Below are 57,671 nucleotides of genomic sequence, written 5' to 3' on the forward strand. Positions count from 1 at the left end.
ATGATCGCAAGATGCACGGGACGATGGATCTCCTGCGAATCCAAACAAGCCATGGCCTGGATCAACGTGTCCACGCCTTTAAGCGGCTCGATCCGCCCAACAAAAAGCACCATTCGATTCTCGGGTTTCAACCCGAGGAATTGCTTGGCTTCGTCGGCGGGAATTGGATAAAAATGACTCGTATCCACACCGGGCGGGATGATCGCCAATTTGCGTTGCTCTGCACGGTAGAGGAATCTCAACTGTGTCGCTTCAGCTATCGTGGCGGCGATGATGCGGTCTGCCCGGCGAAGGACCCGCCTCTCCCCTTTGAGCCGGTTCTCGTCCGCGCGTTCACTCTCCGAACGAGCCACACGATTCTTCATTTCACCCAGCGTATGGAACATGTGCACGATAGGCGTTCCGCCCCAGGCATCGCTTAGGGATTCAGCCGCCAGCCCGGACATCCAGTAATGACTATGGATCACGTCATAATGGATGCCTTTTTCCAGGGCGAATTGCTTGATGCCCTCCACAAATTCAGGAAGGTAATTTGCCAATTCACTCTTGGCTTTGGGGGTCTCGGGACCTGACGGCACATGCACAACACGGTTGCCAAATCCCAATTCATGCACAACATGCGGAACATGTTCATCCTGCGAACGTGTAAAGACATCTATATGCACACCCATGCGCCCCAGTTCACGCGTTAGGTCGCGGACATACACATTCATTCCACCGGTGTCCTTCCCACCCAGTGTGGCGAGCGGACAGGTATGATAAGAAAGCATTGCAACACGAAGCATAATTATGGGTTCCCAAATCACAGACAACATGTCAGGCTGAAAACTTGCGGGCTGCGTCAACATGACGGCTTCAGTTAAGAAATATGGATCACAGGAAGCGCCATTATTTTATCTCTTTACAGCCAATACGCCAAAACAGAGACTTCTCAAGATAATCGAGTTGGGGGTAAAATTATATATAATATATAATCCATTAGGAGTAGAGCATGTCTGTCTTCACACCCGGCCGACGCTGGCAGCCTCCATTTATGCCGTTCAAGCGAACCACGTTCAAAAAACGCGCGCTCGCAAAAATCGAACTCGCCATAAAAGGTCCGTTGTTTGGATGCCGCATGTGCGGGAATTGCCTGCTGCAGGAAACTGCCTTTATCTGCCCAATGGAATGCCCGAAGGGGTTACGCAACGGTCCGTGCGGCGGTTCGACCCCGGAAAAATGTTACGTGGATGAATCACGCCCATGTATTTGGTATAAGATCTACGAGCGGTCTTTTAAACTAGGGCGCGAAGCCTTGCTGCTTGAAGTATTACCGCCAATGGATTGGGAAAAAGCAGGGACGGATTCGTGGGGCGATGTCTTTAGCCAGGCAAAAAAAATCGGCGCGAAGCAGATCGTGACGAATCTGACCGCGCGGGAATCTGGTTCTGTTTCAAAGACATTGGATTCCATTTTCAGACCCGTGCGTCAGCCCGATTGGTGGCAGGGCGACTCTTTATACCATGCGCCAAAATACAGCGAACCCGCCTCTGAACTTGAGCGCCGATTGAAAGCCGGCGAATTTGTGGTTGCTGCAGAAGTCACACCTCCCCTTTCGATCAACACTGAAAAGTTGAAACAGAATATTGAGCTGCTTAAGCCGTATGTAGCCGCGTTGAATTTTACAGACAGTCCCTCAGCCATTCCACGCATGTCTTCATGGGCGTGCAGTAAATTTGCCCTGGAACAAGGCGCAGAACCAGTGATGCAGATCGCGGCGCGCGACCGCACACGGGTCGGCTTGCAATCCGAAGTCGTGGGCGCGGCGGCTTTGGGTGTCCGCAACATCTTGTGTATCACAGGTGACAGCATGGCGCTCAGCCCTTCCCCGCGCGGACGGATGGACATCGTTGACATCGACTCGGTCCAAATGTTGTGGATCATGCGGCGGATGCGTGATGAAGGCAAATATCTGGATGGGCGCGAGATGAAAAGCCCGCCAAGATATTTCCTCGGCGCGGCGGCTTCCCCATTTGCATCCAACATGAAATTCCAGGCGCTGCGCGAACAGAAAAAGGTCAACGCGGGCGCGCAATTCTTCCAGACCAATGTTGTCTTCGACGCGGACGCGCTGGATGAATGGCTGAATGAGATCGCCAGGCGCGGCATTCTGGACAAAGTCTACATCATGGTCGGCCTGACTCCGCTCAAGAATTACAAGACCGCCGCGTACATGAACAGCAAGATACCGGGCGTCTTTGTCCCTGAGAAAGTGCTCAAGCGCATGGAAGATGCCAAAGAAAAAGGCAATGAACAGGAGGAAGGCGCGCAGATCACTTTGGAATTGATCGAGAAGATCAAGACCAAACAAGGCGTACACGGAATTCACATTATGGCTGTCGGCTGGGAAGAGATCGTGCCGAGGATCGTACAGGATGCGGGGCTGTATGCTCCCGCCCCGGCAGCAAAGGCTCAAGCGGGTTAATTACGGTGGAATCACTTATATCAAGGCGTAAGTGATTTCAGCCTTATCATTCTGATATCTGAGGATCGCCTTCAAAAATCAAGACCGTCAACCCAATGATTATTAGATCATCAGGTTTTAATATCACTCCCTGAGAAGCCACCCGGCTGCCATTAACGTACACGCCGGAGCTTGAGCTGATATCGTAAAGCACATAGTTTTCGTTTTCAAAATTGATCAAAGCATGGCGTCTGGACACATTTATTTCTGACAGGACGATCTGGCAATCCTCATCCCTTCCCAGGATCTGCGTTCGCGCCAGATTAAATATTCTTATGGTCTTGCTGAATTTCGTCCTATTCTCATAAATAGTTTGCGGGAACGACTCTTTCAAGCGTATCGTTTTTTGAAGAGCCTGGGATGACAGATCCATATTTTCCAACGACGTAAAAGTAATATCTTCCCCGGCCCACGTTCGCTCGAGGATCGCTTCAAATATGGATGCCTTTGGTGTTTCAACCAATTTGAGCCATGCAGGCCAATAACCCGCCTCATTCTTATTACCTGCTGAGGGAATTTCTTCTTTGTATTGTTTGCGGGTTGAAAGTCTGCTTTCAAGGACAGATCTGCTCATTCGCGTAATGGCCACACCGATAAAGCCAAGTGCCACGCCGATGAGGATCAGGATAATTTCGTTTTGCACATAGACCTCTTTTTGAAAAAAATCAATTTTGAACCATAAGAAAAATTATTTTCAATATGAGCATATCACTGCCAATGTACTGCGTGGAGATTCCCAGGAGACCGGAACCTAACAAAAAAGATAACAGCTGGGGCGGGCGTAAGTCAGGCGAAAATACACTTGTCCATTCAATGGATTCGTATATACTTGTGCATAATCGAATTCCACAGACAGGGATGCCATTCAAGGGGACATATGCCCCGTAAAATATCCGAAGACCAAACTCGTAAGCAAATGATCGACCCGCAGTTGGAACACGCGGGCTGGTATTTGCGCGACCCCGCCCAAAAGCAGGCGAAGGTGTCTGGCTATGAAAAATAATTTTTCCGAAACTGATTGGAAGATTCTCTCACGCTTAAAACCCCTGGCACTCGACCACCTGTGTCAGCTCATTTTGGGAAGGTCTGGTGACATTATCGCCCGCGCCCACCAAGGTGGTCATCATGACTGCTATCTTGATCTGTATCGTCATATCCACGAGAGCGACGAAACGATGAGCAGGTGTTTCGATGACTTCAAACGTTCCCAAGCCCTGGTCATTTTGGCAAACTGGAGGCAGGAGAAACTAATCACGGACGAAGAATTCGCCACCTTTAGTCCTGACACACGTGTGTTGGTGGATATGTTGCTAAAACAACGCTAACGTTACAGAAGATAGAACCTGGATAAATTTCGCTAAACAACATACCTCGGCAAATCAGCGAAGAACGCACCCACAAGGAAATGATTGAAAGTGGAGGGGTTGTTTGAGAGTCTGCTGGCGGAGAGTTTTCGTGAAAAGACCTGACAGGTTTCCACGAGAGTCTTGCGTTCAGAGTCTCATGTCCGCGTGGAGGTTGCGATCGAGTCGCGTCACAGTGAAACCTGTCAGGTCTGGTTTGGTCGAGTCACTGCGAGGGCGGATGGGTGCTTCGCAATCTACGCGGCAGGTGGAGGGGCTGTTTGAGTCAATGTTGAGTCAGAGTTTTGGAAGATAGTATTTCTATTGCTTTCGAACTTGATTTTTAAAGTAGGCGTGCTATGATGATGTTGGAGGACGCCATGAATAAAACCCTCAAACAAACCCTGTTCTGGACGCCACGTGTTGCGGGCATCCTGTTCATCTTGTTTATAAGCTTGTTTGCGCTGGACATTTTCGACGCGCAGCTTGGTTTCTGGGGAACCATCGTCGGATTGTTCATGCATCTCATTCCGTCTATGTTGCTGGCGATTGCTGTTTTCATCGCTTGGAAACGTGAATGGTTTGGTGCGCTTCTGTTCATCGGATGGGCAATCTGGTACGTGTCGTTCATGCGGGGGTTTGATTGGATCGCGTATGTGCTCATCGCAGGTTTGCCCGCGTTGATCGGTCTGTTATTCTTAGTAGGCTGGATCTGGAGAAAACAGATTCGCGCTGGCAGAGACACCAGTACTGCATAGATAGTGGTACAAGTCAACGATCTGTTTGGTGTTCACGTGTAGATGTGTGTTGGCGCGGGGTTGGAAATATATATGCCAAAGAAATCTAAGCCATCAATTCTAAAAGCGCTCGATGACCTTTACGAAAAAACGTGCAAGAAAGTCGATCCACTTTATCCTATGAACAAGAAGACAGGCAAGATCGAACTGCCCGATGACGTGATTGCCGATTTAAAATGCCTTCTCCTGGTCAGCAATAAACCTGCGGCTGTCAAACGTGTCTGTGAATTAACAGGTGTTGGCTTGCGGGTATCAAAAGATTTTGTGGATAGTCTGCAATGACAAAACCATTCCCTGCCTTTGCGGGCGTTGGGTCGAAATCTTGATGGGTTGTTTGAATGTTTTTGGAGGAGTTTTTTAATGGCTGGAAAATATATGCCGCTTGAGAATTACTTACGAGACCTTCCTGTCAGCCAAAGAGAAATTACGCTGGGCTTTGAACAGATCGAAGGAATATTGAATAGTAAACTGCCATCCTCCGCGTACGAAGACCAAAGATGGTGGGAACATGAGACGGAAGGCAATCATCGAAATACCCGTGCGTGGTCCAATGCAGGTTGGAGGATTAAAAGTTTGGACGTCAATGCGAAGTGGGTGAAATTCGCCCGTGCTTGATGGTTATTTTGGCATGGTGAAGCGGTGCAAATGTCGCTCGGGGATTGCGTGCGGAGGACGGATCTCGGCGGTTGAGACTCGCACACCGCACAACAAGCGGGTTACATGTTGAGGTATTTCAACAGCTCATATACCAACATCGCAGGCCAGACAATGCCTTTGAGAAACCCCAGCACACCTGCCCCAAACGTGGCGGCATGGCTGATGTAATAGATCCACGCGCCGATCAGGCCGAACCCATACACTGCATCTGAAGCGCCGCCCCTGTGAATCACTTTTGATCTCCGGCTTTCCTGCTCGTTCGTTTTTGTTTCTGCGGTCATTTTATTCTCCTTTTACATTATCAGTTATTATTGCAATATACGCTGTTCGGATAACCTTGGTTGCATCCCGCGCGTCAAAAGAAGAGTCATTTTATTCATGCAGAGCGAGAGGAGATTATCACGTGGCAAAAGTAAAGATCACTCAAAAAGGACCTGCCGGCAGCGTTCAATACACTGAAGGCTGGTTAAAAAAGAACATCTGTGAATTTTATTTTGAATTTGGCGGCGGCGAAACTGTCGCCATCATTACCATCCCTGCCGAAGATCAATGGGACGCGGCATATCCCTGGGCCAGCGGACGGCGCAAAGAGATACTCACATTTGTGGCGGAAGAATTGCGCCGAACACAAGCGCCGTCATCCACCATTGTGTGGGAAGAAAGATCATTCCGGCTTATTAACAAATAAGGTGCTTCTTATTTTTCCCCGCGTTGTAACGCACTCGCGCGGATTTGATGAAGTTAACAGATTTCTGCGCGGATTGAAAACTGATTCGATATAATCGGGGACATTATGAAAAAGCACAGCATCGCAGGATTGCTCGCAGGTCTGGGAGCCGCATCTATTTGGGGCGGAATGTACGTTGTCAGCAAGGTGGTATTGGATGTGATTCCGCCCTTTGCATTGCTCACCATACGCCTCATCATGGGCGCGGCGGTGTTGGGAATGGTGATCCATTTCCGCAGGAACAAACCCGCATTTACCAGGGAACAATTTTGGAAAAGTTTACTGGTTGGCTTTGTAGGGTACGGCATCTCGCTTGGCTTTCAATTCGTCGGCACAAAACTTTCCACAGCTTCGAACGGATCACTGGTCACATCCGCCACGCCTGCCTTTGTTTTGATCTTTGCCCCATTCTTACTTGGCGAAAAAACGACGACACGCCGCATCATCGCGCTGGTCGTATCCACACTCGGGGTACTGGCAGTCATCGACCCGCGCAACGCGGAGCTCTCCCCCACCTTGTTTTGGGGGAACATGAGCCTGCTCTCGGCCGCGCTTACCTGGGCTTTATATTCCGTGCTGGTGCGCAAGGTCAGTCAAACAGGCGACCTGCTCACCTCCAGCGCGGTAATGTTATTGGGCGGCCTGCCCTCCAGCCTCGCGCTCGGACTTTGGGAGATCAACACACAAGGGGTCGGACAGATCACCATCGGCATCATCGGCGGATTATTATTTTTGGGGATCATCTCAACCGCCATCGCGATGTTCCTGTGGAATTATGCCTTTGCCGAATTACCCGCCGCACTGGCATCGCTCACGTTCTTTGCACAGCCGGTAGTGGGCACGCTGCTCGGTTGGTTTTTCCTCGCTGAAAAGATCACCCCGCTCTTCCTCGCCGGCGGCGCGTTGATCAGTATCGGTATTTTGATCTCAACCAGAGAATAACGGATGCAATGGAGCTAACGACTGCGCCCGATTTAAAGTAATTTATTGAGGATGGAAATCCAAGCGATTATTTTTTTACGTTTCCTTCCGCCAGTTTGCGGGTGAGATGAATGGTCGCATCAGCGCCGACGGTGTGAAGCAAGGCCATGTTTGGCGGGCGCTGCGCGCCGACCGGGTACCCACACACAAGCACCACCTGCTGCCCGGCTTGAATGCCTGACTTCAACAAAGCCGCATCCACATTGGCGATCATGTCATCCATGGTGGTTGCAAATTTTGCAAGATACGGCTGAACACCCCACAAGAAGGCCAGTTTATTATAGGTTTCCTGTTCCGGCGTAAATGCCAGAGTTCGTTTTGACGGTCGCGCCTTGGACATCAACCAGGCTGAGCGTCCCTGCATTGTAAAAACAGCCACTGCGCGGACTTCCGGATCGTCAGCCAGCACCTTCGCAGCCCGCGCCATTGAAGCCGCATCACTCTCCCCCAATCCGATCCTGCGGTCCTGGCGGCTGCCCCACTCAAGAAAATGAGCCTCGGCTTCCTTAACGATGCGCGACATCATGGCAACTGCTTCAGCGGGATAATCGCCGGAAGCGGTTTCCGCGGAAAGCATGACCGCGTCGGTCCCATCGAAAATCGCGTTGGCGATATCCGAGGCTTCGGCGCGCGTCGGCAGTGGATTCTGGATCATCGATTCGAGCATTTGCGTGGCGGTGATCACCAGCTTGGCGCGCGCGTTTGCGGAATGAATGATCATCTTTTGCAGGGTGGGCACGCGTTCCGGTGGAAGCTCCACGCCCAGGTCGCCGCGCGCCACCATCACGCCGTCCACCACATCCAGGATGGCTTCCAATTCATTCATGGCTTCCGGTTTTTCAAGCTTGGCGATCAGAAGCGGCATGTGTTTTCCCTGTGAAAGTTGCTCCATTGCCGCGCGTACCGCCTTGACATCTTCCACGCTGCGCACGAACGAGATCGCCACCGCGTCCACTCCCTGCGAAATACCAAAAGCCAGGTCGGCTTTATCCTTCTCGGTAAACCCTGCAATGCGGAGTTTAACCCCGGGCAGGTTGATGCCTTTATGCGATGAGAGCGCCCCGCCCACCAAAACCTTCGCGCAGACAACCCGCCCTTCAGCAGATACCACTTCGAGCGCGAGCCGCCCATCGTCAAGCAGGAGACGATCTCCGTTATGAACAGACTCGAACATCTCACGAAAATCCACCGGGATCAGTTGATTGGCGGTCTTTGGAAATTCATCCTGAGTCGCGTACAGGCAGACTTGCTCGTCAACCGCTAGCTGGATCGGGGCGGAGAGCCTGCCCACCCTGATCTTCGGTCCTTGCAGGTCCTGCAAAATACCGACGGGCATTTCCAGTTTATTGGCAGCGCCTCGAATGGCCGCGATGCGCATCCGATGCTGTTCGTGTGTGCCGTGTGAAAAATTTAGGCGGGCGATATTCATCCCGGCTTTGATCAATGACTCCAAGACCTGTTCTGAATCAGAAGCGGGTCCGATGGTCGCAACGATCTTTGCTCTTCTCATGTGGTTTCCTTTCCTTCCTGGGTTGATCAATTACCAAGTGACCACCAGGTCTCATTGAGGGAATAGTTCCATTATGACTTGTGTAACATAAAAACTGCCGCAAGGTTACGCGGTTCGCAACCATGCGGCAGGCTTCGTATGATGAGGATGCTACAGGTAGTGTAGTTCCCTTGCCTGTTGCAACAATCCCTCACGGAATTGAGGATCCGCGACATTAATCAGCGCCTGCGCGCGCTGGCGGATGGTCTTGCCATACAGGTCGGCTATGCCGTGTTCAGTCACCACAAAACGGACGTGGTTGCGGCTGGTAACGACGCCGGCGCCGGGCTTCAGCATCGAAACGATCTTGCTTAATTGAGTTCCATCCCGCAAAGTGGCAACACTCGGCAGTGCGATGATGGGCACGCCGCCCTTGGAACGGGATGCGCCATAAACAAAGTCAAGCTGGCCGCCGACACCGCTGTACAGTTTGGGTCCGATACTGTCGGCGCAGATCTGACCCGTCAGGTCAACTTCGATCGCCGAGTTGACCGCCACCATGCGGTCGTTTTGCGCGATGACGAAGGGGTCGTTCACATATTCAGAGCGGTGCAATTCGATCATCGGGTTGTCGTCCACCCATTCATATAATCGTTTTGTGCCGAGAATAAACCCGGAAACGATCTTGCCGGGATGCAGTGATTTTCTAGCATTGGTCAACACACCCGCGTTGACGAGATCGATCACGCCGTCCGAAAATAGCTCGGTATGAATGCCAAGATCTTTTTTGTCGAAAAGATATTTCAAGACCGCATCCGGGATCGCGCCGATGCCAAGCTGCATGGTCGCGCCGTCGGGGATCAACGAGGCAACGTGCCCGGCGATCTTTTCAATAATATCTGACCTGCCTTCCGAGGCCATGATATGTTCCGGGATCGGATAGTTTACAGGCACGATATGAGTCAGGCGGCTGACATGAATGAAAGAATCGCCCAAAGTGCGCGGCATTTTCTCATTGACTTCGGCAATAATGATCTTCGCAGATTCAGCCGCTGTTTTGGTGAGACCCACTTCAACCCCCAGGCTGCAAAAACCATGCTCGTCCGGAGGGGATACGTGAACAAGCGCCACATCCAAAGGCAAAACACCGCGCTTGAAAAGCAACGGAAATTCCGAAAGCAAAACGGGCGTAAAATCTGCGCGGCCTTCCTGCACGGCCTTGCGGATATTGGCGCTGATGAACATGGAATTCACCCGCAGGTGGCCTTCCATCTCAGGGCCGACATAGTCAGCGGAGCCGACGGTCAGCGCCTGGCAAACTTCAACACTGTTAATGTTTGGCGCGTATTCCACGAGAGCCGCGAGAAGTTTTTGCGGGACAGACACATTACCTGTAAGGAATATGCGGTGACCCGATTTGATCACCTTCACAGCTTCCTGCGCTGTGGTTACGCGTGATTGATAAATATTTGCTGCAACCATCTTATTCCTCACTTGCATTCAGACGGACAAGGTTTCGCATTTTTCCGTCGTGTGTATTAATCGCCAATTCAATGGATGGGTTTTCCACCATCACTTTCTCAATACCGTTATTCGCAACTTCAAGAATGTACGGAATTGCCGCATTCAAAAACACATGGCTGGCGGTACGAGCCACCACGCCGGGGATGTTCGGAACACAATAATGCACCATGCCTTCATCCACAAAGGTGGGATGCTCATGCGTGGTCGGGCGCGATGTTTCAAAACAGCCGCCCTGGTCGATGCTGACGTCGATAATGATCGAACGCGGTTTCATGGCGCGCACCATCTCGCGCGTCACCACCACCGGCGCGCGTTGTCCGCTGACCAGCACGGCGCCGATCACAACATCGGCAAAAGCGGTGGCCCGTTCCAGGTTGCGCTTGGTCGAGATCATCGTTACAGCCCTGGGGAATCTTTCAGCCACTTTTTCCAGCACGCTCAAGCTCTTGTCGATCACCGTCACCTGCGCGCCGGCGCCAAGCATGGCCTGTGTAGCAGACATGCCCACCACACCGCCGCCGATGATCACGACTTCCGCCGAAGGCACGCCCGGCAGCCCGCTGAGCAATATTCCCTTACCGCCCCAATTATTCTGCAGCAGGCGCGCCGCGATCTGCGGGATCATCGCGCCGCAGATCAAACTGAACGGGCGCAAAACAGCCAGCGCGCCGCTTGCGTCCGTGATCTGTTCATAGGCCAGCGCGGTGATCTTCTTTTCCAACAGCAGGTCAATCTGATCCTGCGAACTGGAAGCGAGGTGCAGCAGTCCGGTCAGGATCGCGCCATCCTTCAACCATTCCATTTCATTTTTCAAAGGACGCGAGATCTTTAGCAGTAAATCTGCCCGTCCAAAGACTTCCTCGGCGGAATAGGCGATACGCGCCCCGGCCCGCTCGTATTCCTGATCGCTGAATCCCGCCCCCAGGCCCGCCCCATGCTCGACGAATATCTGGTGGCCGTTCTGGGAGAGGATCTCCACCCCGGCCGGGGAAAGACCCACGCGATACTCAAAGGGTCTGCTTTCTTTTGGTATTCCAATGTACATAATGTGCCTCCACATAAAAGACCCTAAAGGTCATTGAAACCTTCAGGGTCAAAAATTATTACGCCATATTGAGAACTTCACGAATCGACGGAAGCGCCCAATCAATGGTTTCCCTGTCAATGACGAGCGGCGGGGCAAAACGGATCACGTTATCGTGCGTCTCTTTTGCGAGGATGCCCTTGGTCTGTAACGCTTCACAGAAGCGGCGGGCGCCCTTTGCCTCAGGCTTAAGTTCGACACCAATTAATAATCCGCGTCCGCGCACTTCTTTAATATGCGGGCTGGGGATCTCGCTCAATTGCTCAACGAAATATTCACCCAATTGCTGTGAACGTTCCGCAAGTTTCTCCTCGCGGATCACGCGCAACGCGGCGCGGGATACAGCCGCCGCGAGCGGATTGCCGCCGAAAGTGGACCCATGCTCGCCGGGTGTGAACAAGCCAAGAATAGCCTTGTCTGCCAGCACCGCTGAGACCGGGTAAAATCCGCCAGCCAGAGCCTTGCCGATGATGGTCACGTCAGCGCGGACATCTTCATGATGCGCCGCGAACAGTTTTCCTGTGCGGGCCAGACCGGTTTGAATCTCGTCCGCCATAAAGAGTACGTTATTCTTCCTGCAAATCTCAGAGACCTTCTTCAAGTATCCAGCGGGCGGAATGATCACGCCAGCCTCACCCTGGATCGGCTCTAGCAAAACTGCTGCGGTGTTGGGGGTGATCGCTTTTTCCAGTTCGTCCGCGTCGCCATATTTCACGGTGACGAAACCCGGCGTGAACGGACCAAAGTCATCGCGGTAGGAAGGTTCGGTCGAGAAGGAAACAATGGTGACCGTGCGCCCGTGGAAATTTCCCGAAGCGACAATGATCTCAGCCTGATGGCGCGGAACCTTCTTCACCTGATATGCCCACTTGCGCGCCAGCTTGACAGCGGTCTCAACCGCCTCTGCGCCGGAATTCATCGGCAGGGACATTTCGTAGCCTGTCATCTCAGAGAGTTCTTTGTAGAGCAAAGGCAATTGGTCGTTGCGGAATGCGCGCGAAGTCAGGGTAACCCGCTTCGCCTGTTCAAGCAATGCCGCCAAAATTTGCGGATGGACATGTCCCTGGTTGACCGCGGAATACGCGCTCAAACAATCGAGATATTTCTTTCCCTCCACATCATAGACCCATACGCCCTCAGCCCTTTCGATCACCACATCCAAAGGATGATAGTTATGCGCGCCGTACTGTTCTTCCATGCTGATAAAATCTTGTGTATTCATTAATTATCCTTTTAAGAGGTTAGACCACAAAGGGACACTAAAGAACTCGAGGGAAAATCTTTAAAACCTTTATACCCTTCGTTCCTTTGTGGTTAATGATTTTTAAGCCGCATCAAACAAGCGTGCCAGAATTGCCTTCTGGGCGTGCAAACGATTATGAGCCTGTGGGAAGATGACCGAGTGCTTGCCGTCCGCGACTTCATCGGTCAACTCGTGATTGCGATGCGCGGGAAGACAATGCATGACAATGACGTCTTTATCCGCTTCTTTTACCAGTTTCGCATTCACCTGGTATGGAGGGAAGACCAGTTCACGTTTGGCGGTTTCCTCTTCCTGCCCCATCGAGGTCCATGTGTCGGTATAGATCACATGCGCGCCTTTGACAGCTTCATGCGGATCGCGCAGGAAGGTCAGCTTGCTTTTGGTTTTCTTCGCGATCCGTTTGGCGATCTCGATCGCCTTTGGATTTGTATCGTACCCTTCTGGAGTTGCAACAGTAAAGTTCCAGCCGAGCAATGCAGAAACATGCATCAGCGAAGTGGTCACATTATTCCCGTCACCGATATAACTGACGTTCAAGCCTTTGGATTTCGCGCCGAATTTTTCCTGAATCGTCAGCGCATCCGCCATGCCCTGGCAGGGATGATTGTAATCACTCAGTCCATTCACAACGGGGATCTCAGACCAAGTTGCCAATTCCATGACATGATCGTGTTCGAAAACCCGCGCCATCAGACCGTGCACATAACCGGACAGCACGCGCGCCACATCCGCAATGGATTCGCGTTTGCCCAGTCCGATCTCGCTCGGTGAAAGATAAAGCGCGTCACCGCCGCAATGCCGCATGGCCATATCAAAGGAGATGCGGGTGCGCAGGCTCGGCTTCTGGAAGATCATTCCCAATACTTTACCTTTGAATATCGGCTTGTTCCCCTTTTTGAAATACTGCTTTTTAAGTTTTACTGCCAGGTCGAGCAGGTCTTGAATTTCATCAGATGTGTAATCTGAGATCGCGAGAAAATCCTTCATGGTTGCTCCTTAATAAAAACTTTGAAAACATTCATAATTCGCCGCTTTTCGACAGCCCCAATGGGAATTCCGAAGTTTGGCGTATAGAGTATATCTTTATTATCCTTTTCTGCCATGTTTCATGCATCATGCATTATGCGTGACATTTATCGAATTACGTCCTTGCCTTTTTCCAGTAGCGGACCATCCCGTCCACGCTCATGTCAAGCGGATTCGCCAGCGCGTAGGCCGTGACGACATCCTCGCTCAGGTTTTGGGCGCGGCCTTGCTCGTTCATCCATTCCACGAACCTGGCGCGCAACTCGTCCACAGGCGGGTCGGCGGGCATGGTCTCTTCGAGCCATTTTTCAGAAGCGTCAAGCTTACTTTGCAGCTCATTCAAGTGCCAATCTACATCGTCAAAAATCCCAAAATGAGTGGGGGCAATGCGGGTGAATTTTAAAGAACGCAGCCGCGCAATGCTCTCGCGCCACCTGCCAAAATGTAATTCAGGCGGAGGCATCGGCGCGCGCAAATATGGATACCCCGGAATCCGCACACCGCCCACGTCTCCGCTAAAACATAGGTCTTCGAACAGATAGGAATAATGATGCTCGGCATGGCCGGGCGTATTGACGGCCACAAATCTTAAGTTCCCGATAGCGATCTCTTCCGCATCCTGCGGGACTGTGAGCTGTTGCTCCAGAACAGGCAGGAACTCGCCCCAGAGCGTATCCATCCTGTCCCCGTAAATGCGCGTGGCGCTGGCGATGAGTTTTTCAGGGTTGAGCATGTGCGCCGCGCCGTTCGGGTGGACAAACACCTGCGCCCCATGACGCGACAACCAGCCCGCCGCGCCCGCATGGTCGAGGTGAATATGCGTGAGCAGGACGTGGGTAATGTCGCGGGGGGATAATCCTTCCCGAGCAAGACCAGCTTGCAGTGCAGAAAGAGTCGAGCCCGGTCCGCTTTCGACCAGCACCGCGCCGGTCGCATGTCTGATCAAATAAGACGCGATCGCCTGGGTCTTATTTTGAAAGTTTAGATCTAGTGTGACAATATTGGTTCTTGCCATCGGCTTATTTCCTGTGAATTTATTGTAGTCGGAACAATCGACAGCGCCTGTGGAAGATCGGCGTCGCATTTAATAATAACAACGGGCACGCGCCGCTCGCGCAAAGAGGCCACCAGATTTTGCGTACCGCGCACACCGCCAAAGGTTTCCGCATCCAGCAAAACAACCACTGGCCGCAAAAAGCGCCTCTGCAGATCGTCCACCGCGTGAATAAGGTCGGGGCGCACTGTTGGAGTAACGAGAATAACGCTTGAGCCTTGCGGAAGCTGGGACGCCTGTACGGCGACCAGCGCCGCAATCGAAAGGCTGCCGTTGGCTTCCACAAAAGCCAGTGTCTCCAAAATTTTCGCCTCCTGCCGCTCGCTGTGTTCCGCCGAGTGTACGATAAATGTTTGCCCCGCGCTGACATATCCCACCGCGCGGCGCTGCCCAATAAAATAATGTGAAAGGGACGCGGTGATGCTGATGGAATATTCAAGCGTAGCTGGCGGCAGCTTAAATTTAGGGCGTTTTTTAAACATCATCATCTCAATTGGAATTTCCTCGAGCTGATATGGTTTCGCGTAATGCACATCTTTTTGCGAATCAAGGTACAGCCAGATTTCGGCCTGCGGATCCTGCTCAAACTCCTTGACCATTAAATGACCCCTGCGGGCGCTGGTGGGCCAATGGATACGCTTCATGGCATCGCCATGCACGTACTCACGCACTCCAGCCGCGTGCGGTGTAATATCCGCCGACTTCCTGCGAATGACCTGTCCGCCCGGCAAAAGCCCGGGCGGGAAGACGAACGACTTGATCTCAAAAATGATCGGGAACACCACCAGGGTGCGTTCAGGCGCGATCACTTTGCTCGCGCTAAATAAACCAAACGGATCGCCCGTGGAAACGCGCGTCGGTCCAAGCACAAATCCTCCGCGCAGCGTGAGCCATGTCCGCGCAAGATAGGATTGTTTGTGATGACCGCTCAGATAAGTAAACAGGCGCGAACCAGCCGCAAACGGGATCAAGGATTGATTCATGACCTCGAGCCATGGCACCATCACGCGGCTGTCATTCGAGATATTGAATTTTTCTTCAAAGACATCGCCAACATTCGCGCGTTGTACGCGAGCGCTTCTCTGCACCTGCAAACCCCTTACCGCCCAGCGCGTCCATATCCAGCTGCCGATCGCCAGCAAAACACTCAGGTAAAGAAATCGCGCGTACATGACCTTGCCTGTGGTCAATACTCCCACAGAACCGATCAGCAGGATCAGGGCGAGCAAGATCCGCCCAGCTTTCATTTAGATATCTTCCGTTCCGGGTCTGAGGCAAAATCACCGCCCGGCACCGGCATGGCGTGAATGATCTCCTGGATGATACGGTCTGAGCTTAGGTCGCTCAAACGCGCAGCAGGGCTGACGATAATTCGGTGCGCCAAAACAGCCACGGCCAGCGACTGAATATCATCCGGTAATACAAAGTCGCGCCCCATCAGCGCCGCGCGCGCCTGTCCTGCGCGGGCCAGCGAAAGACTTCCGCGCGGGCTGGCTCCAAGATAAACATCCGCGCTCTGGCGGGTGCGCATTGTTAATTCAACAATATATTTTTTAATGGCCGGGGAAATATAAACCTGCTTTACATCATCCACCGCCTGCAAGATCTCCACCAAGGTTACAACCGATCTCAGCGCTTCAAGCGGGTGTTGTATCTGCTGGTCGTCCAGCACGCGGATCTCATCCAGCATGGATGGATATCCTAACCGCATCCGAAGCAGGAAACGGTCCAATTGCGCTTCAGGGAGCGGAAAAGTTCCTTCATATTCAATCGGGTTTTGGGTTGCCAGTACCATGAAAGGCTTGGGCAGAATGTGGGTCGTGCCGTCCACCGTCACCTGGCGCTCTTCCATCGCTTCAAGCAGCGCGGCCTGGGTCTTGGGCGTGGCGCGATTGATCTCATCCGCGAGAATGATCTGCCCAATAATGGGACCCGGCCGGAATTCGAATTGATTCGCCTGCTGGTTATAAATCGAAACGCCGGTCACATCGCTCGGCAGCATGTCCGGCGTGAACTGGATGCGATTAAATGTGCAGTCCAGCGAACGCGCAAGACTCCGCGCCAGCATCGTCTTGCCCACCCCCGGAACATCTTCGATCAACACATGTCCCTGACACAACAACCCGATCACGATCAACTCGATGGACTGCCGCTTTCCAACGATCACCTTCTCCAGATTACCGATCACCCGTTCGCTAAATTCTTTAATGTCAGCCATAAATTAACATCCTTATGAAGAGATAATTGATTCTATCATGCAGGTTGCAATCGCGCCTATTTTCGGTCATGCACCGGCGTTCAGAGTGTGGTTCTTAAGTCCTTATCGCCTTCTTTTTTGTACATAGATTTAACGGAAGGCACGGAAAAGAGCGGCCTTTTTCTCCGTTCAGAATTGAATTTCAGCGGGGCAGCCGTTTTTGCATTGGACTCTTACACCCTCCAAGGTTCTTTTGGCGGGCTTGGCATATTGCATCTGCATCAAAAAAACCATCATTTTTCCATCCTTTGCGATAGAAGCGCTCTCCCGTGAATCGTGGTAGGCTCGTACAAATTGCATGGAAAGTAGTTTGTAATTACTTGGTTACAGAATTAAAACTGCCATTACTATTTTATTATTTGATAAGGAAAATAGACAATGTCAATTAATCAAGGTTACTTACTGGTGGTAGAAGACAATAATGATATCTTGAAATTTCTGGAAACAACGCTAATTTTTAAAGGCTATCGCGTGCTTACAGCCCATAATGGCGCTGAAGCTTTGGATGTTATGCAAAGTGAACGTCCTGCACTGATCATCACGGATATCTTAATGCCAAAGATGGACGGCTTCAGCCTGCTTAATGCATTGCGTTCGAATACTAATACTCAAAATATTCCAGTGATATTAATCTCGGCATTTTACATTGAACCTGAAGATAAGATCTTTGCGTTCACTCTTGGCGCGACCCGTTTTATCAAGAAGCCGATCAATATGGAAGATTTTATTCACGCGATCGAAGAACTCCTTGCGCAAGGTGAACATTCTCCCGCGCATGAAAAATTCAGCGGACCTAATTTCTATGGGGAATATCGCACACGAATACGAATATTGCTCAACCAAAAGAATGCGCGCCTCGCGCAGATTAAGCATCTGCTTGAAATCGTTCCGGAAGAAGAAAAACCTTCCTTTGAAAACACCCTGATCCTCGTGGCCGCCGAACGGGAAGAGATCCGACTCTTGGGCGAGCATATCCGAGAAAGACGGTCAAAATCGCGAACGAATTGAAAGTACTCCAATCTGGCTTTCAAAAAATGCCATTGATGCAGTGACCTTTTCCTGCCAATTGAATCAGCCTGCAATCGTGTATAATTTCGCCCATGCCCTAGTAGCTCAATGGATAGAGCGCCTGACTTCGGATCAGTAGGTTCCGGGTTCGACTCCTGGCTGGGGCACTAAAAACGGCACGAAATCAACAGAAAACCGCCTAAATTTGGCAAAAAGAGGGCTTCCAACACTGGAAGCCCTCTTTGTATACCCAAAGTAGAGCAACCGAAACACTACGCATTTCCTATTATGAAATAGTCTCCTTGCGTAATATAAGCAGCCCTTCTTTCTTTCAATTGATTGATCTCTTCGCTCACATCAATAGGCATCCATAAATAGACAACCCTTCAGTGACTGTGCCGTTTAGGAGATTTTGAAGAGCATTGGTCTTTCCATGCTGACTCCGCCGTAATAATCGCAATCTGACCACTATTTCTGTTCGAGTTATACTCCCGCAAAAAGAGGTGACATTCAGTAAATTGACAGAATTCCCCCTCTCAACTATCCTTGATTTATCTTTGAGCGGGGATATGTCCCCAAAAAGATAAACCGCCAATCTCATGGCTGATCAAAAGAAATCACCCCAGTCTGAAAATAAAAGCATCTCCATTGGCGGGATGTAGTGGATAGCCTGTCATTATCGGGGACAATAACACCGTCACCAAACCATCATCCAAAAATTCTTCAACATCTTAACCTTAGATTAGGCAAGGATTTCCAAAAAAAGAAGGAAAAAAAAAGGGGGAGAAAGAGCCGGGGAACCGGGGCGCCCCCCGCGGGCAGGGCGGAAAGGAGGGGAGAAAAGGTGGATTACCATGATTGGGCGTCTTGTGTCTCAAGGGAATCTGGTAATCACAGTTAAGATAATCATGGGTATCAAGGAAATCAAGGTATGCAGCATGAAGATTTGACCCGCCGTATTATTGCCGCCGCCATGAAGGTCCAATCCACGCTGGGCAACGGCTTTCAAGAAGTCATTTATCAACGCGCGCTGGAAATTGAGTTTCCTTATCACAATCTTGCCTTTGAACGTGAAAAGGAAATGTCCATTCATTATCGCGGACAGGAGATCGGCACACGCCGCGTGGACTTCTTCATCGAAAACCTGATTATGGTCGAACTCAAAGCGGTCATCCAATTGGAGGACGCCCATCTTGCCCAAGCCATGAATTATCTCGAAGCGTACAAAATGGAAATTGGTCTGTTGATCAATTTCGGCGCAAAAGAGATTACAATTCAAGCGCGTTCACAATAACAAACTCGACCATGATTTGAAGGATTAGAAGATTACCTTGAAAAAGCATCTTATGTTTAATGCAATGATTGAAGGAAGGTTTATAACAAGATGACCATGATTAGGGAAATCCCGTAAATCTCAACCACTGCGTTGACTTGATCTTCCTGCGCCGCGTCGGTGGCGGATATATCTTCGTCCACCGCCTGTTGATGGAACACTTCGCTGAAATGTATGAAAGGTCTTAACCATGATTAGAAGGATTAGAGGATGACCATGATTTGAAGTCTTGTACATCAGGGCAATCAAGCAAATTAGGAAAATCAAGGTTAAGGCAAAAGGCTTTGGCATGCAACACGAAGATTTGCCCCCCACTGCATGAGTCTGGAAAGCACTGCAAGGAGTCTACATGGAAGAAATTGAATCTTATGAAGAGGCGCTACGCAAAATAAGAGAGGCTGCCTTATCGGGAGCAAAGACATTAACTCTTAACAGAATAACTAAGATTCCATCGCAATTATGGGAACTTACGAACTTGGAATCGCTTACCATTAGGGGCGGCAATCATAAATATATAGTTAATGGCTCCACAACGATTGATCGTTCTGACCTTGGCCTGGAATTCATACCTCCTGAAATAGGCAAACTTAAAAAGCTGAAATATCTTGACCTGAGAGGAAATAATTTATCGTCTCTTCCACCCGAAATCGGGAGCTTCACCGACCTTGAATTTCTTGATTTATCAAATGACTATGAAGAAGGGGAGTCGGACGATGAAGGCGGGGATTGGAACACCTACGAACATTATTCAGGACTGAATCATATAACTCAGTTGTCTCCATCGTTTGTCAACCTAAAAAAGCTGTCACATCTTGATTTGAGAGGAAATGCCCTGACAATTCCTATTGAAATAGCAGATCGAATTGACCGTCCTTCTGAGATATTAAACTATTATTTTTCGATACAGAAAAGTGCAACCGGATCGTTACCTATTCATGAAATGAAACTCATTTTAGTGGGGGAAGGCGCGGTAGGGAAAACATCTCTCGTAATGCGAATTATCAGCGGAAAATTCGATCGCATGGTTGGCAAAACAGAGGGCATCGCAATTGCCCGTTGGCATGTAAAGAGTAATTATGGTCCCCATAGTGACAAACAAGATATTATTATTAATTTGTGGGATTTCGGCGGGCAGGAAATCATGCACGCCACGCACCAGTTCTTTCTCACCAAGCGCAGTCTTTACCTTTTGATTCTTGATTCAAGATTAACTCAGGCAGAAAACCGTGTTGAATACTGGCTCAAGATCATTCAATCCTTCGGCGGAGAGTCACCTGTGCTGATTGTCGGCAACAAAATTGACCAGCACCCGCTCGACATTGACCGCACGGGCTTGCAAAAGAAATATCCCAACATCATCGGCATCCTCGAAACCTCAGCTGCCACAGGTGCAGGAATCGAAGAACTCAAGGCCGCCATCGCCGAAAAGGTCAACAACATGCCGCACGTCCGCGATCTGCTGCCTGAAGCCTGGTTTACTGTCAAAACCAAACTGGAAGGACTGGGGCGCGATGCCAATTTCATCACCTACGATAAATATCTCGAACTGTGCGCCGAGAACGAAGTTAGCGACGAGACCAGTCAACGCACGCTGATCGGCTTCCTGCACGACCTCGGCGTTGTCCTGCACTTTCAGGATGATCGTCGTTTGGCTGAGTTGGGCATTCTTAATCCGCAGTGGGTGACAAATGGAGTTTATAAAATCCTGAATGACAAAGCGCTCTTTGCAAACAAAGGTGTTTTGACTTTGCCGTTGCTCGATCATATTTTGAGTACGTCAGAATACCCGCAAAACAAACGTCTTTTCATTGTTGATATGATGAAGAAGTTTGAACTGTGCTACGACATCGAGCCTGACATAACTTTTCTCGTACCCGACCTGCTACCCAAAGACCAGTCCGATCTGAAATTCAACGGCATCCCTGCCTTTGAGTATGCCTATCCCGTTCTGCCCTCCAGCGTCATCACCCGCTTTATCGTTCGTATGAACCAGAAGATCAAAGATCACTTCGTCTGGCGCACTGGCGTCGTGCTAAAGGTTGGCGAGAACACCGCTCTGGTCAAAGCCGATATTGAAGACCGCAAGATCACCATTGCAATTGAGGGAGTCGAGCACACGCGGCGAGATGCGCTGTCTGCGATCCGATATCAGTTGGATGAAATACATGGATCGATCAAGGGATTGAATCCAGAGAAGTATGTCCCCGTGCCTGGGGTGTCAGATGCTGATCCGTTGGAATATGAGACTCTGCTGATGATGGAACGGGAAGGGATCGAAACTACCCACGTAAAAAGCGGACGCAAATTGGTCGCAGTCAATGTCAGCCAGATGTTGAACGGCGTCGAGAGTGAATATCAACGCAAACAGTATGGCAATGTGACGAACATCAGCATCGGTGGTGATGCCAACGGCAGCACGATCATTGTTGGTGATGAAAACGAAGTGAAGAAGTAAAGCGATCAATACATCCCTGATTTAATCTGGAGATACCCATGTCCCATCTTTTCGAACCGCTGACCATCAAAGACATCACATTACGGAATCGCATTGGCGTTTCGCCGATGTGCATGTACAGTTACATCAACGGATTTTCCAACGACTGGCAGGTGATTCACCTGGGAGCGCGCGCAGTGGGCGGCGCAGGGCTGATCATTGCCGAAGCCACCGCCATTGACCCGATCGGACGCATCACCCCCTACGATCTTGGCATTTGGTCGGATGAGCACATCGAGCCGCTCTCGCGCGTGACTCGCGTCATCAAAGAGAACGGGGCTGTGGCTGGAATTCAAATCGCGCATGCAGGCAGAAAGGCTGGCTCGAGACGCCCGTGGGATAGTGGAAAGCCGCGCCATCCCGACGAACTGCCCAGTTGGCAGGGAGTTGGTCCCAGCCCGATTGCGTTCAGCGATGATTACGCCGTTCCGCATGAGTTGAGCGTGGATGAGATTCGTCAGATTCAAGATTCATTCCGCGCCGCCGCTGGGCGCGCGTTGTCCGCTGGTTTTGAATGGCTCGAAATCCACGCGGCGCATGGCTACCTGCTTCATAGTTTCTATTCGCCCATCTCCAACCAGCGCAGTGATGAATATGGCGGCAGTTTTGAAAACCGCATTCGATTCCTGTTGGAAACCGTCCGTGCCGTTCGCGAGGTCTGGCCCGAACGGCTGCCACTGACCGTCCGCATCTCAGGCACGGATTGGGTGGATGGAGGCTGGAGCGTGGAGGATTCAGTCCAACTTGCGCGGCATCTCAAAGCAGAAGGAGTTGACCTGATTGACTGTTCCTCTGGCGGCGGAGTGGCGCAAGCTAAAGTCCCCGCTGGACCTGGTTATCAGGTGCCCATTTCGGAAGCCGTGCGGCATGGGGCAGATATCCTAACAGCCACGGTGGGCTTGATCACCGCACCAGAACAGGCAGACGAGATCATCCGCAACGGACGCGCCGATCTGGTTTTACTGGGACGCGAAATGCTGCGCGATCCGTATTGGGCGCTGCACGCTGCCCAAGTCCTCAAACAGCCCGCGCCTGTCCCGCCTCAATACCTGCGTGCCTTCTAAAAAAGTAAGCCATGAACATTTATACGTTGGGCGGGGTCGTAATTCAAACTAACAGGACTTTCCAATGAACTATTTTCAAGACGCGAAGACTTCTCTTGAGCAAGTAGCCGCGACCTATGCGGAAACGATCATCAACTCCATCCAGCAGGAATACCCGAATCAAATGCAGCACATGATGACGGGTCCCGAGGATCGTCCAACGCCGCGTGAAGCGCACCCAGCCTTTTACGGATGCTTCGACTGGCATTCAAGCGTTGAGATGCATTGGGCCTTGATCCGTCTCCTGCGCCTGACACCTAATGCCTTTGATAAGATGAAGGCATTGGAAGTCCTCGGTGCGCATCTAACAGAACCAGCATTATTACAAGAAGCTTCATATCTGCGTTCCCGTTCGCGTTTCGAACGCCCATACGGTTGGGGCTGGGCGTTGACCTTTGTCAACGAGCTAACCCTTTGGGAAGATGAAGCGGCCGCAAAATGGCTTGCAACTGTTCGTCCACTTGCCGATGTAATCACCGAGTTGTTCCTGGCATGGCTCCCGAAGGCGACGTATCCGATCCGCGTGGGGATGCATAGCAATAGCGCGTTCGGTCTGGCGCGCTCGGTGCCGTGGGCAAAGTATTTATCAGCACAAGGCGATCCGCGCCTGTTGAATGCCATCACCCAGGCTGCAACTCAATGGTATGGCGAAGATCGGGACTATCCTGCTGGTTACGAACCAGGCGGCAGTGATTTCCTCTCGCCCGCCCTGACAGAAGTGGATTTGATGAGTCTCGTTCTCGAACGCGAAGAATTTCTTGTGTGGCTGGATGCGTTCCTGCCCGGGCTTTCATCTGGGAGTCCCAGGTCACTCTTTCAACCCGCGTTCGTATCCGACGCATCGGACGGCCAACTGGCACATCTGCATGGGTTGAACCTGTATCGGGCATTTGTTTGGAAGCATTTAAATGCGATCCTGCCAGATGATGATAAACGCAGGCCGCATCTTGAAGCTAGAATAGCAGCCCACGCCCAGGCGAGCATGGGGGCTGTGACAGGTTCCGACTACATGGTGGAACATTGGCTGGCGTGTTATGCAATGCTCTACTTGAGCGGGGGCTAGTGATTAACGCTTCGTGGTCTATAACCAAAGAAATAAACAAGTCGTTTGATATGAACAACATCCTTTCTCAACTCATTAAACTCCAACAAAAACCTGCCCCCTTCGAGCCTGGTGAGCCATTATTCTGGAATGACCCGCATATATCCGCGCAAATGTTGAAGGTGCATCTTGATCCAAATACAGACGCAGCCAGCCGCAATCCTGAAACGATCGACCATTCAGTACAATGGATCATTGATACACTCGCTCTGAAATCAAACGACGCAGTTCTGGATTTAGGCTGTGGACCGGGTTTATACGCCTCCCGTTTAGCGAGCACTGGCTTGCAAGTCACAGGCGTGGACTATTCACGCAGTTCCATTGATTACGCCAGACGATATGCAAGTGAAAATCAATTGCATATTAATTACCGTTATCAAAACTACCTTGAGTTGGAAGATGCGAATCTGTGCGACGCGGTTTTTTTGATCTTTGGCGATTTCTGTCCGCTCTCTCCGCAGCAGCGATCAATGCTCTTGAAGAATGTTTACCGTGCGCTCAAGCCCGGGGGCAGATTTGTATTGGATGTGACCACGCGTGAACATCGCAAAAAGCATGGCAACAAAAACAACTGGTACGCAGTGGAAAATGGATTTTGGAAACCTGGTCCGCACCTTGTGTTGGAAGAAGGTTTCGATTACCCGGAACAATCCATTTGGCTGGATCAATATACAGTCATTGAAGGGGATGGGAAAGTATCTGTCTACCGAAATTGGTTTCAAGATTACACTCCGGAAACCATCACTGAGGAATTAGCGCAGGGAGGTTTTTCTGTCGAAGGTTTGTGGGGCGATCTGACGGGAATGCAGTATTCTCCTGGCAGCGAGTGGATTGGGGTAATCGCCAGTAAAAAATAAACACCGGGGTACGGCTACCTGAAGCGGGAGCCCGAGCTTGTGGAAGTATAGATCGCGGTCTTTCTGCCTTACAGCATTTTCCAATTCCACAGCCCTCTCGAAGTCCCCATTGCGTAATTTCTTCATCTGCTTCCATGCTTCTTGTGACTGCTTCGGGCACATCCAGCATCTCGACTTAATAGGAACGCGCCAGCCGAATTTCTGGATCTGCGCCATACATTGGTTTCTGCTCATGGGAAGGATCTCAATAAATTGATATACATGGCGGTACCAGTTCAGTCAGTTGTCATTCATGTCAATCCCATTCATCAAGACTGATCCCCAGCCAAACTTCCGTATCCTGTTCACATGAAATTCGAATCGTTCTTTCCAACAGGTAGGAAAAGCTGTATAGTATGAGTATAAAAGAGGAAGGTTTTCCCTTTAGAGGTGGCGGACCAGCAGCTAATTTTTTAGCGGAAGGGAATTGCCGTGGAAAATAACAAGATCATTCAAGCCATGCTTCAGGCAGGTCGTTTGGAGGCCGAGTCGCCCCAAAAAGCATTAAAGGCGTATCGGCAAGTCAAAAAACTGAATGAAGCCGTGTACCCGGGCATGATAGGGGTTGCGACCATTCTGCCTGCGGTAGCGACCATTATTTCCTATTTCATCAGCACCTGGTTTGGACCAGACTCTTGCTTCGTTTGGATACTTTCCATCCTGATCCAACTCTTCATTGGGTTTTACCCTGTGTTCATGCTGCGGGATGTTGTATTGGATGAAACCCTGTTCATGTACGAAACCAAGGTGAAGGATAAGCCTCGCAGGTCATCTCTGTTGGGTATCTTTATGGTGATGGCAAATGACTGGATGGCATTTATAGGGATCATCATGTTCGGTCTCATCCTGGGAGGACCCGAGATCTGGCTTCTCTCTGTACTGCTCGATCTGCCGCTCTCCCTATTCGATTATTGGCCGCGTCCGCTTTATTATTTTTCTTATGGGTTTATCCTGTTGGTGGGATGTTCGTTTTACCTGACCAACATGCCCTTAAGCCCATATCTCGGGTATGGACGGGATTATGATTCCATGCACGAACGCTTTGCAAAATTACGCTGGCGGTTTCTTTCGACCAAGACCCTACTGATGCAAGTCCCTGCGGGGTGGTACTTTAACCGCGGGCTGATCTCCCAAACGATCGCAAATTTTGTTTATTACTTCTATGCGGCCAGAATTGCCTTTAACGTGGCAGAAACGCCATTGCTGGAAAGCGTTATTTCCGGGCTCTTCGCGGGCATCCTGTTCGGGCAGAACTTCTGGAAGATCCAGAACGACCCTGTTATAGAATTTCTGGCGGATCTGGGACAAATTAGATGCTTGTTTCATAAACGCAAATGGTATGCCGCTCGCGAGTATATTTTCTCCTACTTCGAACATTCACTTATAAAACCTCTACTCGTGGAAAACCGTGTCATGCATCACTTGTTTTGGGTCTTGCAACCGGGATGGCCACATGAGTACAAGAAAATAAGATACAGCTACGCAGTTCAAGATCTTGAACTTTGCCGTACCCAGGAAGAGTGGAAGTATCCATACGCCAGTCTATGGAAAGACTCACTTGATCGTACCGAAATGCTTATTAAGTCTTCGCCAATCGCAGGTACCGAGGCATAAGTGACTTGACTTTTCCTATCAGGAACTTCAATAGGCACGCGAATGGGTGTGATCAAGCCTTGCCCTTGAGCCAGGAGGAGTAGATCATGGAAAATAGAACGTCGTCCCCTTTTTCAGCTTCCTGCACCCAGCGCTGCGGTAATGGCCCTGTTTGACAAAGCCAGTGCTTGCTTTCCGATCTATCCTGCAACACCGACCAGCAGACTGAAAACAGCGGGCTTTTTTGTGCCAGCGCGGAAGCCACTGCCTTATTTCGGAAAAAGAGCATTGACATCGAAGGAGGTCCGTCCTTTTCAACCAGATAGCCCGAGCGGATCGAATAGCCGCTGAAAAGCACATCAGAAAGACGGTCACGGGTTATAAACACATGTCCGGCGAGGCGGTATTCCCGATCCATCAAAACGATCGCCCAGGGCCAGAACCCTCTTCTTCTGAAGCCCTCATTTAAATCCACAAACAGGCTAAAGCTGTTCCTTTGATAAGGCTCCAATAGATTGTCTAAAAATTGATCCGCTTCAGGCAGGGTCTCAAAAGTTACCTGGGTTCGGACCCCTTCAGGATCTTGAATTTTTTCCTGCAGGAGGAGAAGTTCAAAGCTCGTGGTCATTTTCAAATTTCCAGGTCAGCTCTACTTAATAACGTGAATAATTGATACGCTAAAGTCACTATCATGCGCTCTCTGAGGCGATCGAAGGGTCTCGGACATGCCTTGGTAGAGATACCTTCGTTACCCAATATTGACGTTTAATAATTCCTATTCTAAAGGTGTTATTTCAATGAGTCATGTGCCTAATGTCATGAAAAAAAGTATACCCACCGCAAAAAATGTTTGTACTGACTGGTAAATTTTCCCGTTTTAAGGCAGAAAACTATCAATAACTGACCGTAATAATGCTAAAATACTGCCTGCACAACCAAAATTGGACATTCGGAGCAGCAGGCTGCGGGTTCGACTCATCGCTGGAGTACAAATGCATGGATGAAGCACCATTTGATCAATTAAAACTCGTGCTTGCCCGTCTTGAAAGGATCTCCGCTGATTCGGTCTGGGCACACCGCGCAAGCGGAGTACGCGGAGCGCTGCTCAGGATGCTGGAGAAACTCGAGAATGGCAGGCAAGTTCACAGGTCTGATTTGAAGCGCCTGATCGAGCTTGGATTTTTTATTTTGGAGCAATCCGCCAGGGAGAAGTTTTAAGCAAGCCGGAAATCTTCCAACCCATTTCATTGGGATGAAATAACCTGGATCTTATGTAGAAAATATCTTCCGTCTTGATTCATGCCTTCTATGGCGATTTGAATGGGCAAAGAGGTCCTTAGGTCGAGGATCGAAAATTCAAGAGCGTATTCTCCCGCAGGCATATTGGCAGGGATCTGGAGGATTGGATCAACATGATATTCAGGCGCAGCCGGCGACAATGATTTGTCGGCAGGAAACCACTGGGAGATATCTTCGTTTTTTGAGTTATTTAATTCAAGCGCATTTCCCAGGCTGTCAACCAGGTAAAAACGGAGTTGAAAGCGCTGTCCCATTTTGACATAGGCTGGAGCCTCGCCAAGGTTTTGCCAGATCATGGAAAGCGGCAGGGTGTTGCCGGCCTGCACGGAAGGATCCAGGCTTGCCCGCTTAAGCACAAAACGATAACCAACCGGTAACACCAATGCTTGAAGATCAATCAAGTTCTGTTCAAAATTATTATTATGGATCAGGATCGGATGGGTGCTCTTGACCGTATCCAGCGCAGTTCTCATATCCACATTTTCTGAACTACACAACTCGTAAATGATGGGCGCCTGTTTCCATATCTGTCCCAATACATCCATCGGCAGGCTGTCGCTTCTGCCGAGACAATCATAACGAAATCCGACATCCTTGCGCCGCAAAAACACATATTGCGTAGATTGGGAAATGCCCGCATATGGCATTACCAATTGAGTGGACTGCGCGCCCGTGTAGGAATAGCTCACAGTCTGCTTGCTCCCGTTCGAAGCGCGGCATTGATGCGACGCGATCTCCCCCCTATAAAAATATCCGCCAGCCGCCTGCGTGTCTGGCTGTCCAAAGTACGCATGCTGGCGGCAGTGGCAGTTCCATCCTTATAACTACTTTCCCAGAGAGAGTCCCATTCGGTCTGATCATTCCAATTCCACTCGTTAAAATTCCCGTATCCAGAAATATCCATAAAGGCGATTGCCGGGTTTCCATCATACTTCGCGATCAGCGCGCCGACAAAGCGTCCCCATTCCTGCTGGTAAACGCAGTTCGAATAATCCGGTTCGCCGGACGGAAATACAAGCGCGCCTTTATTCAAAACCCAATCCGGGATCTGGTTTCCGCCAAACGATTCGCCGCGAACTGTGTATACACGAAATGAAAATTGTTTTCCGCGCGCAATGGCATATTCGAGCTGTTCATCAATTGCCGACCAATCGTACACACCTTCCTGCGGGTTGAGGCTGTTCCAGGCGATTTTTTCCCTGCTGGAATAGATCACCGTTTCCGGGAAAAATCCCGAGCTCGCCCCCTCGGACGAATCATTCTGCCAGCCCATGCCGGGGTTGGACAGATAATCGCTTACAGGTACAGGGTTGATCACCACTTCTTCATCCACCTCAAAAGTCGAAATGATCGTCGAGGTTGCGGTTGGCGTGATTTGGGCTGGTATGTTTATATTAAAAAAATAGCAGCTCCACATAATTAATAGAATTGCCACTGTTATAATGAGAGTCAGCCAGACTCGCCAGTGGGCGGTGATTTTTTTCATACAATTATCCTTTACAAAATTAAGTCGGCGTACCGTTTGCAATCATCTTATGAACGAACGTTTTTAAAACACCATTCAATTCAAAGGCCTTTGCAGTCCATGAAAATCGCATATATTATGTCACGCTTTCCATTGCTCTCTGAAACGTTTATTTTACGGGAAATGATCGAGGTGGAAAAGATGGGGATCGATATTGCCTTGTACCCTCTTATGTGTGAGGATCAACCTGTCGTTCATAAGGAGGCGCTGGAGTGGAGCGCGCGCGCAAATTGTATCCCATTCATTTCAAGCGCCGTCCTTGTGGAAAACATCCGCACGTTCTTTGGAAATCCATTCAAATATATTTCGCTTATCTGGCAAATCTTTTGGGGGAATATTTCATCGCCGGGCTTTCTCGTGAAAGGATTATATCTTTTTCCAAAAGCTGTGTACACCGCCGTCCGCCTCAAAAAAGATAATATCGACCACATCCACGCACACTACGCCTCCCACCCCGCCCTGGAGGCATGGATCATCCATAAATTAACCGGGATTAGTTACTCCGTCATGATCCACTCCCACGATATTTATGATTGCCACGCCATGCTGGGTCCCAAATTGAAAGACGCCGCATTTCTTGCCACGATTTCACAATATAACATTGGCTATATGACGGACCTGCTCGGAGATTGGATCCCGCCAAAGAGCCATATTGTGCGCTGCGGGATAGATACGTCACGATATACACCGTCCCCGAAGCCACAGCGGGATACTTTTGAGATAATTCAAGTCGGCACGTTGCATTGGAAGAAAGGACAGGTGGTTCTTATTCAAGCAATGGCAAAGTTCAGGGAGTATGGCGTCCCGTTTCATCTACAGATCATCGGCGAAGGGGAAGAGCGCGCCAACATCGAGGCGGAGATCAGGAAGCATCACTTGGAAAGCGTAGTGGATTTGCTTGGAGCAAAAACGCAGGCTGAGGTGGCCCAGCTTCTGCCGTCCGCAGATTGTTATATCCAATCGAGTGTCAGTGAAGGGATTCCCGTGGCGATCATGGAAGCGATGGCGTGTGAGTTACCGGTGATCGCCACAAGCATCACCGGTATTCCAGAACTGGTCCTGCAAGAAAAAACTGGTTATTTGGTTAATTCATTGGATGTGAACGGGATGGCAGCCGCGCTCTATCGAATCAAACTGGACCAGGAACACGCAACAGAAATGGGCAGGCAGGGCCGCCTGTGGGTACAACAGGAATTTGACCTGCATGAAAATGGAATAAGACTGGTGAAACTTTTTCAAACGATTGCTGACAAGCCGCGCTAAACTTATTGTGGCGACATCGTCTGGATTCAAATCAAATGCCTAGACCGGAGTCCGCGTTACTTTTAATAAGAATGGAGATACCAAATGTCCCTAAATGAACGATATGAATCAGAGAAACAAAAGTGGGATGGCATAACTGAAGAGCAAGCCCAGGAACTTGAAATTTTCGCTCCTGACTTTGAGTTTCACCAATTTGCCCGATCGAACAGCGAAACCCCCGGCGTATCTGAATTTCTCGGAGATATCAAGGGCAGGAAGGTTCTCGAGATTGGCTGCGGGTCTGGATACATGGCGACACTTTTATCGAGAAGCAAAGCCCTGGTCACCGCCTTTGATCTTTCTCCGCAAAGCGTAAGAACAACCAGGAAACGTGCAGAATTAAATCAGACCGAACTGGATGTGCTGGTGTCGGCCGGCGAAAACCTGCCCTTTCAAGATGATAGTTTTGACATTGTGATCGGAAAAGCCATCCTTCACCATCTCGTGAGTGAAATCGGCAGTCAAGACATTCGCCGGGTACTTCGTAAAGGAGGCAAGGCGGTATTCGTTGAACCGATGGGGATGAATCCGATCCTGACTTTCGTTCGCAATTACGTTCCTTATCCACACAAAAACGCTGTCGGCATTGATGAGCCCTTTAACCTATAAGGTCATGGATGCCTGGACAGACGGTTATCAATACCGCGAGTATCGCGAGATCCAACTATTAAGCATGGTTGAACGCGCCTTTGGCTGGGAAACGACATTTCCAATCCTGCGAAAAATGGATGCTCATATCCTAAAGCACATCCCATTCCTCAGGCGTTTCTGTCGGTATGTGATCATCTATGCGGTCAAGTAGATGGAAATTACCGGTTCATGCGCGCCGCTCGCGCTCCAAATACGCTCAAAATACAGACACGTCGAGCGAACAACCAAGTCCCGCCTTTTTGATAAAAGTCATGAACCAGTATCATATTCAGTTATAATTAATGCCATGTTTGCGAGTGTTCTAGTTCGCTAATATTTCTTATAAAATATACTTACCCACCATTATTTGTAATAGATCAAGAGGATAAAATGGCTGAAGAGAAAAAAATATACATCCCCGCTGCAAAAAAAGGCGAGGGTATTTCGCGGTTCTTGTCAGGCTTCGATTTACATGACATTTCCTGGAAGCCTTTCATTGTGTTGGGAGTTTTATTCTCAATTCTTGTGGGCATTGCCATTAGCATAAACCCCGGTCAATACTTCCCGTATATCGTTGGAGGAATTGGCGGGATCATTGTTTTTGTTCTTATCTTTCAAAAACCTGAATTTGGGATTTATATCCTGATATTTTCAGTATTTGCAAACATCTCAGACATATTAACCGACAAAGGGCTGCCAAGTGTTAATCGTCCGCTTCTTGCCATTACGCTTGCCAGTATCATCGCAAACTACCTGCTAAAAACGGGGAAATTTGACAAATTTCCGATCATTGGCCGTACAGAATGGGCGATGTTGGCTTTTTATTCCGTAATTGTCGTTTCCACCTTCGTTTCTCCGGATAAAAGCCAGGTGATCAGCATTATTGTGGATATTACCAAGGATATCCTTGTAGGCGTGGCATTGTATATCGGCTTGAACAGCAAAGATAAATGGGAGGCGAGCGCGTGGATATTGATCGGCACGATTGGATTCTTGTCGCTCCTTGGGGTATTTAAAGAATTGAGCGGAACCGACCTCACATTCTTCAACCTTGCCCGACAAAGCATCTTCGGTCAGGTGGGCTCAGGGGATGAGTTAAGATACGCCGGGCCGATCGGAGAATCGAATCTTTGGGGTCAGGTACTGGTGGCCGCGCTGCCGCTGGTTATTTACAGGTTATATAGAAAACATACACCGTTCCTTCAAGTAGTAATCGCAATTGTCACCCTTTTGATTTTTCTGGCTGCGATCTTCACAGGCAGCCGCGGTGCATTTGTAGCTCTGATCGTCGTTGCCCCTGTAATCGCCTTGGAAATGCGTATAAAACCGCTGCCAGCGCTCAGTGCAATTTTAGCAGCCATTATCATATTTTCAATCCTCCCCACAACGTATGCTCAGCGCTTCCAATCTTTAAATGTATTTTTGCAGACTTCAAATCCAAATGCCGTGACACAGGACGCCTCGTTTGCCGGACGAAGTAATGAAATACGGGCCGGTCTGGCCATGTTCATGGATCATCCATTTCTGGGAGTGGGCTTTGGAAATTATGGGGCGAATTATTGGGATTACGCGGGAAAACTTGGGTTGATCTCCGGCGAGTCCAGGTTCAACACATCCGGCTCCACAAAATACGCCCATTCCTTATATATTGAAGTAATTTCTGAAACGGGCATACTCGGACTAACAGCCTTCCTGTTATTTTTTGGACTTTTATTTCTCGATCTCTTCAAAATCAGGAAAAGGTATAAGACCTACCACACCGATCCGGATTGGGAAACCTGGGTCACTTCATTGATAATCTCAATCTTCACATTCTTGGTCAGCGGTATTTTCCTGCACGGGCTTCTCTTCCGTTACATTTGGATGCTGGTTGGACTGGCACTCGCCGCGATTTCCATTTCGAACGAAACACATAAAACATTCATTTCCGCAGTCCAGAAAAAGCCATGACCGCTGAAGTTGGTGACGACGATTCAAAATATAAGGAGATTACCCGTAAAGCCACGCACGGCATGGCGTGGAACTACCTGTCATTTGGATCGGGAAAAATCCTTAACCTGGTCACAATTTCAATACTGGCACATATTTTACCTCCCGAAAATTTTGGCGTGGTGGCTCTGGCTACATTGACCATGGATTACCTCTCGGTCATTAATGACCTTGGGCTTGGCGCCGCCCTGATCCAGAGAAAACGCGCTGTGGAAGATTCTGCAAACACCGCCTTTCTCTTAAATCTGCTTTCAAGCACACTCCTCACACTCATAACGATTCTGGTCGCCCCGCTCGCCGCGAATTTTTTCCACGAACCACAGGTTACGCCAATTCTACGCTGGCTTGGCTTGACCTTTATGTTCAATGCGGCCGGCTCTGTGCATAACGTGCTCTTACAGCGCGAGCTTAACTTTCGCAAGAAAATATTCCCCGACCTGGGGCACACGGTCGTCAAGGCGGCCATTTCCATTGGCTTGGCATTGTCCGGTTTCGGCGTGTGGTCGCTCGTTATAGGTCAATTGGCGGGAACAATCATCCAATCAATAATTTTATGGGTCGTCCTGCCCTGGCGGCCAAAACTCATCTGGAACGCCTCCATCGCAAAAGAACTTTTCCAGTATGGCTTTTCCATCATGGGGAATAATGCCATCTCTGTCTGGGAGGATAGTTTTGACTACTTTATCATCGGTCTGATCTATACCCCCACCGCCCTGGGAATTTACACGCTCGCATACCGCCTGCCGCAAACATTGGTGCTCAACATCCTGTGGATCATGACAGCCGTCCTGTTTCCCGCCTTTTCATCACTGCAAGATCAAGCAGAAGTGCTAAAGAGAAGCTTCCTCTCCATTGTTCGCTACGTGGAATTGCTCGTTACACCGCTCTGCCTGGGAATGTTTATCGCGGCAGATCCATTGATTAGAGTTGCGTTTGGCGAGCAATGGGTGGACGCGATCCCCATTCTGCGGGTGCTCAGCCTGTATGTTTGGGTGGTCTCGATCGGATTCCATGTCGGCGACATTTATAAAGCGATCGGGCGGCCGGATATCCTTATAAAAATATCAATCCCCATGTTCGTGATCCGTATTTTCCTCCTCTGGCTCGGCGCGCAGTACAGTCTGGTGGGTGTCGCGATCGCCCACCTTGCCGCAGGAATAATTTCCGCCACCATACGCTACTTTGTCGCAGCGCACTTCTTGAAGCTCACGATCATTGACATAGTCAGGGAGCTCACATCGTTCGTATGCGGAATTGGACTGCTCGCATTGGCATTGCCCGCTCTTTATCTGACCGCCGACAGCGCGCCTTTAACCCAGCTAATCGTCGTTGTCATTTGCGGTGCAGCAGGATATCTTGGGGTTGTCTGGCTGATTGAGCGGAATTCGGTGCTGGATGCCCTAAAAGTTCTTGGATTAAGATCCTCAACGGCAGCAAAATGAAAACCCGAATACTATGGATCATTGACGGGCTCGGTCATGGCGGCGCTGAGAGAATGACCCTTTCCATAATGAAATCTTTTGACCCCGAAAGATTCGACCTGCGGGTATGCGCCTTGCAGGTAAAACAGGGCAACCCGATCGCAAGGGAACTGGAGCGTGCCGGGATACCCGTTGACCTCGTTCCCATTCCAAACCTTCGCCATCCTGCGAACCTTCCAAAACTACTAAAATATATCCGCAACCATAATCCGCACATTATTCATACCCAGTTGGAGTTTGCGAATGTATTGGGCAATGTTGCCGCTGCGATGCTTGGCATCCCAAGCGTCTCCACGCTTCACACCCTTGGCGCGCCGCAAAAAGGGACGGAATATGGGCGCAGTCAAATCGAGTGGGCCTGTCTGAGAAATTTTTGCACGCGTGTGATCGCAGTTTCAGAAAGTACGCGCCGGCATCATATAAAATACGGAAAAATTAAACATGAGCGGATCGTCACTCTCTACAATGGCATTGACCTGTCAGTTTTCGACCCATTGAACGAAACTGTCCGTGAACAGAAACGCGCGTCTCTGGGCATCCCCTCCGCCGCGACCATCTTCCTGACCATTGCGGTCTTACGTGAGCCAAAAGGGATTCAATATATGCTGGCAGCCATGCCGCAAATTTTGCAAGCTGAACCATCCGCCCGTTACCTTGTTGTTGGCGACGGCCCGCACGGCGATGCCCTAAAGGAATTTACACGATCCCATGGACTTGACTCACACGTCACATTTACAGGTCAGCGGACGGATATTCATGAAATTCTCGCGGCAAGCGACGTTTTTGTCCTGCCTACCCTCATAGACGCGCTTCCGACTGTGTTAATTGAGGCAATGTCCGCTGGAAAAGCAGTTATCGCGTCCAACGTGGGAGGCGTGCCGGAAATCGTTGTCAATGGGATAAGCGGAATACTGATCGAGCCTGCGGAGCCCCTTCAGCTTGTGGAGAGCTGTTTGAAACTCGCGCAAGACAAGGCGCTAAGAGATGCGATGGCCAAGGCGGGGCTAAAAATATCACATGAAAAATTTGATATCAAAAAACAAGTGGAAAAGTTGACTGAACTTTATGGAGAGCTGATCCAGCATGGGCGATAAAAAGCAAATGAAAGTTTTCCTGGTGGAGCCGCGCGGCTCGGGAGGCATGATCCACTATGCATACCAAATGTGTACAGCCATGGCAAAGCAAGGCGCGGATGTTTCCCTGGTAACATCGAGTGAATATGAACTGGAAGATTTCCCGCATAACTTTCAGGTGATCAAGTTAATGGAGTTATGGTCGCGGACGGACGATCCGCTATCGGGGCAATTCCGAAAGAATACGGTAATGAAAATGATCAGGGGAGTACGCCGCGGCCTGCGGGGGATCCGATGGTTTATCGAATGGGTGCGGCTGACCCAATACCTGCTAAAAACACGCCCTGACGTGATCCAATTCGGAACAACACAATTCCAGATGGAGGGATTATTTTATGCCTGCCTGAAAAGCAGGGGACTGGTGTTAAGTCAGATCTGCCATGAATTCGAGTCACGCGAGCTTGGCAATAATGTCTTCACAAGAATTAACGATAATCTGATCAGCGGGACCTTCAAGAATTTTTCGGCCATTTTTTTTCACGGCGAATCCAACAAGCAAAGGTTTTTATCTCTTTTTGATTTTCCCGCCGGCAACCTGCACAGCATTCGGCACGGAAACGAACGGATATTTCCCGCTTCAGACAGCACCAACGAGATGCGGTACCGCCTGCTGAAAAAATACAATTTGTCAGATGAAAATTGCACGGTTTTATTCTTTGGAAATCTTGCGCCCAGCAAAGGTGTGCCTGAATTAATTCAAGCCTTTGCGGATGTTTATGAACAAAACAAACGTGCGCGGCTTGTGATCGCAGGCAAGCCGTCAAAGCATATGAATATGACCGCGCTGCATAAAATGGTAACGGATTTACACCTATCAAACGCGGTCGTTTTTGACAGCCGCTATTTGGATATGGAAGAAATCGCGCCGCTGATGGAATTGGCGTCGGTGGTGGTTTATCCATATCACAGCATCACCCAAAGCGGGGCGCTTCAGGCGGCATATGCTTTTGGTAAACCTGTGGTGGCAACCAATGTGGGCGGATTCCCTGAAGCTGTGGAAGATGGCAAAAACGGCTTTTTGGTCCCGCCCAGGTCTCCGCGAGAATTGGCAATTGCCATCTCAAAGATCATCAATGATCCGTTACTGGGAAAGGAAATGGGGGCATATTCCAAACACCTCTCCGAAACACGCTTTGCGTGGGAGCCAATCGCCGGGACAATTCTTGATGTCTATTCTGAATTACTGAAAAACAAATGAACTTTCCATCAGGGCCCGCCCGTAATCAATAAGTATTCAAGAAAAAGTTTCCAGTGAAATTATTTTTTTGATTTCCCTGATATTATTTTTCTTAACTTTCGAAATACCCGCGCAGAAAATGTGAATAGTTCCATGAAAGCCGGCTTAAGATCATCCCATACGTACATTTCATGATTGGCACGCAGCAGGGAGGAAATAAATTTTCCCGTCGAAAATGGCCTGCCCATCCAGACCGTCTGCAGAGCGGCGCCAATATCAAAAAATGTGCGCGACCACCCCACACCCGGACGTCCACGCACAGGCGAAACCTCCTCATCCTGAGAGACTTTCCACATCAAATATGGAAAATCAACTCCGGCGTATCCGCACATCGCGATCCATCCCCAGGCACGCGTGTTGACATCCAGCATTTTATACAAGCCATCCCGTCTATCAAGCATGAATTCAATTTCAACAATACCTGTGTATTTGATCTTTTCCAGGAAACGTCTGGACGGGGCTTCAAGTTCGGGTCTTTCAATAGACTCTACGTATGCGCTTACTCCAAACTCAGGCGGAGTAAGACGAACCCGCTCGGCAAATATATCTGCAAGGACTGTCCCATCTTTACATAATGCCGCATATGAAACTTGCGTCCCGGGTTCCGCGGCGATCATCTCCTGTATCATAATTACCGAGGGATCAGCAGCCAAGCGGCACATTTCATCATAAAGTGAAAGCAGTTCGGCGCGGTCTTTTGCCTGCCAGGCCCTGCCATTTGAGAACGCATCGCTCCCCTGATGGTGGACCGGCTTGAGGATCATCGGAAATTTCCCGTCCAATATTTCAACGTCTGATCTATTTTTAGGGTAAAACGCCTTCGGATAATCTGCGCCTATTTCAGCGGCCAGTTGATAAGTATAATATTTATCCACCGCCCACTGCAAAATATCCCACTTCGGAGTTGTCAGTTGATAATATTCCGACAACCTATCGTAATTTTTGGCAATGATGGAAGCGCCCTTGTCGCCGTCAGGAAAAAGCGTCCAGCCCCGAAGGTTATTTTTTTGAGCGATCTCGATCAACAGGGAAATTTGCCCGGCTTCATCCTCCTTGTTCAAAGGAAAACTGCGCTGGACATATCTGGAATATCTGGCGGGGGAGCGCCCGTCGTCCAATATCCAAACCGGGATGCCCTTACGCCCCAAACTCCGAATTATTCCCAAAGCGGTATAACTCGAGGCAAACACCACCGCTCCGCGGGTTCTTTCAGACAGTACCATTCTATTAATCTCCCGTCATTTATTTAACAGTCGTGTAATACCCATCAATTTCATCACAAATTTTGAGAATGTATCATGGTAGGTCAGAAAAATACGCCTGACCGCCAGAGGATTTTTCCTTACGGTCGCGTATCGAGTTGGACCGGATAACAGCGTGAACGCGACCTCGATCCCAGCCTGTCGCGCCGCTTCCATCACATCAGGAGAAAAATCGGCTGAGCCGCCGTTTGGATACGCCAGGCTGATCACGGGTTCTGCGATCTCTGCTTCGATCTTTCTTTTGGATTCTTGAATCTCACGCCTTGCCTGCTCAAGTGGAATCCGTGTCAGGATCGGGTGGGTGGCAGTATGTGAACCGAATTCAATTCCGCTTCGCCTCATCGCCCGAACCTGCTCCCAGGTCAGGTGCAGGTTTGCAAACGCCCCGGCGGGAATCTCCACATCCAAAAGCGGACCGATCTGCCGGATCATGGCGCGCTTTTCATCTTCAGGGAGTTTCTTTACCGCCTCGATCCAGCGGAGCATTATCCGTTCACGGGAGTGCTCATCATGCCAGGAGCACTCCCCGGTCAGCGGCAGAAACGCGTCATTCTTTTTTGTGTGATAAAAGCAATACGCCACCGCATCCCAATAGAAGGGCGAATCCGATCCCATAAAATCCGTGGTTAGAAAAATCACGGCGGGTAAATTGTATTTCTGCAAAATGGGAAGCGCGTTCGTGAGATTATCAGTATAGCCGTCATCAAAAGTAATTATGGCGGCATGGGGCGGCAATTTCTTTTCTCCGCGCAAACAGGCGGCAAGCTGCTCGCAAGTAATAACATTGAAGCGCGCCTTGACATATTCCATCTGCCTTGAAAATTCCTGCGGCGTGGCGCTTATGTTCGGCTTGAACGTATCGAAGCCTTGCTTGAAAGGGTCTTCAATGCGGTGGTAATTTAGAACCGTAAGAAAGTTTGGAGTCGCATAATGAATAACATCAAATATTTTCAAGCCCACCAAAGTATCAAGCAGGGAAAGCACCACGCGTGCGCGGGAAATGGACATCAGGATATTGCGCCTTTTTGGAGAATTTTTTAATTAACGCTGAACGCGTTTCCAGATATGAGAGCGTTTGTTGGTTAGAAAACCGTATAATCCCGCCACTGTGGCAAAATTTGAATTGACCAAAAACGTGGGCAGGTACAAAATCTTTCCCGCAACCCCATTGAACTTAAAAATGTTTCCGAGCAAGGCCATGCCATAAAAGAGACCTTGCAGCAACAAAAGGACACGATCCAAAGGAGGCGGCATCAACCGGGATGCTTGCGCATTGTCCCCCCCCGCGGCGAGCACAAGAATTACATTGGATATTAAAGCGGCCAGCATGGCGTACGGGATAAACGCGCGAAAAAATTTATGCGACAAGATCTGCCATAAAACCAGGGGGCGGTTGAACGGCAGCAGCTTTCCGGACATCGCGACAGTTTGGTAAATTCCGGCATTCATACGCGAGCGGCGGGTGATTTCATCTTTTGCCGACTGGGAAACATATTCGTATGAGCGCGCATCCGCAACGTATACAATGTTATATCCACGACGGATTAAGTCAAAGATCATATATCGATCGTCATTTATGATGTTGGCCTGCGGGGCTGAAAAATATTCCTTCCGGACTGCCATGATCTCCCCCACAGAGGCCGTACAGGTACTAAAGGCGGTTTCATTTTTTTTAATCGCAGATTCGTATTTCCAATACAGTCCTTCTGCGGAACTTAGATTCCTGCCGTCTTCAATGATCAACTTTGCGCCTGTGGTAGCTCCAACCTTGCGGTCGGCAAATGGAGCCACCAACAGTTTTGCCGCTTTCGCGTCGTACATGTTATTCGCGTCGGAAAATATGACGATCTCGCCGCGCGCCAGGGACATGGCGCGAACAATGGCCGCCATCTTTCCGCCGCGCAGCGGAATATAACTCAATTCAACCCCAAGGTGGCTGTATTTCTTTACGATCTCGGGTGTCTGGTCTGTAGTCCCGTCTGCCGCAACGATGATCTGTAGCTTTTCAGGAGGGTAGTCGAGATTTAATGTATTCTCTATCTTTTCCGCAATCACTTTTTCTTCGTTATAGGCAGCGATCAAAAAAGTGACAAAAGGAAATGTTTGCGGATACGGCTTGGTTTTGGGCGTCAGTCTTGCGAGCAGTACGGTCAGTAAAGGGTAACCAAAATAGGTATAAAGAATAAAGAATACTGACGCCCAAAACAATATCACCATAAAAGGTACAACAGGATCACTTGTCAGATTTTTCGGCTGTGTCCTTCAATGCCTTGGCTGTGGCCGCGCTGGAGAATGAATTTCGAATGACGATGGCTGCAATGATCAAAATAGCCACTGTCAACCCAATCAATGCGGGCAGCAACCATCCCGCCCGCCCTTGAATGACAGGGGTACCCAGCGGGGCGGGAGTGGAAAGGGATGTCGGGGGGTTCGAAGTAACAGCAACCGGCAGCCCGCCAACCACGCCTTCCTTTACAAGACCCAGGCGGGTGTCAGTGGTTAAGATCTGATCACCGTATAGGATCGAGAAATTACCGTTCAGTTGATTTACAAGGTTGTCCTTGACAAGAACTTCGCCGGCCATTGGAATGCCCTGATCGGTATTACCCATTACAGTTAAGATCGCGCGATCGGAAGCCCAGGGCGAAGTTAATAACTGAACATATCCCACACTTACATTTGGAAGCAGGCGGTAATTTACCAGCATGGCGGGTTGTATCGCTTCATCCTTGCCTGCTTCGAAAGGCGCGGGCAACTGATCATTTATTTCAGAGATGATCGGCAGGGTGCTTGCCTTGCCCACCATGATCAAATTTCGCTCCGCGCGAATATCCTCAGGGACATCCTCTCCAAACACAACTTTAAAGTCCGCAACCGAGATGCCGCCTTTGGCGCCGATATAATATGCGATCTTCGCGGCATAATCCCAGGATGTTGGGTCATTCGCGGGCACCACAAACGCCAAATCAGCCAGGTTCCTATCCGTGATAAACATGGATGGGAAGTTATCCAGGTATAAATTTTTCGCGGTGCCAATTTGCTCGCTTGAAACCGGCAAATGCAACAATGATGATTGCCCAATGGTCAATGAAGTGTTTGACGTATTGGGAGATGCGCAGCTATTGTTCGGGACAAGATCGCTTACGATCTCGAGTTTATTGCTGCCTCTTCTAAGAATGCCCGCCAGTATTTTGATGCGCGTTGTCTCAACCTGTTCCGACTGATCGGAGAATTGCAGGCTTCCGATCACGCTGTCGTTTAACAACACGGTAAGACTGCTTCTATCAAAATTCAAAAGCTTGGAATTTGAGAGGACAAGATCCAAATACGCTTCCGAGGAAAATGTCTGTTCGGAAGACGCGAAAAACGAATAGGAAAGATATTGTCCGAAGGTTCCGCCTAAAGACTGATTATCGTAACCAAGGTCTGCCAACGTCCGGTCTTCTGAAACAACTTCCTCGTTGGCGGGAGCGATACTGCTGATCACAGATACATCAGGTCTTCCACCGCTGGTTACAATGCCGCCGCTGCCCAGAGCCTGCCCGGCTTTGATCACGGCTTCATCATTGTTTCCGCCAATCGACAACAGGACATTGGCTTGATTCCATGGGGATATTGCGGCCTGCACAACACCATCATTATCTTGTAGTCCGCTCAGGCTGAATTTGCCGTTCGCGACAGGGATCGGCAAAGCAACGCCTTGGAGAACGGTAAATTTCGAGGGATTCCCTACAAAAATAAGGTTGTTGGTGCTTCTAACCTCGGCGGTCAACTTGCTTTCTGTAACAAGGTTGGCTGTTAGATCTCCGTTTGTAATGGAGCCAAGCCCGGCAATGCCTGCCATTGCTGACTGAATTTCACCGATGGTTGGAGCATCTGGCAGAACAATGGTGGTGGCTGTCGGGAGCAGCGCCTGCGGCAGGTAAATGGGATACGGGAAAGCCGACAAATCCAGGGATGGTGATATGGTGTCGTGCTGGAGATCAATTTCCGACCCGGAACTCACGATCAGGGTCGATTGGATATCCGGGTTATCACAGTTCACGCTTGCGTCAAAGACCATTGACAATAAATTCCGCCCGTCGCTTGAAATTGGAGCCAGGGCGCCGGCAGGAATGGAAATTTCGCGGATAAATGGTCCATTTTGATCGAGCACAACAGTATCCACAATACGATTATTGAACAATATCGTGAGAAGCCCGCCAACCACAGTGCCTTGATTGGTAACGCTGCCGGAAGCAGCCCCGCCGGCAAAATTGAATCGCAGGGAGATCTTCGCATTTGTATTCAACTGCCATGTTGGGGGAAGGCTAAAAAATAACCTGATCGAATCATACGGTCCGATCATGAGCCTCTCTGAATATCCCAGCTCACTAAAGGTAAACCGTGAATCAGCGGCGGGTGTCTGGTATAGATTATCCGCGTAAACATGGGCAACCCCGCCGCCAAACATAAGGAAAAGTTGTCCAATTAACACCATAAAAAGAATAAACTTCTTCATTACATCCATCCTTTCAAACAATATACATTATAGATAAACAAACAATTCGCGCAAAATTTTTGAATACTACCCGGATTGATTTGAATTCACGGGGTTTTCATTTTTGGCAAATATAAATGGCTTCGACAGAACAACGACCGCCGCCTCGTCAAAAGCCGATGCCTTCTCCATTGCATTGATACAGCGATCTATTAATTCCTCGCCGGTTTCAAGCTGAGCGCGCCCCACCACACCAATACAGGGGTCCGGCTTAACGATCATATCGCCGGCCGCGTCAACAGAGATCGTTTCAGCAAGATAGGATTGAAGGCGCTTAAAAGTAGCTTCTACAGCGGAGATCGGGGTGGAAGGCAATAACACGGCCAATTGCATGTCATTCCACCGTCCCACAATGTCCCTTCCACGCAATTCATTTTTCAATTTTTGCGTGATGGTATTAATGATACGGTCCTTGATCTGCTGGGGAAGTATGTCGGCGACATCGGCCAGCCCGCGAAAATTGATCAAGCCCAAAGAGAGGTCGCTTTCAGGTCGCTGCGCAACTTCCTCCAAAAGCCGTCTTTCGAAATATGCGCGCGTATACGCAGATGAGGGGACGTCAATAATGGAACGCTCCCGCAGCTTCTCGATCGAGGTTTGCAGTTGTTCTTTTGAGAACGCAAGGACAAGACCAATGATCGCGCCGAAGAAAAGCGCAAGACCTGCGTTCTGAATCGGCTGCGGGCGAATGGGCGAAACTGGTATTGCAGGCTGGTCAAGAATCGTGAAAATATAAACTGGGTATAACTTGTTTATATACTCCACGGCCTGGGTGCCGATCGCGTCTGCAATTTCCACGACCAATTCAGGGTCCAATCCTTCAACTGTCAGCTGCAGGATATTCGTATCAGGCACCACAGTTACAGAGATATCGTATTTGGCAAGGACCGCAGGATCTATTTTCTGAATTTCAAGATTCTGGTTGTACACCGATGGACTGGCCAACAATTCCCTATACGTGTTAATGATAGAGCGTCGGTCCAAAGTGTCCAGGCTGGAAACAACATCCCAACTGCTTGTAAAACTCCCGGCGTTCGGAGCCACAATAAAACGGGAATTGGTTTGATAAGCCGGGGGTGTGAAATAAGACGTTATCAACGATACATTAGTGGCGATTAAGATGGTCATCAGGATGATCCACCAGCCACGTCGAAGCGTGCGTAAATATAAATTAATTTCCATAGTTTACCTTTCCGATAATATTAGATATTTTATTAAATTTTATCACAAAAATTCGTGACATCGTTGAACATAAGCCAATCGCTGCGGGCGCAAATTCAAAACAGGCTTTTAAAACAACCCTGTGCAACGGCGAACATTTAATAATCCTGTCTAGACGGCTGATCAGGCGCTTGAAAGATTCAATGGGCACCTCTCTGGGTAAACACAGCCAATACCGTGCGGATAAGAATATTTATATCGAACCAGATACCGGCTCTTTCGATGTATGCGATGTCCAGGCGCAGGCGATCGTCAAACTCAAGCTGGGCGCGCCCAATAATTTGCCATAGGCCGGTCATGCCTGGCATGACATCCAACCGCTCGGTATGCCATAACTTATAGGTTTCTGAACCAAACGAGGTCGGACGCGGCCCGACCAGACTCATCTCTCCCTTTATTACATTAACCAGCTGTGGTAATTCATCCAGACTGGTCTTGCGTAGAATACTCCCAACTTTTGTGATTCGCGGATCGTTAGTGATCTTGAAATCCGGCCACTGAAGCTCGTTCAAATGTGCGTAGCTTGCCTTCAACTCCTCGGCGTTTGGAACCATGGAACGAAATTTGTACATACGAAAACGACGACCGCCCATCCCGGTACGCAACTGCGTGAATACCGCCGGCGCTCCCGGTGATGTCAGGGCAATGACCAGCTGGATAATCAAAAGCACCGGCAGCCAGAAGGGCGCGCTAAAGAACACCAGTGTGAGGTCAAGGATCCTTTTAGCCAATAAATAAGAGCGCCCGGTGAAGACTCGCTTCTTCGGGTCAAAGGAGTCGATCCATGAATTTTTATCAGCAGAGTTAAACATCGCAATTATCACTTAACACTACGCACGTCTGTTTCGATCAGATCATTGTGCAAAGAACTTGTCCTGGAACGATTGCGCGCCATGTCGAGCAGATCGTCAAAGGTCAATGCTTCATCTGGAAATGAGGCGCAGCCGTAATTCACCTGAAGCCCCGTCCTCTCTTCAACCACCCTGGCGATCCGTCCCGCCAGAAGTCGCGCGCCTTCCAAATCGGTTTCCGCGCAAAGCACCACATATTTTCCAAAACGATCTTTTATAAGAATGTCGGTCTGGCGAATCGCCTCTCCGACCGCCTGCCCGATACGGGCGCTGGAAAGACGCGTGAGCATGTCACGCTGCAAACTTTTCAACATCTCGCGCGCCGCCTCTTCATCTTTATTGAAGGCATGCACAACCACAACAGCTAATGGATGATGAAAACGCCTGCTCCTCGCGAATTCATTTTTTATTTGATCCATGGCATCATCAAGTTCGAGCGCCTGGTATGGAAATGTGCCCTGCGCAAGCAGATCCATCAAGGATTGGGAACCTTCGATCACAACAGCCAGTTGATATGAAAGCCATACACCCGCTTCCAGCAATACCAGTTCAAGAATGATCACCTCTACATTTGTAGAGCCGGTATTGGCCCGTTCGGTAATCCTAAAAAGGGCAAAATATATCGCCCCCCAGAAAGTCATCGGAACAACGACTGAAATTTTATGCAGGGACGGCACAAAGATCATGATCGGTACGATCACGATCGCGGTCAGGTAAAAATACGCCGCAAAATTAATGATCGGCGTATTTGAACGGTCCAATTGGCCAAGCACCAATATAAAGAGTAAATAGAAAATATTCCAAGACAACGACTTCTTAAGATTTGTCACTGATCCACCTTGGCCGGCTTATTTCTTTCACAGAAATTATTTTTTTATTATAAATCTTAAAACGATTATATAATGGGATATATTTTAACATGTAACAACGTCCAGCATGCTGGTATTATACAAGCTGTTCATGGCAATGCCCAAGGCGGAAGAACATAATGTGAATTACACGAAATAATATGGAAATAAAGAAATACTCTCGCGGGCTGGTCGTGTCTATCGTAAGAATTTCAGGTCCATATCCGTCCTTGATAGCGGGAAAAAACACCTGACAGCCCATTAGTTTATAGCCTTCCAGTTTGATTGTATATAGTACTGATGGTGGGAACTTTTTTTCATCAAACCCATGTAAGTAAACCTTGTACGAATGGAACCCCGCAATTGGAGGAATATATCTTGACCGATCTTTACACCCGCACGCCATCACAGATCGTGATGTATGCGACCGAATACTGTTCTGACTGCCATCGCGCAAAGGCCTTCTTTGAAGCCAATCATATTGAGTACCTGCGGGTTGGGCTTGAAGGAAACGAACAGGCAACTGAATTTGTGATGAATGTGAACAATGGATACCGAAGCGTGCCGACCATCATCTTCCCGGATGGTTCGATCCTGGTCGAACCGGGCTGGAAGGAATTGCAGGAAAAAACCTCAAAGACTTAATCAAAAATACAAACAAGCATCCATGGAGCGGGAAGGTATAATAACCTTATGAAGAAGGTTGTATTCCCTTTGCTTGTGTGCGCAATTTTAATTTCAGCCTGTGATACATGGGGGGCGCCGCCGCAGCCATTCCCCGTGTGGACGCCGATCCCCACGCGTACGCCAGGCGTGGTCACCGCCACGCCGTTAATTCTGCTGCCGCCTGTTTTTCCAACCATCATTACAGAATCGCCCACGCCAGATTCTGCCGTCACCACCCCGCTCACTGCCGCCCCTTCAGAAACACAGACCCCGTCGCCGACATTTACGCCCGCGCCGTCGGTCACTGCATCAGGCACTCCAACTCCTGCGCCGCTGCTATCCGTTGTAGTGGACATCCTTGGCTGCAACACAAGCTTAGACATAACTCATGGTATGGGAGAAGTGACCAACGCCTACGTTACCGTAAAAAATAACGGCACAATTGACCTGCCAAATACCTGCTCGCTACTCCGCGCAATTGATGAGGATCGCGAACATCCCGATAAGCAGGTATGCGTTGAGAACCTGCCGGCTCAAAACCAGGTGACACTAAAGTTAACCGTTGACTCGGCCTATAAGCAGAACACGCTCATTCAGGTGGACACCACATCCAATGACATCTTGCTATTGCGCGCGGATAAACCTTCCTGCACAGATATCGGCCTGTTCGGCGGTGCGCCCTCCGATGTTGGGATCATAAAACCAATTCAACCCTGACCCCATAACGAAAAGGCAGTGAGAAAATACACTGCCTTTTCGTACTATGGAACACGCGCGGGTAAGGAGAGAATCAAATAAACTCTCCCTCCGTCTATAAATTAAAGATTGACCAAAAAATCAGATCTCTTGAACGGCGTATTTTTCCGGTTCCTTTTCGAACGAGAGCTTACAGCCGGGGGAACAAAAATAATATGTCCTGCCGTTGTATTCGGATTTCCACTGGGCGGTGGCGGGATCAACTTCCATTTTGCAGACGGGATCGGTATCCATGAAAGAGTTTCTCCTGAAATAATATTTCAAAAATAATTTACGCAACGGGAGTATACTCGATTCCATTCAACCCGCCCAATTGTTCGAGATAATAATTCAAAACCGCGGGGCGCTAAAGGTATAATAAACATCATGACAGATGAACAGATGAAATCTCTCGCACGCAACAAGATCGCCATGCTCATTGATGGCGACAACGCCCAGGCAGGCCTGCTTGCCCAGATGCTGGTGGAATCGGGACGCTACGGGCAGGTCACCGTCCGCCGTATCTACGGCGACTGGACAACCGCCAGCATGAATTCATGGAAGGACACCTTGAACTTTCACGCCTTCCAACCCATTCAACAATTCCGTTACACGATCGGCAAGAATGCCACCGACAGCGCCATGATCATTGACGCCATGGACATTCTGCACGCCAGGGTCGTTGACGGCTTTTGTCTTGTTTCTTCGGACAGCGATTACACCAGATTGGCTACCCGCATACGAGAGACCGGCATCTTTGTGATGGGCATTGGTGAAAAGAAGACCCCCAAGCCCTTTGTCAACGCCTGCGATGTATTCGTTTATACCGAGAATCTGGTCACGGAAAAAAAGGCGGCCATCCAGCCGCGCAAGCCAAAAGACGGCGCAAAAAAGGTCAAGGATGAAAAAGAGGAAGTTGATCCCGTGCCTTTGCTCACCCAGGCATTTGAAATGGCTGTCCAGCAGGATGGATGGGCGTCACTTGCGAACATGGGCAACGCGCTCTATCAACTGGACCCCGGTTTTGATCCGCGCACCTATGGCCACAAACAGCTTTCTAAAATGATGATGAAGTTCAAGGATCAATTTGAAATTCACGAAAAAGATAGCGGTGGTTTTTTCGTAAAGATCAAAGAATGAATTTTAAAAAGCATGCAAAGTTTTACCTTGTCATGCTTTTTTGATTAAAGGTCATCATGAGCGGACTAAAACGCCGGGCGATTGTTCTTTTCATCATGTTATTCATCGCGGCAATTCACATTTTACCGATCGGAAGTTATCTGCAGGGAGAATTATTCAACTTCTATTCCGGATACTTTTCCGATATTACGATGCCGTTTGGGGCGTATTTTTTATTGTGCGCGGCAGAGCTGCAAATGCCTGTCTTCAGGCGCTGGGGAATAAAATTAACGGCCGCGTTCCTGCTCCCTGCCATCGCCGAGACCTGCCAGTACGCGGGCATACCGCTTTTAGGAGCCACCTTCGACCCGCTTGATTATTTCATGTATGGCATTGGAACAGCGTCAGCCGCATTCTTCGATACACAGGTATTTTCCAGGGTTTTTGATTTTTGGGGCGTGCAGGAAACCGCGAAAAAATGAAGGGTCGTTTGCTCAAGACTTGCGGTCCATTCACCCTTTTGGAGGCGCTATGATCTACGGAACTATTCACGGGGTAAATAAACCTGTCGCGCGCGTGATACAAGGTTCGACGATGATCGGCAGCAGCCTGAACGAGTCGGAAAGTTTTGCCTTGTTGGATCAGGTTTTCGAGTTGGGCGGGAACACGATCGACACAGCCCACGTTTACAGCGGCGGGAACAGTGAACGCATCATCGGGAAATGGATGCAGGCCCGCGGCATTCGTGAGCAGGTCGTCATCATCACCAAGGGCGGGGCCCACTCTGAGGACCGCCGCCGTCTGACCCCTTTTGATATTTCTTCCGATCTATTTGATTCGCTCGCCCGCCTGAGAACTGACCATATCGATCTGTACCTGCTCCACCGTGACGACCCCGCTGTATCCTGCGAGTCGATCATGCAGGTTTTGAATGAACATCAACAGGCCGGGCGCATAAATTCATTTGGCGCGTCCAACTGGTCGCACGAACGGATCAGATCAGCCAACGACTTTGCCCGCGCAAATGGACTGGGAACTTTCTCGGCCGGCAGCCCTCAATTCAGCCTGGCAGAGTCGCTCGCTGAGCCGTGGCCGCTCTGCCTCAGCATCAGCGGAACGGACGGGCGTGATGCGCGCGCCTGGTACGAACAAACTCAAATGCCGCTCCTGGCCTGGTCGCCGCTGGCCAGTGGATTTTTCTCCGGCCGCTTCCGCCGCGATAACCTGCACACATTTGGCGAACGGGAATGGGATCGTGTCTGCGTGCAGACCTATGCGAACGAAGCAAATTTCCAACGACTCGAGCGGGCTGAACAATTGGGAATTGAGAAGGGCGTCAGCGGTGCGCAGATCGCGCTGGCTTATGTAATGAACCAGCCCATGAATATCTTTGCCGAAGTGGGTTCGAGCAGCATTAATAAATTCAAAGAAAATATGGAAGCGAGCAAGCTTCGGTTAATGCCAGGCGAGTTAAGCTGGCTTGATCTCAGAAGCGGCAGCCGTTGAAAAAAAAATACAGATTCTCCGCAATGAAGGATGCGCGACGGAAAGAACATGGCTATGCTCCTGACGAAGCATAGCCATGTTTATTAATGGTTATGAAATGATGATCAGGCCAGGTTACGGCAGCCCATCCCAATTGCCTGCGATCGGCATGTCGCCGGGAATCCCCAGCGCAAAGACGATATCCGCAAAGCCGATGGTATTTGAATTGCGCAGGTAGAACTGGGCGTTGCGATACACGCCAATGGTATCTATGCCGTCGTTGTTCCAGTCGCCGGTGACGGGCAGGTCACCCGCCAGTCCATAATTCAGCGCCACATCTGCGAAACCTGTTGTGTTGGCATTCTTCAGGAAGATGATGCCGTTGCTCGGACGGAAGACGCCGGTGGTGTCAGAGCCGTCGCCGTTCCAATCTCCGGCAATGCCCACATCGCCCACATTCCCCAAATAAAAAACCATATCTGCCGGCCCGGCCGTGTTAAGATTCCGTAATTGGAATTGTCCGGTTGATGGTCTAAAGATGCCGATGGAGTCAATACCGTCTCCGTTCCAATCCCCGACCACCGGCTGGTCACCGGGTAATCCGAAGGCGATTACCAGATCGGCAAAGCCAAGCGTATTGGAGTTGCGCAGGTAGAAGGACCCGCCGCGGTAGATACCAATGGTCTCCGTTCCATTGCCGTCCCAGTCGCCAGCCACGGGGTAATCTCCCGCAAGGCCGTAATTGATCGCGATGTCGGCAAAGCCTGAGGTGTTTTGATTCTTCAGGTACAAAAGCCCGTTGCTCGGACGGAAGACCCCGGTCGTGTCGCCGCCATTTGCCAGCGGAGATGCGCACTGATAGATCTGCACATCATCGATCCACCAGCCCCAGATATAGCTGAAGGGAAAGTCATCCAGCCCCATGCGGAAGCGGAACATGACATTTTGCCCGGCCAGTGAACTGAGGTTGACACGCGTGGATATATAGCCGTGGCTGGCGCCGGTAAATGTCTGACGGGATCCAAGTGGGTTGGTACCCGCAAAAAGGGTGTTGTCATAGCCATTGCCTTCCATCAAGGAACCGGCATCCGTCCAGGTACCGCCTGCGTTGGTACTGTATTCAAGCACCCCGCCATCAAAAAGAAATTCGAATTCATAGGCATGATGAAAGAGCAGTTTTCCATTCGTTGGCACCGTAATGCTGTTTGCCATGCGCACGTAGCTGTCTGTAGCGGCAGCAGGATAATCATCGCCATAAAGGAAGTGATTCCCTGAGTGTGCAAATGGGCCGTAGGGCGAATCATAGGTCCAGCGGTCTGTGCCTGTCGTGGCACCGCTGACCCAGTTGCCGGTACCATTTTCCAGGTTGTCATAGAAGCGATTGACAGGGAATTGTCCGGGAACATCGCAAGCGGCCATCTCCGTGTTGAATCCTGCCACAGGCTGGAGGTTCATCTCGACCGCGTTGATCGCGTCGAGCACTTCCTGACAATCGGCGGATGTGATCCCGGAGGTACCGGTGATCGCGGCGCAGGCAGATTGCAGGGCGTTATACAGGTCTAAATAATCTGAGCCTGAATTAAGCAGGTTGGTTTGGGCGTAGTAATAAATTTTAGCGACCTTGACAAGGTTAAGTCCCGTCACGGTGCGTCCGTTGAACGTCCCGCCGTCCACCATTAAGAAAACAGCCTTGTTGTTGATTCCGCTGTTTGAATGAACGCCGCCGTTATCGGCGGTCAATGTATAGTAATTTACGCTGGTCATCTTGTCGGGGTCGCCAAAGAGGGTGGGGTCTTCCATATCGCGGATGACGCCAAAGGAAGTCAGGTCTTCGCCCATTTGCCAGCGGGTGGCGGCGGTATCTGTGCCCATGCCGTTGCTCAAGTCCACGAATTCGCCCCACACGTCTGAGAAGGACTCGTTGATCGCGCCCGACTGGTAATAATAGAAGAGATTGGATTCGTATTCGGTCACGCCGTGCGTCAGTTCATGCGCCACGACATCGTCCGCGCTCGAGAAGCCCGCGCCATACACCATCTGCGTGCCATTCCAAAAAGCGTTTTGATACGTTGCCCCGCCTGGAACATCATCGTAATTGACCGTGGAGATAAGCGCCATCCCAGCCCCGTCAATGCTGTCGCGGCCGTGGTTGTTCAGGTAAGCGTCATAGGTCTGCCCGGCGAACACATGCGCATTGATCGCGTCTGCCGATCCGCCTGAACAGGTTGGGTTGGATTCATTACACACAAGTGTTCCGGGAAGAACACTTGTGCCGCCAGTATCATAAGTTAAGCGGTTCTTGGCATAATCGATCTGGTTGAAGGAGAGCGCGATGCCGCCGCGTTTGGCTTCCACCAAAACCAGTTGACGGACCGGGAGCAATTCTGTTTTGGGGGTCACTTCCATGCGCCAGCCGAGAACCGTCTGTCCTGTGTAGGGGGTCAGCAAAGCCGGGTTATAGATCCACAATTCGGGAGTGCTGGCCTGCAAAGCATCCACGCTGACTCCGTTCTCCCTGGCGGTCACTGCCAGGGCCGATTGAATGGCTGCGGCTTTATCGATCAGTGGATTAATATCCAGTTGAATATTGGGAAGCATCTCGCCGCTGGCGGAGAGCACATTTTTGCCCGAGTCCATGTGGACGATCATTTCGCCTGCCAGCACGGGTATGCCCTTATACGTCTGCTGGAAACGAACGGTGTTATTGCCGTTATCCGCCCTGGTTTCGCGCAGTACCTTTAAATTATTTTTCGCGTCAACAATCCCAAATCCGCCGCCCTGCACGGCCAGGAATGCGCGCGCGGCATCTTCTGCCGTGGCATTTTTTGCCAGGCCTGTCGCCGCGTGGATGGCGCGTCCGGTTGACGGCGCGCCCATAAAATTTACCATGCCCGTTAAGGGATGATGGGAAATCTGCACACCCTGCTGCAGAGCGGAAGCCGACGTCGCGGCCGGCATGAAAGGCAGGATCATCATCAAGATCACTGCCAGGATGGAAATAATTCGAGCGCGTTTGATGAGCATAATATTATCCTTTTTTGATTATGGATTACTTGAGTCTGGTTCGATCTTTCATGCAGCACACCCGCGCTGTTACCGCGCCAGGGCTCGCCAGAGACAAGTATGGAAAATAAGGTTTTATTATATATGCAATATGCCACAGATAAGATAAAAAAAGGATGGTTTTTGAGTTAATTCTTTTCCGCCTGCTGACCAGGGCAATCTATATGAAAACCAGGGCTTTCTCAAAGTACAGAAACCATGAATGCGAATTTCACGAATGTATCAATTCCGCGAATTTCAAAAGAATTATTCGTGCCATTCGCTAATTCGCTGAATTCGCGTTCCCAACACGCCACTAAAAAAGAAACTCGTCAAGCTACTTTGAGAAAACCGTAATATGAAAACGAAGCCGCACATGGATTCTTTGCGGCCTCGCCATTTAACTATTCACATGGGGTTGCTTCCCCGCTGATATACACCAAAATATTTTTTACGGAATGCCATCCCAATTGCCCGCGATCGGCATATCGCCGGGGTTGCCCAACGCGAACACGATATCCGCAAAGCCGATCGTATTGCTGTTACGCAGCAGGAACTGGGCATTGCGGTACACACCGATCGTATCAATGCCGTCGTTGTTCCAATCACCGATCACCGGCTGGTCACCCGCCAACCCATAGTTCAGAGCCACATCCGCAAAGCCGCTGGTGTTCAGGTTCTTCAGGAAGATCACACCATTGCCTGGGCGGAACACTCCCGTCGTATCAGAACCATCGCCGTTCCAATCGCCAGCAATGCCGACATCACCCGGGTTGCCGAGATAAAAGCTCGTGTCTGCCGCGCCGCTGGAATTGGTGTTGCGTAATAAGAATTGGCCGTTGCGATAGACACCGATCGTATCAACGCCGTCTCCGTTCCAATCTCCGGCCACAGGCTGGTCGCCGGGCGCGCCGAATGCAAACACAATGTCAGCAAAGCCGACCGTGTTGGAGTTGCGCAGATAGAACGACCCGTTGCGATACACGCCGATGGTGGCGGTGCCGTTCCCGTCCCAATCACCCGCGATGGGATAGTCCCCGCCCAGCCCATAATTGATGGCAACATCCGCAAAGCCGCTCGTATTGGTGTTCTTCAAATACAACAGCCCATTGCCCGGACGGAATACTCCGCTCGTATCCAGACCCGGTTCGCGATATTGGATATTATGGATTTTCCCGCTCGCGTAATCCGCCAGGTACAACTCTCCCTGTTCATCCTCCCCAAAGGTTGATATGGAATAAGGCGTATCCAGCAGTTGAACGGAGGTCCACCCAAGCGCGGCATCCTGATACAAACTAAAAAGCCTGCCGCTGCAAAAATCGCCATAAAAATAATAACCGCCAAGCGCCGGGAAATTCGACCCGCGATAAACGTACCCGCCTGTGATCGAACAGCCCAGCGTGTGGTCGTATTCGGCCACCGGCAGGACCTTTCCGCTTTGATCGCATCCAACCGACGGGTTATAGCATAAGCTGCCTTCCATGACCCGCCAGCCATAGTTCTCGCCGCCGGCGCTGCCTGCGGGTTGAAAATTAACCTCTTCCCTGACGGACTGACCGACGTCGCCGACGTATAGATCATGTGTCAACGCGTCGAACGAAAAGCGCCATGGGTTTCGCAGACCATAGGCCCAGATCTCTTTTTTCAGGTTGGGGTCGATACTCGCAACAAAGGGATTATCGGCTGGAATTCCATAAGCCGGACCGGAATCCACATCAATGCGCAGGATCTTGCCGAGCAGGTTGTTGAGCTGCTGGGCGTTATTGGAAGGGTCGCCCCCGCTGCCGCCGTCGCCTGTTGACCAGTATAAATAGCCGTCTGCGCCGAACGCCAGGTTCCCGCCATTGTGATTCGAGTTGACAGGGTGGCCGATCGTCAGCAGGGTGACACCGCTATTGGGGTCTGCCTGGTCGGGGTTATTGGCAGATACCGAGAATTTTTCCAGCACCAGGTCCGAGCCTGCGGCATCTCCGCTTCTTGGCGCGGTATACGCCGCAAAAAATATTCCGTTCGTGCCATACGCTGGATGGAAGGCCAGCGCCAGCAATCCCTGCTCGCCGCCTGTGGCTTTGATCCTGGATTGAATATCAAGAAAAGGCGTGGCCTGTAATGCCCCATTTTTTATGATGCGAATGCGCCCCTGCTGCTCAACAACAAACAACCGCCCGGAACCGTCACCCGCGTGCGTAATAAAAACAGGCTTGATCAGACCCGAGGCCGTTTCTTGAAATGTAATATTTGACGGGGTGATCGGCGACACGCTTTTGGTTATGGTGTATTGATCCACCACCACGCCCGCGCGGGTGATGAATTGAAAATTTAAACGTATCGGGGTGGCGTCCACCAGCATCGCGCCATAATTGCCGTTATAACGCAGCTGACTGCCTGTGACAGGCGCGCCAAAGTTATATATGGAATGTCCGCCCAGTCCATTTACAAAGTAAGGAATAGTATCCCTGATGATCCGTTCATAGGTATGGTCATGTCCCGCCAGAACCGCGTCCGCGCCCCAGGCTTCAAAAGGCCACTGCAGTTCCGCATTCGATCCGTGCAGTGCCGATGAAAACGGCGCGTGGTGCAGCAAAACGATATTCCAGGCGGAGGAAGAGGCCAGCAAGCCGTTTCTTAACCAGACAGCCTGGGCGGACGTTTGACTAATTCCGTCCGGTTCATGCGGGTCGCTATCCAGCACAAAAAAATGCAGCGGCCCCCGCATAAAGTCATAATACCGTTCATTCCCTGGCAATGAAAAATAGTCAAGATACGGCTGGGGCAGCCCCGCGGCCCTGGTCAGCCAGTCGTGGTTTCCAAGGCTGGGATAAAAATTGTTCGAAGACGCGCCTGCCCCATAGGCCCCGCCATAAGGCTGGATATACTGGTGGTAATACTGCCCAATATTTGTGTCAATGGTTGCCGCCCCGCCAACCGCATAATTATTATCGCCGGTGGTAAGAATGAATTGCGGGTTCCAGCTATTAACCAGCGCGGCCACATCTGCCTCGGGCTGGCCGGCCTGGCCAAAATCTCCGATCACGGCAAAACGCGCCGCGGATGTATGTAGCATATCCCGCCCGTCGTTTATGGGTTGCCTGTCAACCCCGCCGCCCAGGCTCTCTACTTGCATATTTTTTGCGGCAGCATCCATCGAGAGCGCTGGTTGCAAAAGCAGGACTACACAAGCAAAAAAGCCTGAAAATATTTTTTGGACACGGAAGTGATCGCGTTGCATATCAATCTCCTATAAAAGTAAAACTACCGCTAATGACAGCCCCACAGTTAAAAAGTGGCTGTTCTTAAGACTCCACAATCAAGTGGTGTCCTACCCCGCCAAATGGTTGAGTATATTTTACTGTCAGACCGGCAAATTTTCAGGCCAAACAGACGCGAACCTGCTTGTAAAATCGAAAGGTGGCGGATCGTTGAGGCTTTCACGGGAATATCCTAAAATAAGGTTTTCTCAAGGTAGCTTGACAAGTTTCTTTTTTAGTGGCGTGTTGGGAACGCGAATTCAGCAAATTATCGAATACACGAATAACTCATTTGAAATTCGCGGCATTCGCCTTTTCGCGGTATTGCGTTAAGGTTTTTCCTGACCTTGGAATAGCCATGAAACAAAAAAAAACAGCCATTGACATCTAGTAAACTTACACTATAATACTAGTACTATAGTATAAGTACAATATTTATTTCTAGAAAAGGAAACCCATGTCTCTCAAACACGCCATCCTTGGCTTCCTCTCCGTCGCCCCATTCTCGGGCTACGATCTCAAAAAAGCCTTCGACCGCTCCATTCAGCACTTCTGGCCTGCCAACCAAAGCCAGATCTACCGCACCCTGGCGGAACTCGACGAACACGGACTTGTTCAAAAACAGGTCATCGAACGGGAAGAACGCCTCGATATGAAGATCTACAATATCACGCCAGCCGGCAGCGCCGAACTGCATCAATGGCTATGCGCCCCCCTGCCCGAACACGATACCCGCGAGCCCTTCCTCATTCAAGTCTATTTCGGCGGAAAGCTCAGCGATGAGGAAGTCCTCAACCTGATGCGCGCCAAACTCAAAGAGACCGAAGAACGGCTGGCTGTATATGAAGCCGTCTATCAAATGAGCCAAAGCACGCCCGCCAGGGTCACCGACCCGCGCCTGATATTTTTCAGCCTGCTCACCCTCGAAATAGGATACCTCAGCGCCAAATCTGAAGCCGCCTGGCTGCGCTCTGCCATCGAACGCGTTGAAACAAAAAACTACAACATCAAAATAGGAACTAAAATCATGAACAGAAATATTCGTAATATCATTATTGTCGCACTCTTCACTGTGGCAGGCGGCTGGCTCGGGATCTGGCTCAACACGGTCACGGGCAATACCCAGCCGCCCATGCAAAGCCTGGGCGCGCTCGTCTGGCTTACCTCCCCCGCGCTCTCCGGGCTCTTCCTGCGCGCTTTTGGCGGGGATGGCTGGAAGGACTCCGGCTTTGGGTTGAATCTCCTCTCAGGCTGGAAGTGGTATCTGGCAGGGATCCTGGTCTATCCGCTCGCGGCCCTGTTGACCTTTGGTCTGGGTGCGCTTTTCGGCATTGTCAACGCGGACGGGTTCGCCGCGCAGGGCTTCGGCGCGTACTGGTCTGCGGCTGGCGTGATGTTCGTCGGCTCGCTCATGAAAAACATCTTCGAAGAATTTGCCTGGCGCGGATATCTGACCCCGCGGCTCGATGCAGCCAAAGTCCACCCGATCTTGAATCATTTGATCGTCGGCATTCTGTGGTGGTCATGGCATTTGCCGTACTATTATTACTTCCTCGATCGCAGTATATTGACATCATCCATTACCACCAGCATCCCCGTCTTTCTCGCCATCGGATTACTTGTCTTGTTCCCCACCGCGATCCTGTTCGGTGAACTGCGTCTGGTAAGCAGATCTGTCTGGCCTGTCTTCGTTCTGCATAATGTCATCAATGCGCTAAGCCTGCCGCTTCTTATCAATGGTTTTATTAAAGTCAACGGGCCAATGGCGCCCATCTTCACCCCCACCAACGAAGGCATCATCACCTCCATTTTGTTTGGCGCGG

53 protein-coding genes and 1 tRNA gene (2 of these 54 running past the window's edge) are annotated in these 57,671 nt (G+C 50.1%); 30 read left to right on the top strand and 24 right to left on the bottom strand.

Annotation, left to right across the window (positions count from 1 at the left end):
* On the bottom strand, positions 1-785 hold the 5' portion of the coding sequence (locus IPL17_RS16520; RefSeq protein WP_345308182.1) for a glycosyltransferase. The gene continues 466 nt to the left of window position 1, outside the view; only the first 785 of its 1,251 coding nucleotides appear in the window; the start codon lies at positions 783-785; the stop codon falls past the left edge of the window.
* Between the two features lie 206 nt (positions 786-991).
* On the opposite strand from IPL17_RS16520, the gene IPL17_RS16525 reads away from it, so the two are divergent.
* Positions 992-2,464 carry a methylenetetrahydrofolate reductase C-terminal domain-containing protein gene (locus IPL17_RS16525; RefSeq protein ID WP_345308183.1) on the top strand — a complete coding sequence of 491 codons (1,473 nt, stop codon included), beginning with the start codon at positions 992-994 and terminating at the stop codon, positions 2,462-2,464.
* Between the two features lie 46 nt (positions 2,465-2,510).
* Here IPL17_RS16525 and IPL17_RS16530 read toward each other — a convergent pair whose 3' ends face one another.
* Positions 2,511-3,146, bottom strand: a complete 636-nt coding sequence (locus IPL17_RS16530) for an FHA domain-containing protein (protein ID WP_345308184.1) — start codon at positions 3,144-3,146, stop codon at positions 2,511-2,513.
* A 234-nt stretch (positions 3,147-3,380) separates the two neighbouring features.
* Between IPL17_RS16530 and IPL17_RS16535 the strand changes: the two genes are divergently transcribed.
* The 5 genes from IPL17_RS16535 to IPL17_RS16555 all read left to right on the top strand — a co-directional run bounded on the left by IPL17_RS16535 (position 3,381) and on the right by IPL17_RS16555 (position 5,258).
* A complete protein-coding gene (locus IPL17_RS16535; protein ID WP_345308185.1) occupies positions 3,381-3,506 on the top strand; it encodes a hypothetical protein in 126 nt (41 codons plus the stop codon).
* Positions 3,496-3,828: a hypothetical protein gene (locus tag IPL17_RS16540; RefSeq protein WP_345308186.1), complete on the top strand. Its 333-nt coding sequence runs from the start codon at positions 3,496-3,498 to the stop codon at positions 3,826-3,828. The genes IPL17_RS16535 and IPL17_RS16540 overlap by 11 nt, the downstream gene beginning before the upstream one ends.
* 398 nt (positions 3,829-4,226) lie before the next feature.
* A complete protein-coding gene (locus tag IPL17_RS16545) occupies positions 4,227-4,604 on the top strand; it encodes a hypothetical protein (RefSeq protein WP_345308187.1) in 378 nt (125 codons plus the stop codon).
* A gap of 72 nt (positions 4,605-4,676) precedes the next feature.
* Positions 4,677-4,925: a hypothetical protein gene (locus IPL17_RS16550; RefSeq protein WP_345308188.1), complete on the top strand. Its 249-nt coding sequence runs from the start codon at positions 4,677-4,679 to the stop codon at positions 4,923-4,925.
* Between the two features lie 78 nt (positions 4,926-5,003).
* Entirely contained in the window at positions 5,004-5,258 is a 255-nt protein-coding gene (locus IPL17_RS16555; RefSeq protein WP_345308189.1) for a hypothetical protein, read from the top strand.
* Positions 5,259-5,359: 101 nt separating this feature from the next.
* On the opposite strand, the gene IPL17_RS16560 is transcribed toward IPL17_RS16555, so the two are convergent.
* Positions 5,360-5,581, bottom strand: coding sequence for a hypothetical protein (locus tag IPL17_RS16560; RefSeq protein WP_345308190.1), 222 nt, complete (start codon positions 5,579-5,581; stop codon positions 5,360-5,362).
* Between the two features lie 122 nt (positions 5,582-5,703).
* Between IPL17_RS16560 and IPL17_RS16565 the strand changes: the two genes are divergently transcribed.
* Together IPL17_RS16565 and IPL17_RS16570 are read left to right on the top strand one after the other, a co-directional pair.
* On the top strand, positions 5,704-5,988 hold the full coding sequence (locus IPL17_RS16565) for a hypothetical protein (RefSeq protein ID WP_345308191.1): 285 nt from the start codon (positions 5,704-5,706) through the stop codon (positions 5,986-5,988).
* Between the two features lie 105 nt (positions 5,989-6,093).
* The gene (locus IPL17_RS16570; RefSeq protein WP_345308192.1) at positions 6,094-6,969 is read left to right on the top strand and encodes a DMT family transporter; all 876 of its coding nucleotides are present in this window, start codon (positions 6,094-6,096) and stop codon (positions 6,967-6,969) included.
* Between the two features lie 67 nt (positions 6,970-7,036).
* Here IPL17_RS16570 and pyk read toward each other — a convergent pair whose 3' ends face one another.
* From pyk to IPL17_RS16610, 8 genes are all read right to left on the bottom strand, one after another.
* A complete protein-coding gene (gene pyk, locus IPL17_RS16575) occupies positions 7,037-8,518 on the bottom strand; it encodes a pyruvate kinase (RefSeq protein ID WP_345308193.1) in 1,482 nt (493 codons plus the stop codon).
* Between the two features lie 150 nt (positions 8,519-8,668).
* Entirely contained in the window at positions 8,669-9,979 is a 1,311-nt protein-coding gene (locus IPL17_RS16580) for an acetyl-CoA hydrolase/transferase C-terminal domain-containing protein (RefSeq protein ID WP_345308194.1), read from the bottom strand.
* Position 9,980: 1 nt separating this feature from the next.
* Positions 9,981-11,066, bottom strand: coding sequence for an alanine dehydrogenase (locus IPL17_RS16585; RefSeq protein ID WP_345308195.1), 1,086 nt, complete (start codon positions 11,064-11,066; stop codon positions 9,981-9,983).
* A 58-nt stretch (positions 11,067-11,124) separates the two neighbouring features.
* Positions 11,125-12,327, bottom strand: coding sequence for an ornithine--oxo-acid transaminase (gene rocD, locus IPL17_RS16590; RefSeq protein WP_345308196.1), 1,203 nt, complete (start codon positions 12,325-12,327; stop codon positions 11,125-11,127).
* Positions 12,328-12,429: 102 nt separating this feature from the next.
* Complete coding sequence (gene argF / locus IPL17_RS16595; protein ID WP_345308197.1) at positions 12,430-13,356, bottom strand: ornithine carbamoyltransferase; 927 nt, start codon at positions 13,354-13,356, stop codon at positions 12,430-12,432.
* Between the two features lie 154 nt (positions 13,357-13,510).
* A complete protein-coding gene (locus IPL17_RS16600) occupies positions 13,511-14,410 on the bottom strand; it encodes an MBL fold metallo-hydrolase (RefSeq protein ID WP_345308198.1) in 900 nt (299 codons plus the stop codon).
* Positions 14,383-15,696 (bottom strand): DUF58 domain-containing protein, encoded by a 1,314-nt coding sequence (locus tag IPL17_RS16605; protein WP_345308199.1) that lies wholly within the window; start codon positions 15,694-15,696, stop codon positions 14,383-14,385. The genes IPL17_RS16600 and IPL17_RS16605 overlap by 28 nt, the downstream gene beginning before the upstream one ends.
* Positions 15,693-16,667 (bottom strand): MoxR family ATPase, encoded by a 975-nt coding sequence (locus IPL17_RS16610; protein WP_345308200.1) that lies wholly within the window; start codon positions 16,665-16,667, stop codon positions 15,693-15,695. The genes IPL17_RS16605 and IPL17_RS16610 overlap by 4 nt, the downstream gene beginning before the upstream one ends.
* Before the next feature lie 417 nt (positions 16,668-17,084).
* Here IPL17_RS16610 and IPL17_RS16615 point away from each other — a divergent pair, with 417 nt between their 5' ends.
* From IPL17_RS16615 to IPL17_RS16650, 8 genes are all read left to right on the top strand, one after another.
* Positions 17,085-17,714, top strand: coding sequence for a response regulator (locus tag IPL17_RS16615; RefSeq protein ID WP_345308201.1), 630 nt, complete (start codon positions 17,085-17,087; stop codon positions 17,712-17,714).
* Positions 17,715-17,808: 94 nt separating this feature from the next.
* A tRNA-Arg gene (locus tag IPL17_RS16620) sits at positions 17,809-17,881 on the top strand.
* 764 nt (positions 17,882-18,645) lie between these two features.
* On the top strand, positions 18,646-19,008 hold the full coding sequence (locus IPL17_RS16625; protein ID WP_345308202.1) for a GxxExxY protein: 363 nt from the start codon (positions 18,646-18,648) through the stop codon (positions 19,006-19,008).
* A gap of 979 nt (positions 19,009-19,987) precedes the next feature.
* A complete protein-coding gene (locus IPL17_RS16630; protein WP_345308203.1) occupies positions 19,988-21,502 on the top strand; it encodes a COR domain-containing protein in 1,515 nt (504 codons plus the stop codon).
* Between the two features lie 38 nt (positions 21,503-21,540).
* Positions 21,541-22,605 (top strand): NADH:flavin oxidoreductase/NADH oxidase, encoded by a 1,065-nt coding sequence (locus IPL17_RS16635; RefSeq protein WP_345308204.1) that lies wholly within the window; start codon positions 21,541-21,543, stop codon positions 22,603-22,605.
* Between the two features lie 64 nt (positions 22,606-22,669).
* Complete coding sequence (locus IPL17_RS16640) at positions 22,670-23,707, top strand: DUF2891 domain-containing protein (protein ID WP_345308205.1); 1,038 nt, start codon at positions 22,670-22,672, stop codon at positions 23,705-23,707.
* Positions 23,708-23,757: 50 nt separating this feature from the next.
* The gene (locus tag IPL17_RS16645) at positions 23,758-24,603 is read left to right on the top strand and encodes a class I SAM-dependent methyltransferase (RefSeq protein WP_345308206.1); all 846 of its coding nucleotides are present in this window, start codon (positions 23,758-23,760) and stop codon (positions 24,601-24,603) included.
* Between the two features lie 471 nt (positions 24,604-25,074).
* The gene (locus IPL17_RS16650; protein ID WP_345308207.1) at positions 25,075-26,256 is read left to right on the top strand and encodes a hypothetical protein; all 1,182 of its coding nucleotides are present in this window, start codon (positions 25,075-25,077) and stop codon (positions 26,254-26,256) included.
* A 52-nt stretch (positions 26,257-26,308) separates the two neighbouring features.
* On the opposite strand, the gene IPL17_RS16655 is transcribed toward IPL17_RS16650, so the two are convergent.
* Entirely contained in the window at positions 26,309-26,863 is a 555-nt protein-coding gene (locus IPL17_RS16655) for a hypothetical protein (protein WP_345308208.1), read from the bottom strand.
* 368 nt (positions 26,864-27,231) lie between these two features.
* On the opposite strand from IPL17_RS16655, the gene IPL17_RS16660 reads away from it, so the two are divergent.
* Complete coding sequence (locus IPL17_RS16660) at positions 27,232-27,453, top strand: hypothetical protein (protein WP_345308209.1); 222 nt, start codon at positions 27,232-27,234, stop codon at positions 27,451-27,453.
* Positions 27,454-27,479: 26 nt separating this feature from the next.
* Here IPL17_RS16660 and IPL17_RS16665 read toward each other — a convergent pair whose 3' ends face one another.
* Together IPL17_RS16665 and IPL17_RS16670 are read right to left on the bottom strand one after the other, a co-directional pair.
* A complete protein-coding gene (locus IPL17_RS16665; RefSeq protein WP_345308210.1) occupies positions 27,480-28,223 on the bottom strand; it encodes a DUF4832 domain-containing protein in 744 nt (247 codons plus the stop codon).
* Complete coding sequence (locus tag IPL17_RS16670) at positions 28,220-29,020, bottom strand: hypothetical protein (RefSeq protein WP_345308211.1); 801 nt, start codon at positions 29,018-29,020, stop codon at positions 28,220-28,222. Before IPL17_RS16670 ends, IPL17_RS16665 begins: the two co-directional genes overlap by 4 nt.
* A gap of 117 nt (positions 29,021-29,137) precedes the next feature.
* Between IPL17_RS16670 and IPL17_RS16675 the strand changes: the two genes are divergently transcribed.
* The 7 genes from IPL17_RS16675 to IPL17_RS16705 all read left to right on the top strand — a co-directional run bounded on the left by IPL17_RS16675 (position 29,138) and on the right by IPL17_RS16705 (position 36,792).
* Positions 29,138-30,322 (top strand): glycosyltransferase family 4 protein, encoded by a 1,185-nt coding sequence (locus tag IPL17_RS16675; RefSeq protein WP_345308212.1) that lies wholly within the window; start codon positions 29,138-29,140, stop codon positions 30,320-30,322.
* 84 nt (positions 30,323-30,406) lie between these two features.
* Positions 30,407-30,970, top strand: coding sequence for a class I SAM-dependent methyltransferase (locus IPL17_RS16680; protein WP_345308213.1), 564 nt, complete (start codon positions 30,407-30,409; stop codon positions 30,968-30,970).
* Positions 30,951-31,163, top strand: a complete 213-nt coding sequence (locus IPL17_RS16685; RefSeq protein ID WP_345308214.1) for a hypothetical protein — start codon at positions 30,951-30,953, stop codon at positions 31,161-31,163. The genes IPL17_RS16680 and IPL17_RS16685 overlap by 20 nt, the downstream gene beginning before the upstream one ends.
* A gap of 218 nt (positions 31,164-31,381) precedes the next feature.
* Positions 31,382-32,941 carry an O-antigen ligase family protein gene (locus tag IPL17_RS16690; protein ID WP_345308215.1) on the top strand — a complete coding sequence of 520 codons (1,560 nt, stop codon included), beginning with the start codon at positions 31,382-31,384 and terminating at the stop codon, positions 32,939-32,941.
* The gene (locus IPL17_RS16695; protein WP_345308216.1) at positions 32,938-34,422 is read left to right on the top strand and encodes a lipopolysaccharide biosynthesis protein; all 1,485 of its coding nucleotides are present in this window, start codon (positions 32,938-32,940) and stop codon (positions 34,420-34,422) included. Before IPL17_RS16690 ends, IPL17_RS16695 begins: the two co-directional genes overlap by 4 nt.
* A complete protein-coding gene (locus IPL17_RS16700; RefSeq protein ID WP_345308217.1) occupies positions 34,419-35,555 on the top strand; it encodes a glycosyltransferase family 4 protein in 1,137 nt (378 codons plus the stop codon). The genes IPL17_RS16695 and IPL17_RS16700 overlap by 4 nt, the downstream gene beginning before the upstream one ends.
* Positions 35,545-36,792, top strand: a complete 1,248-nt coding sequence (locus IPL17_RS16705; protein WP_345308218.1) for a glycosyltransferase family 4 protein — start codon at positions 35,545-35,547, stop codon at positions 36,790-36,792. The genes IPL17_RS16700 and IPL17_RS16705 overlap by 11 nt, the downstream gene beginning before the upstream one ends.
* A 59-nt stretch (positions 36,793-36,851) precedes the next feature.
* Here IPL17_RS16705 and IPL17_RS16710 read toward each other — a convergent pair whose 3' ends face one another.
* The 7 genes from IPL17_RS16710 to IPL17_RS16740 all read right to left on the bottom strand — a co-directional run bounded on the left by IPL17_RS16710 (position 36,852) and on the right by IPL17_RS16740 (position 45,535).
* Positions 36,852-38,054, bottom strand: a complete 1,203-nt coding sequence (locus tag IPL17_RS16710; protein WP_345308219.1) for an ATP-grasp domain-containing protein — start codon at positions 38,052-38,054, stop codon at positions 36,852-36,854.
* A gap of 15 nt (positions 38,055-38,069) precedes the next feature.
* Positions 38,070-39,101 (bottom strand): polysaccharide deacetylase family protein, encoded by a 1,032-nt coding sequence (locus IPL17_RS16715; RefSeq protein ID WP_345308220.1) that lies wholly within the window; start codon positions 39,099-39,101, stop codon positions 38,070-38,072.
* Between the two features lie 33 nt (positions 39,102-39,134).
* Positions 39,135-40,310, bottom strand: a complete 1,176-nt coding sequence (locus IPL17_RS16720; RefSeq protein ID WP_345308221.1) for a glycosyltransferase family 2 protein — start codon at positions 40,308-40,310, stop codon at positions 39,135-39,137.
* A 16-nt stretch (positions 40,311-40,326) separates the two neighbouring features.
* Positions 40,327-42,594, bottom strand: a complete 2,268-nt coding sequence (locus IPL17_RS16725) for a cellulose biosynthesis cyclic di-GMP-binding regulatory protein BcsB (RefSeq protein ID WP_345308222.1) — start codon at positions 42,592-42,594, stop codon at positions 40,327-40,329.
* A 66-nt stretch (positions 42,595-42,660) separates the two neighbouring features.
* Positions 42,661-43,815, bottom strand: a complete 1,155-nt coding sequence (locus IPL17_RS16730) for a Wzz/FepE/Etk N-terminal domain-containing protein (RefSeq protein WP_345308223.1) — start codon at positions 43,813-43,815, stop codon at positions 42,661-42,663.
* A 179-nt stretch (positions 43,816-43,994) separates the two neighbouring features.
* Complete coding sequence (locus IPL17_RS16735) at positions 43,995-44,666, bottom strand: sugar transferase (protein WP_345308224.1); 672 nt, start codon at positions 44,664-44,666, stop codon at positions 43,995-43,997.
* Positions 44,667-44,674: 8 nt separating this feature from the next.
* The gene (locus IPL17_RS16740) at positions 44,675-45,535 is read right to left on the bottom strand and encodes a hypothetical protein (RefSeq protein WP_345308225.1); all 861 of its coding nucleotides are present in this window, start codon (positions 45,533-45,535) and stop codon (positions 44,675-44,677) included.
* Between the two features lie 396 nt (positions 45,536-45,931).
* Between IPL17_RS16740 and IPL17_RS16745 the strand changes: the two genes are divergently transcribed.
* Complete coding sequence (locus IPL17_RS16745) at positions 45,932-46,198, top strand: glutaredoxin domain-containing protein (protein ID WP_345308226.1); 267 nt, start codon at positions 45,932-45,934, stop codon at positions 46,196-46,198.
* A gap of 48 nt (positions 46,199-46,246) precedes the next feature.
* Complete coding sequence (locus IPL17_RS16750; protein WP_345308227.1) at positions 46,247-46,936, top strand: hypothetical protein; 690 nt, start codon at positions 46,247-46,249, stop codon at positions 46,934-46,936.
* 120 nt (positions 46,937-47,056) lie between these two features.
* Here IPL17_RS16750 and IPL17_RS16755 read toward each other — a convergent pair whose 3' ends face one another.
* Positions 47,057-47,209 carry a YHS domain-containing protein gene (locus IPL17_RS16755; protein WP_345308228.1) on the bottom strand — a complete coding sequence of 51 codons (153 nt, stop codon included), beginning with the start codon at positions 47,207-47,209 and terminating at the stop codon, positions 47,057-47,059.
* Between the two features lie 132 nt (positions 47,210-47,341).
* Here IPL17_RS16755 and IPL17_RS16760 point away from each other — a divergent pair, with 132 nt between their 5' ends.
* The 3 genes from IPL17_RS16760 to IPL17_RS16770 are packed head-to-tail and all read left to right on the top strand — an operon-like array spanning position 47,342 to position 49,579.
* A complete protein-coding gene (locus tag IPL17_RS16760) occupies positions 47,342-48,094 on the top strand; it encodes an NYN domain-containing protein (protein ID WP_345308229.1) in 753 nt (250 codons plus the stop codon).
* 56 nt (positions 48,095-48,150) lie between these two features.
* Positions 48,151-48,555, top strand: coding sequence for a hypothetical protein (locus IPL17_RS16765; RefSeq protein ID WP_345308230.1), 405 nt, complete (start codon positions 48,151-48,153; stop codon positions 48,553-48,555).
* A gap of 49 nt (positions 48,556-48,604) precedes the next feature.
* Entirely contained in the window at positions 48,605-49,579 is a 975-nt protein-coding gene (locus tag IPL17_RS16770; protein WP_345308231.1) for an aldo/keto reductase, read from the top strand.
* 114 nt (positions 49,580-49,693) lie between these two features.
* Here the strand turns inward: IPL17_RS16770 and IPL17_RS16775 are convergent, their stop codons facing one another.
* Both IPL17_RS16775 and IPL17_RS16780 read right to left on the bottom strand, forming a co-directional pair.
* Positions 49,694-52,582: a M4 family metallopeptidase gene (locus IPL17_RS16775; protein ID WP_345308232.1), complete on the bottom strand. Its 2,889-nt coding sequence runs from the start codon at positions 52,580-52,582 to the stop codon at positions 49,694-49,696.
* A 469-nt stretch (positions 52,583-53,051) separates the two neighbouring features.
* Positions 53,052-55,829 carry a PQQ-dependent sugar dehydrogenase gene (locus IPL17_RS16780; RefSeq protein ID WP_345308233.1) on the bottom strand — a complete coding sequence of 926 codons (2,778 nt, stop codon included), beginning with the start codon at positions 55,827-55,829 and terminating at the stop codon, positions 53,052-53,054.
* Positions 55,830-56,305: 476 nt separating this feature from the next.
* Here IPL17_RS16780 and IPL17_RS16785 point away from each other — a divergent pair, with 476 nt between their 5' ends.
* Positions 56,306-57,671: the 5' portion of a helix-turn-helix transcriptional regulator gene (locus tag IPL17_RS16785; RefSeq protein ID WP_345308234.1), read on the top strand. It continues 41 nt past the right edge of the window; 1,366 of the gene's 1,407 nt are visible here — the first part of the coding sequence; the start codon lies at positions 56,306-56,308; its stop codon lies beyond the right edge, outside the window.

It is taken from the genome of Candidatus Villigracilis saccharophilus (assembly GCF_016711665.1).

What these genes read in the sequence shown, in the direction of transcription:
- pyk (WP_345308193.1), bottom strand. Translation starts at nt 8,518, where the DNA reads ATGAGAAGAGCAAAGATCGTTGCGACCATCGGACCCGCTTCTGATTCA.
- IPL17_RS16645 (WP_345308206.1), top strand. Translation starts at nt 23,758, where the DNA reads ATGAACAACATCCTTTCTCAACTCATTAAACTCCAACAAAAACCTGCC.
- IPL17_RS16555 (WP_345308189.1), top strand. Translation starts at nt 5,004, where the DNA reads ATGGCTGGAAAATATATGCCGCTTGAGAATTACTTACGAGACCTTCCT.
- IPL17_RS16690 (WP_345308215.1), top strand. Translation starts at nt 31,382, where the DNA reads ATGGCTGAAGAGAAAAAAATATACATCCCCGCTGCAAAAAAAGGCGAG.
- IPL17_RS16675 (WP_345308212.1), top strand. Translation starts at nt 29,138, where the DNA reads ATGTCACGCTTTCCATTGCTCTCTGAAACGTTTATTTTACGGGAAATG.
- IPL17_RS16635 (WP_345308204.1), top strand. Translation starts at nt 21,541, where the DNA reads ATGTCCCATCTTTTCGAACCGCTGACCATCAAAGACATCACATTACGG.
- IPL17_RS16570 (WP_345308192.1), top strand. Translation starts at nt 6,094, where the DNA reads ATGAAAAAGCACAGCATCGCAGGATTGCTCGCAGGTCTGGGAGCCGCA.
- IPL17_RS16755 (WP_345308228.1), bottom strand. Translation starts at nt 47,209, where the DNA reads ATGGATACCGATCCCGTCTGCAAAATGGAAGTTGATCCCGCCACCGCC.
- IPL17_RS16735 (WP_345308224.1), bottom strand. Translation starts at nt 44,666, where the DNA reads ATGTTTAACTCTGCTGATAAAAATTCATGGATCGACTCCTTTGACCCG.
- IPL17_RS16685 (WP_345308214.1), top strand. Translation starts at nt 30,951, where the DNA reads ATGAGCCCTTTAACCTATAAGGTCATGGATGCCTGGACAGACGGTTAT.
- IPL17_RS16765 (WP_345308230.1), top strand. Translation starts at nt 48,151, where the DNA reads ATGAGCGGACTAAAACGCCGGGCGATTGTTCTTTTCATCATGTTATTC.
- IPL17_RS16705 (WP_345308218.1), top strand. Translation starts at nt 35,545, where the DNA reads ATGGGCGATAAAAAGCAAATGAAAGTTTTCCTGGTGGAGCCGCGCGGC.
- IPL17_RS16550 (WP_345308188.1), top strand. Translation starts at nt 4,677, where the DNA reads ATGCCAAAGAAATCTAAGCCATCAATTCTAAAAGCGCTCGATGACCTT.
- IPL17_RS16655 (WP_345308208.1), bottom strand. Translation starts at nt 26,863, where the DNA reads ATGACCACGAGCTTTGAACTTCTCCTCCTGCAGGAAAAAATTCAAGAT.
- IPL17_RS16720 (WP_345308221.1), bottom strand. Translation starts at nt 40,310, where the DNA reads ATGGTGATATTGTTTTGGGCGTCAGTATTCTTTATTCTTTATACCTAT.
- rocD (WP_345308196.1), bottom strand. Translation starts at nt 12,327, where the DNA reads ATGAATACACAAGATTTTATCAGCATGGAAGAACAGTACGGCGCGCAT.
- IPL17_RS16715 (WP_345308220.1), bottom strand. Translation starts at nt 39,101, where the DNA reads ATGTCCATTTCCCGCGCACGCGTGGTGCTTTCCCTGCTTGATACTTTG.
- IPL17_RS16760 (WP_345308229.1), top strand. Translation starts at nt 47,342, where the DNA reads ATGACAGATGAACAGATGAAATCTCTCGCACGCAACAAGATCGCCATG.
- IPL17_RS16695 (WP_345308216.1), top strand. Translation starts at nt 32,938, where the DNA reads ATGACCGCTGAAGTTGGTGACGACGATTCAAAATATAAGGAGATTACC.
- IPL17_RS16775 (WP_345308232.1), bottom strand. Translation starts at nt 52,582, where the DNA reads ATGCTCATCAAACGCGCTCGAATTATTTCCATCCTGGCAGTGATCTTG.
- IPL17_RS16640 (WP_345308205.1), top strand. Translation starts at nt 22,670, where the DNA reads ATGAACTATTTTCAAGACGCGAAGACTTCTCTTGAGCAAGTAGCCGCG.
- IPL17_RS16770 (WP_345308231.1), top strand. Translation starts at nt 48,605, where the DNA reads ATGATCTACGGAACTATTCACGGGGTAAATAAACCTGTCGCGCGCGTG.
- IPL17_RS16680 (WP_345308213.1), top strand. Translation starts at nt 30,407, where the DNA reads ATGTCCCTAAATGAACGATATGAATCAGAGAAACAAAAGTGGGATGGC.
- IPL17_RS16610 (WP_345308200.1), bottom strand. Translation starts at nt 16,667, where the DNA reads ATGGCTGACATTAAAGAATTTAGCGAACGGGTGATCGGTAATCTGGAG.
- IPL17_RS16600 (WP_345308198.1), bottom strand. Translation starts at nt 14,410, where the DNA reads ATGGCAAGAACCAATATTGTCACACTAGATCTAAACTTTCAAAATAAG.
- IPL17_RS16750 (WP_345308227.1), top strand. Translation starts at nt 46,247, where the DNA reads ATGAAGAAGGTTGTATTCCCTTTGCTTGTGTGCGCAATTTTAATTTCA.
- IPL17_RS16625 (WP_345308202.1), top strand. Translation starts at nt 18,646, where the DNA reads ATGCAGCATGAAGATTTGACCCGCCGTATTATTGCCGCCGCCATGAAG.
- IPL17_RS16535 (WP_345308185.1), top strand. Translation starts at nt 3,381, where the DNA reads ATGCCCCGTAAAATATCCGAAGACCAAACTCGTAAGCAAATGATCGAC.
- argF (WP_345308197.1), bottom strand. Translation starts at nt 13,356, where the DNA reads ATGAAGGATTTTCTCGCGATCTCAGATTACACATCTGATGAAATTCAA.
- IPL17_RS16540 (WP_345308186.1), top strand. Translation starts at nt 3,496, where the DNA reads ATGAAAAATAATTTTTCCGAAACTGATTGGAAGATTCTCTCACGCTTA.
- IPL17_RS16525 (WP_345308183.1), top strand. Translation starts at nt 992, where the DNA reads ATGTCTGTCTTCACACCCGGCCGACGCTGGCAGCCTCCATTTATGCCG.
- IPL17_RS16560 (WP_345308190.1), bottom strand. Translation starts at nt 5,581, where the DNA reads ATGACCGCAGAAACAAAAACGAACGAGCAGGAAAGCCGGAGATCAAAA.
- IPL17_RS16660 (WP_345308209.1), top strand. Translation starts at nt 27,232, where the DNA reads ATGGATGAAGCACCATTTGATCAATTAAAACTCGTGCTTGCCCGTCTT.
- IPL17_RS16710 (WP_345308219.1), bottom strand. Translation starts at nt 38,054, where the DNA reads ATGGTACTGTCTGAAAGAACCCGCGGAGCGGTGGTGTTTGCCTCGAGT.
- IPL17_RS16780 (WP_345308233.1), bottom strand. Translation starts at nt 55,829, where the DNA reads ATGCAACGCGATCACTTCCGTGTCCAAAAAATATTTTCAGGCTTTTTT.
- IPL17_RS16725 (WP_345308222.1), bottom strand. Translation starts at nt 42,594, where the DNA reads ATGAAGAAGTTTATTCTTTTTATGGTGTTAATTGGACAACTTTTCCTT.
- IPL17_RS16700 (WP_345308217.1), top strand. Translation starts at nt 34,419, where the DNA reads ATGAAAACCCGAATACTATGGATCATTGACGGGCTCGGTCATGGCGGC.
- IPL17_RS16545 (WP_345308187.1), top strand. Translation starts at nt 4,227, where the DNA reads ATGAATAAAACCCTCAAACAAACCCTGTTCTGGACGCCACGTGTTGCG.
- IPL17_RS16630 (WP_345308203.1), top strand. Translation starts at nt 19,988, where the DNA reads ATGAAACTCATTTTAGTGGGGGAAGGCGCGGTAGGGAAAACATCTCTC.
- IPL17_RS16605 (WP_345308199.1), bottom strand. Translation starts at nt 15,696, where the DNA reads ATGAAAGCTGGGCGGATCTTGCTCGCCCTGATCCTGCTGATCGGTTCT.
- IPL17_RS16670 (WP_345308211.1), bottom strand. Translation starts at nt 29,020, where the DNA reads ATGAAAAAAATCACCGCCCACTGGCGAGTCTGGCTGACTCTCATTATA.
- IPL17_RS16585 (WP_345308195.1), bottom strand. Translation starts at nt 11,066, where the DNA reads ATGTACATTGGAATACCAAAAGAAAGCAGACCCTTTGAGTATCGCGTG.
- IPL17_RS16615 (WP_345308201.1), top strand. Translation starts at nt 17,085, where the DNA reads ATGTCAATTAATCAAGGTTACTTACTGGTGGTAGAAGACAATAATGAT.
- IPL17_RS16730 (WP_345308223.1), bottom strand. Translation starts at nt 43,815, where the DNA reads ATGGAAATTAATTTATATTTACGCACGCTTCGACGTGGCTGGTGGATC.
- IPL17_RS16580 (WP_345308194.1), bottom strand. Translation starts at nt 9,979, where the DNA reads ATGGTTGCAGCAAATATTTATCAATCACGCGTAACCACAGCGCAGGAA.